At 72.7% G+C, this 57,671-nt stretch carries 46 protein-coding genes and 2 pseudogenes (2 of these 48 running past the window's edge); 34 read left to right on the plus strand and 14 right to left on the minus strand.

Annotated features, from left to right (window positions below):
* Positions 1-428 carry the 5' portion of an SGNH/GDSL hydrolase family protein gene (locus ACWCPF_RS07220; RefSeq protein ID WP_451043967.1) on the minus strand. It extends 253 nt beyond the left edge of the window, so 428 of the gene's 681 nt are visible here — the first part of the coding sequence; the start codon lies at positions 426-428; its stop codon lies beyond the left edge, outside the window.
* 98 nt (positions 429-526) lie between these two features.
* Here ACWCPF_RS07220 and ACWCPF_RS07225 point away from each other — a divergent pair, with 98 nt between their 5' ends.
* The 3 genes from ACWCPF_RS07225 to ACWCPF_RS07235 all read left to right on the plus strand — a co-directional run bounded on the left by ACWCPF_RS07225 (position 527) and on the right by ACWCPF_RS07235 (position 3,230).
* Positions 527-1,516 carry a WD40 repeat domain-containing protein gene (locus ACWCPF_RS07225; protein ID WP_451043968.1) on the plus strand — a complete coding sequence of 330 codons (990 nt, stop codon included), beginning with the start codon at positions 527-529 and terminating at the stop codon, positions 1,514-1,516.
* Positions 1,517-1,855: 339 nt separating this feature from the next.
* On the plus strand, positions 1,856-2,389 hold the full coding sequence (locus ACWCPF_RS07230) for a hypothetical protein (protein WP_451043969.1): 534 nt from the start codon (positions 1,856-1,858) through the stop codon (positions 2,387-2,389).
* A 109-nt stretch (positions 2,390-2,498) separates the two neighbouring features.
* Positions 2,499-3,230, plus strand: coding sequence for a DUF7873 family protein (locus ACWCPF_RS07235; protein ID WP_451043970.1), 732 nt, complete (start codon positions 2,499-2,501; stop codon positions 3,228-3,230).
* 490 nt (positions 3,231-3,720) lie between these two features.
* Here the strand turns inward: ACWCPF_RS07235 and serC are convergent, their stop codons facing one another.
* Positions 3,721-4,839 (minus strand): phosphoserine transaminase, encoded by a 1,119-nt coding sequence (serC, locus tag ACWCPF_RS07240; RefSeq protein WP_451043971.1) that lies wholly within the window; start codon positions 4,837-4,839, stop codon positions 3,721-3,723.
* Between the two features lie 81 nt (positions 4,840-4,920).
* On the opposite strand from serC, the gene ACWCPF_RS07245 reads away from it, so the two are divergent.
* The 12 genes from ACWCPF_RS07245 to ACWCPF_RS07300 all read left to right on the plus strand — a co-directional run bounded on the left by ACWCPF_RS07245 (position 4,921) and on the right by ACWCPF_RS07300 (position 21,323).
* Positions 4,921-7,863, plus strand: a complete 2,943-nt coding sequence (locus ACWCPF_RS07245) for an FAD-linked oxidase C-terminal domain-containing protein (RefSeq protein WP_451043972.1) — start codon at positions 4,921-4,923, stop codon at positions 7,861-7,863.
* A gap of 295 nt (positions 7,864-8,158) precedes the next feature.
* The gene (locus ACWCPF_RS07250; RefSeq protein ID WP_451043973.1) at positions 8,159-9,307 is read left to right on the plus strand and encodes a lipid II:glycine glycyltransferase FemX; all 1,149 of its coding nucleotides are present in this window, start codon (positions 8,159-8,161) and stop codon (positions 9,305-9,307) included.
* 155 nt (positions 9,308-9,462) lie between these two features.
* Positions 9,463-10,461 (plus strand): EamA family transporter, encoded by a 999-nt coding sequence (locus ACWCPF_RS07255; RefSeq protein WP_451043974.1) that lies wholly within the window; start codon positions 9,463-9,465, stop codon positions 10,459-10,461.
* A 126-nt stretch (positions 10,462-10,587) separates the two neighbouring features.
* Complete coding sequence (locus tag ACWCPF_RS07260; protein WP_451043975.1) at positions 10,588-11,382, plus strand: TIGR03084 family metal-binding protein; 795 nt, start codon at positions 10,588-10,590, stop codon at positions 11,380-11,382.
* On the plus strand, positions 11,379-13,109 hold the full coding sequence (locus ACWCPF_RS07265) for an acyclic terpene utilization AtuA family protein (protein ID WP_451043976.1): 1,731 nt from the start codon (positions 11,379-11,381) through the stop codon (positions 13,107-13,109). Before ACWCPF_RS07260 ends, ACWCPF_RS07265 begins: the two co-directional genes overlap by 4 nt.
* The gene (locus tag ACWCPF_RS07270) at positions 13,064-14,704 is read left to right on the plus strand and encodes an acyl-CoA carboxylase subunit beta (RefSeq protein ID WP_451043977.1); all 1,641 of its coding nucleotides are present in this window, start codon (positions 13,064-13,066) and stop codon (positions 14,702-14,704) included. The genes ACWCPF_RS07265 and ACWCPF_RS07270 overlap by 46 nt, the downstream gene beginning before the upstream one ends.
* A gap of 5 nt (positions 14,705-14,709) precedes the next feature.
* Positions 14,710-16,566 (plus strand): ATP-binding protein, encoded by a 1,857-nt coding sequence (locus ACWCPF_RS07275; protein ID WP_451043978.1) that lies wholly within the window; start codon positions 14,710-14,712, stop codon positions 16,564-16,566.
* Between the two features lie 55 nt (positions 16,567-16,621).
* Positions 16,622-17,752, plus strand: a complete 1,131-nt coding sequence (locus tag ACWCPF_RS07280; RefSeq protein ID WP_451043979.1) for an acyl-CoA dehydrogenase family protein — start codon at positions 16,622-16,624, stop codon at positions 17,750-17,752.
* Positions 17,753-17,769: 17 nt separating this feature from the next.
* Entirely contained in the window at positions 17,770-19,338 is a 1,569-nt protein-coding gene (locus ACWCPF_RS07285; RefSeq protein ID WP_451043980.1) for a 4-coumarate--CoA ligase family protein, read from the plus strand.
* A complete protein-coding gene (locus tag ACWCPF_RS07290; RefSeq protein WP_451043981.1) occupies positions 19,335-20,132 on the plus strand; it encodes an enoyl-CoA hydratase family protein in 798 nt (265 codons plus the stop codon). The genes ACWCPF_RS07285 and ACWCPF_RS07290 overlap by 4 nt, the downstream gene beginning before the upstream one ends.
* A complete protein-coding gene (locus ACWCPF_RS07295) occupies positions 20,120-20,740 on the plus strand; it encodes a TetR/AcrR family transcriptional regulator (RefSeq protein WP_451043982.1) in 621 nt (206 codons plus the stop codon). Before ACWCPF_RS07290 ends, ACWCPF_RS07295 begins: the two co-directional genes overlap by 13 nt.
* A gap of 34 nt (positions 20,741-20,774) precedes the next feature.
* A complete protein-coding gene (locus tag ACWCPF_RS07300) occupies positions 20,775-21,323 on the plus strand; it encodes a hypothetical protein (RefSeq protein WP_451043983.1) in 549 nt (182 codons plus the stop codon).
* 34 nt (positions 21,324-21,357) lie between these two features.
* Here the strand turns inward: ACWCPF_RS07300 and pdxH are convergent, their stop codons facing one another.
* A complete protein-coding gene (gene pdxH, locus ACWCPF_RS07305) occupies positions 21,358-22,038 on the minus strand; it encodes a pyridoxamine 5'-phosphate oxidase (protein ID WP_451043984.1) in 681 nt (226 codons plus the stop codon).
* 244 nt (positions 22,039-22,282) lie between these two features.
* Between pdxH and ACWCPF_RS07310 the strand changes: the two genes are divergently transcribed.
* Positions 22,283-23,383, plus strand: coding sequence for a citrate synthase 2 (locus ACWCPF_RS07310; protein WP_451043985.1), 1,101 nt, complete (start codon positions 22,283-22,285; stop codon positions 23,381-23,383).
* Positions 23,384-23,432: 49 nt separating this feature from the next.
* Here ACWCPF_RS07310 and ACWCPF_RS07315 read toward each other — a convergent pair whose 3' ends face one another.
* Entirely contained in the window at positions 23,433-24,482 is a 1,050-nt protein-coding gene (locus ACWCPF_RS07315; protein WP_451043986.1) for an isopenicillin N synthase family dioxygenase, read from the minus strand.
* 654 nt (positions 24,483-25,136) lie between these two features.
* On the opposite strand from ACWCPF_RS07315, the gene ACWCPF_RS07320 reads away from it, so the two are divergent.
* A complete protein-coding gene (locus tag ACWCPF_RS07320; protein ID WP_451043987.1) occupies positions 25,137-26,588 on the plus strand; it encodes a PAS domain-containing protein in 1,452 nt (483 codons plus the stop codon).
* Positions 26,589-26,655: 67 nt separating this feature from the next.
* Here ACWCPF_RS07320 and ACWCPF_RS07325 read toward each other — a convergent pair whose 3' ends face one another.
* Complete coding sequence (locus ACWCPF_RS07325; RefSeq protein WP_451043988.1) at positions 26,656-27,411, minus strand: SIS domain-containing protein; 756 nt, start codon at positions 27,409-27,411, stop codon at positions 26,656-26,658.
* A 290-nt stretch (positions 27,412-27,701) separates the two neighbouring features.
* On the opposite strand from ACWCPF_RS07325, the gene ACWCPF_RS07330 reads away from it, so the two are divergent.
* Together ACWCPF_RS07330 and ACWCPF_RS07335 are read left to right on the plus strand one after the other, a co-directional pair.
* Positions 27,702-28,394 (plus strand): metal-dependent transcriptional regulator, encoded by a 693-nt coding sequence (locus tag ACWCPF_RS07330; protein ID WP_020130217.1) that lies wholly within the window; start codon positions 27,702-27,704, stop codon positions 28,392-28,394.
* A gap of 467 nt (positions 28,395-28,861) precedes the next feature.
* Positions 28,862-29,815, plus strand: a complete 954-nt coding sequence (locus tag ACWCPF_RS07335) for an alpha/beta fold hydrolase (protein WP_451043989.1) — start codon at positions 28,862-28,864, stop codon at positions 29,813-29,815.
* A gap of 9 nt (positions 29,816-29,824) precedes the next feature.
* On the opposite strand, the gene ACWCPF_RS07340 is transcribed toward ACWCPF_RS07335, so the two are convergent.
* The 3 genes from ACWCPF_RS07340 to ACWCPF_RS07350 all read right to left on the minus strand — a co-directional run bounded on the left by ACWCPF_RS07340 (position 29,825) and on the right by ACWCPF_RS07350 (position 33,012).
* Positions 29,825-31,474: a transporter gene (locus ACWCPF_RS07340; protein WP_451043990.1), complete on the minus strand. Its 1,650-nt coding sequence runs from the start codon at positions 31,472-31,474 to the stop codon at positions 29,825-29,827.
* On the minus strand, positions 31,471-32,241 hold the full coding sequence (locus ACWCPF_RS07345) for an ABC transporter ATP-binding protein (protein ID WP_451043991.1): 771 nt from the start codon (positions 32,239-32,241) through the stop codon (positions 31,471-31,473). The genes ACWCPF_RS07340 and ACWCPF_RS07345 overlap by 4 nt, the downstream gene beginning before the upstream one ends.
* A gap of 108 nt (positions 32,242-32,349) precedes the next feature.
* A complete protein-coding gene (locus tag ACWCPF_RS07350; RefSeq protein ID WP_451043992.1) occupies positions 32,350-33,012 on the minus strand; it encodes a bifunctional DNA primase/polymerase in 663 nt (220 codons plus the stop codon).
* A 346-nt stretch (positions 33,013-33,358) separates the two neighbouring features.
* On the opposite strand from ACWCPF_RS07350, the gene ACWCPF_RS07355 reads away from it, so the two are divergent.
* Together ACWCPF_RS07355 and ACWCPF_RS07360 are read left to right on the plus strand one after the other, a co-directional pair.
* A complete protein-coding gene (locus ACWCPF_RS07355; protein ID WP_451043993.1) occupies positions 33,359-34,744 on the plus strand; it encodes a transcriptional regulator in 1,386 nt (461 codons plus the stop codon).
* 185 nt (positions 34,745-34,929) lie between these two features.
* Complete coding sequence (locus ACWCPF_RS07360; protein ID WP_451043994.1) at positions 34,930-36,828, plus strand: hypothetical protein; 1,899 nt, start codon at positions 34,930-34,932, stop codon at positions 36,826-36,828.
* Positions 36,829-36,865: 37 nt separating this feature from the next.
* Here ACWCPF_RS07360 and ACWCPF_RS07365 read toward each other — a convergent pair whose 3' ends face one another.
* Entirely contained in the window at positions 36,866-38,221 is a 1,356-nt protein-coding gene (locus tag ACWCPF_RS07365; RefSeq protein WP_451043995.1) for an ABC transporter substrate-binding protein, read from the minus strand.
* A 118-nt stretch (positions 38,222-38,339) separates the two neighbouring features.
* On the opposite strand from ACWCPF_RS07365, the gene ACWCPF_RS07370 reads away from it, so the two are divergent.
* Together ACWCPF_RS07370 and purU are read left to right on the plus strand one after the other, a co-directional pair.
* Positions 38,340-38,840, plus strand: coding sequence for an SCO4402 family protein (locus ACWCPF_RS07370; RefSeq protein WP_451043996.1), 501 nt, complete (start codon positions 38,340-38,342; stop codon positions 38,838-38,840).
* Between the two features lie 81 nt (positions 38,841-38,921).
* Positions 38,922-39,806, plus strand: coding sequence for a formyltetrahydrofolate deformylase (gene purU, locus ACWCPF_RS07375; protein WP_451043997.1), 885 nt, complete (start codon positions 38,922-38,924; stop codon positions 39,804-39,806).
* A 177-nt stretch (positions 39,807-39,983) separates the two neighbouring features.
* Here purU and ACWCPF_RS07380 read toward each other — a convergent pair.
* A pseudogene (locus tag ACWCPF_RS07380) lies at positions 39,984-41,355 on the minus strand (maleylpyruvate isomerase N-terminal domain-containing protein).
* Positions 41,337-41,927, minus strand: coding sequence for a sigma-70 family RNA polymerase sigma factor (locus tag ACWCPF_RS07385; RefSeq protein WP_451043998.1), 591 nt, complete (start codon positions 41,925-41,927; stop codon positions 41,337-41,339). The pseudogene ACWCPF_RS07380 and the gene ACWCPF_RS07385 overlap by 19 nt, the downstream one beginning before the upstream one ends.
* A gap of 339 nt (positions 41,928-42,266) precedes the next feature.
* On the opposite strand from ACWCPF_RS07385, the gene ACWCPF_RS07390 reads away from it, so the two are divergent.
* On the plus strand, positions 42,267-42,647 hold the full coding sequence (locus ACWCPF_RS07390) for an STAS domain-containing protein (RefSeq protein ID WP_451043999.1): 381 nt from the start codon (positions 42,267-42,269) through the stop codon (positions 42,645-42,647).
* Between the two features lie 222 nt (positions 42,648-42,869).
* On the plus strand, positions 42,870-43,382 hold the full coding sequence (locus ACWCPF_RS07395) for an EF-hand domain-containing protein (protein WP_451044000.1): 513 nt from the start codon (positions 42,870-42,872) through the stop codon (positions 43,380-43,382).
* Between the two features lie 16 nt (positions 43,383-43,398).
* On the opposite strand, the gene ACWCPF_RS07400 is transcribed toward ACWCPF_RS07395, so the two are convergent.
* Positions 43,399-44,907: a class I adenylate-forming enzyme family protein gene (locus ACWCPF_RS07400; protein WP_451044001.1), complete on the minus strand. Its 1,509-nt coding sequence runs from the start codon at positions 44,905-44,907 to the stop codon at positions 43,399-43,401.
* Between the two features lie 170 nt (positions 44,908-45,077).
* Between ACWCPF_RS07400 and ACWCPF_RS07405 the strand changes: the two genes are divergently transcribed.
* The 4 genes from ACWCPF_RS07405 to ACWCPF_RS07420 all read left to right on the plus strand — a co-directional run bounded on the left by ACWCPF_RS07405 (position 45,078) and on the right by ACWCPF_RS07420 (position 49,395).
* Positions 45,078-46,274, plus strand: a complete 1,197-nt coding sequence (locus ACWCPF_RS07405) for an amidohydrolase family protein (protein ID WP_451044002.1) — start codon at positions 45,078-45,080, stop codon at positions 46,272-46,274.
* An 8-nt stretch (positions 46,275-46,282) separates the two neighbouring features.
* A complete protein-coding gene (locus ACWCPF_RS07410) occupies positions 46,283-47,416 on the plus strand; it encodes an acyl-CoA dehydrogenase family protein (protein ID WP_451044003.1) in 1,134 nt (377 codons plus the stop codon).
* A gap of 10 nt (positions 47,417-47,426) precedes the next feature.
* Positions 47,427-48,320 (plus strand): acyl-CoA dehydrogenase family protein, encoded by an 894-nt coding sequence (locus tag ACWCPF_RS07415; RefSeq protein WP_451044004.1) that lies wholly within the window; start codon positions 47,427-47,429, stop codon positions 48,318-48,320.
* A gap of 562 nt (positions 48,321-48,882) precedes the next feature.
* Positions 48,883-49,395, plus strand: coding sequence for an ATP-binding protein (locus ACWCPF_RS07420; RefSeq protein ID WP_451044228.1), 513 nt, complete (start codon positions 48,883-48,885; stop codon positions 49,393-49,395).
* Between the two features lie 533 nt (positions 49,396-49,928).
* Here the strand turns inward: ACWCPF_RS07420 and ACWCPF_RS07425 are convergent.
* Positions 49,929-50,855 (minus strand): cyclase family protein, encoded by a 927-nt coding sequence (locus ACWCPF_RS07425; protein WP_451044005.1) that lies wholly within the window; start codon positions 50,853-50,855, stop codon positions 49,929-49,931.
* Positions 50,856-50,941: 86 nt separating this feature from the next.
* On the opposite strand from ACWCPF_RS07425, the gene ACWCPF_RS07430 reads away from it, so the two are divergent.
* The 4 genes and pseudogenes from ACWCPF_RS07430 to ACWCPF_RS07445 all read left to right on the plus strand — a co-directional run.
* Positions 50,942-51,859 carry an SDR family NAD(P)-dependent oxidoreductase gene (locus ACWCPF_RS07430; protein ID WP_451044006.1) on the plus strand — a complete coding sequence of 306 codons (918 nt, stop codon included), beginning with the start codon at positions 50,942-50,944 and terminating at the stop codon, positions 51,857-51,859.
* 102 nt (positions 51,860-51,961) lie between these two features.
* A complete protein-coding gene (locus ACWCPF_RS07435) occupies positions 51,962-53,113 on the plus strand; it encodes an acyl-CoA dehydrogenase family protein (RefSeq protein WP_451044007.1) in 1,152 nt (383 codons plus the stop codon).
* A complete protein-coding gene (locus tag ACWCPF_RS07440; RefSeq protein WP_451044008.1) occupies positions 53,113-54,162 on the plus strand; it encodes a Zn-dependent alcohol dehydrogenase in 1,050 nt (349 codons plus the stop codon). Before ACWCPF_RS07435 ends, ACWCPF_RS07440 begins: the two co-directional genes overlap by 1 nt.
* A 114-nt stretch (positions 54,163-54,276) precedes the next feature.
* A pseudogene (locus ACWCPF_RS07445) lies at positions 54,277-55,533 on the plus strand (MFS transporter); the annotation flags it as partial.
* On the opposite strand, the gene ACWCPF_RS07450 reads toward ACWCPF_RS07445, so the two are convergent.
* Positions 55,459-56,661: a GlxA family transcriptional regulator gene (locus ACWCPF_RS07450; protein ID WP_451044009.1), complete on the minus strand. Its 1,203-nt coding sequence runs from the start codon at positions 56,659-56,661 to the stop codon at positions 55,459-55,461. The pseudogene ACWCPF_RS07445 and the gene ACWCPF_RS07450 sit on opposite strands and share 75 nt — an antisense overlap.
* A 71-nt stretch (positions 56,662-56,732) precedes the next feature.
* Between ACWCPF_RS07450 and ACWCPF_RS07455 the strand changes: the two genes are divergently transcribed.
* Positions 56,733-57,671, plus strand: the 5' portion of a protein-coding gene (locus tag ACWCPF_RS07455) for an MFS transporter (RefSeq protein ID WP_451044010.1). 378 nt of this gene lie beyond the right edge of the window; only the first 939 of its 1,317 coding nucleotides appear in the window; the start codon lies at positions 56,733-56,735; its stop codon lies beyond the right edge, outside the window.

Raw genomic sequence — 57,671 nt, forward strand, 5'->3', positions numbered from 1 at the left:
CGGACGTTCGGGATCACCGGCAGCGCGACGATGCCCACCCGGGGGTTGGCCGCCCGCGCCTCGGCGACGAACGTCCGCACGTTGGCGGCGGTCTGCCCCGCGTTTGTGTAGAAGCCCAGGTCGATGAGGCCGAGGGCGACCAGCAGCACATCGGCTTGGTGCGCGCGGACCGCGCCGCCGATCAGCGGGGCCATGTGCAGCCAGCCCTCGCCCCAGCCGGCCAGATGGGCGCGGGGGAAGTCCGGATCGGCGTACTCGTAGGAGGTGGGCGCGTCCGTCGCCTTGTCGTACAGCGTCTCGCGCGGGCCGACGACGGCGAACGGGCCGCCGTACGTCGACCGCAGGTGCTGCCAGATCCGATAACGCCATGTGTGTTCGCCGGCGCTTCCGATCGTCTGGGAGTCGCCGACGGGCATGAACCTGAGCATCCGCTCATCATCGGGGATCAGTGGGAGGCAGGGGACGGGCGGGGGTGTGAGACGGGCCACGCGCCGTGAAACCCCGGCCGGGATGGCAGGCTTGGGGGATGCGTCGCTTGTTTGCGTTCCTTGCCGCGGTCCTGCTCACCGGGGTGCTCGCCGCGCCCGCTGCCGCCGCCGACGGCGACGAGGGGTTCACCGTCACCGACCCCCGGATCACCGAGTCCAGCGGACTGGCGGCGTCCCGTCAGCACCCGGGCGTCTACTGGACGCACAACGACCAGGACACCTGCGCCTGCCTCTACGCCGTGGACAGCGGCACCGGCAAGACGGTCGCCACGGTCACCCTGACCGGCGTGGGCACCCCGCGTGACATCGAGGCCATCGCCATGGGCCCCGACAACCAGCTCTGGGTCGGCGACATCGGCGACAACGACGGCGTGACCTGGCCCTACGTCTGGATCTATCAGCTCCCCGAGCCCAAGGAGCTCAAGGACCAGAGCATCCGGGCCAAGCAGTACGTCGTGAAGTACTCGGACGGCTCCCGCGACGCCGAGTCCCTGATCGTCCATCCCAAGACCGGCCGCGTGTACATCATCGACAAGCACGAGGACGGGGGGCATCTGTACGAGAGTCCCGCGAAGCTCTCCACGTCCGGCGCGAACGTCTTCAAGCCCATCGTCCCCGTCGAGCTGTGGGCCACCGACGCCGCTTTCTCCCCGGACGGCTCCCAACTCGCCGTCCGCGGCTACCTCGGCGGCATCCACTACGACTGGAACGGCGGGAAGATCGAGCGCAAGGGGCGGCTCGACGTGCCTCTGCAACGGCAGGGGGAGTCCGTCAGCTACTCCGTCGACGGCACCAAGCTGATGTACGGCACCGAGGGCACCGCGAGTGAGGTGGTGGCGGAGGACGCGCCCGAGGGGGCCGCGACCTCCGCCTCCAAGTCCCCTGCGGGCGGCGGTGGTTCGAGCGCGTCGGGGGCCGGCGACGGCGACGGCGGCTCCTCGGCCTCCGGCAGCGTCAAGTTCGGCGCGCTGGCCGTCGCCGTGCTCTGCGCGGCCTTCCTCCTCCGCCGGCTGCGTCGCCGCGAGTAGGCGCCGCCGGTCGCGCTGCGGGGGTGTGGTGCGGGGGTGTGGTGCGGCGTGGCCGGTGGGGTGGGGCGTGGCCGGTGGGGTGCGCTCGCGGGCGTCGCGCTGCTGCCTTGCCGCGTCTCGCCGCCGTCCCACATCCGGCGGCCGGTGCGGAGGTTCCGGCGGCTCGGACGGTGCGGGGCGCGCGGCCGGTTCTGTGGTGAGGCGGGTGGCCCGCGCGTGGTCACCCGTCCGGCGTATCCGGCGCGACAGCGGGCCGGTCGTCCGCGCACGCTGAAGTGTCTCGCGGGACGGGGGCGGAGTCTCGACACGCGGTCCCGCCCTCATCTGATCGGAGACCCCATGCGCGGTCATGCCATACGCGCCGCAAGAAGGCTCACCCTGTTCGTCGCCGCCCTGGGACTGACCGTCCCGGCGGTGCTGGCCACCGCCCAGCCGGCCCAGGCCGTGACCGTGCGCGTGCGCACCGCCACGCTGCCGCTCAGCGGTACCCTCTCCGGCCCCTCGGAGCAGATCGCCGTCACCGGCAGCATCACCGTCACCGTCCTCACCAGGACGAACACCGGTGGCGGCGGCACGGCGCAGATCATCAGCCGGCTGGGCGGCACCAGCGGCGTCGGCGCCACGACCGGCGCGCGGTACCTGTTCGTCGGCGCCGACAGCGACACGGTCTCGTTCCCGCCGGGCCCGGTCACGCCGCTGACCGTCTTCCCGACGTTCCTCCGGATCAACCCGTACGTGCCGCCCAACCCCATCGTGCCGCCGAACCCGATCGCACCCGTACGGGTCGACGTGACCGTCACGGGCACCGGCGTCATCAACACCATCGCCGCCGAACTGGACGAACCCGAAGAAGGCCCCGACGCCCGCACCTGACGGGCACCCGGTCCTTCCACAGCGGCGGCACCCTTCTCCGGGCGCCGCCGCCGAGTCCGCTCCCGTAAATCGAATGCGTGTCGGTGTCGCGCCTTGGTAGCTTCCTCGCGTGCCGAAGCTCAATCAGATCATCGCCGTGGAAAAAGGCGTCAAGTCGAAGTCCCTGCAGGAACTCACGCAGGCCCATCACGATGTGCAGAAGCCCGCGTTGCTGGCGGGAATCTCCCGCACCTACCAGGCGAAGGACGAAGAGGGCGAGCAGTTGCCGCCGGAGTCCACGCGGGTCCAGGTCAAGGCGGAGGACGTGCTGCGTTCCGCCGCCGCGACGCTCACCCGGCTGTTCGACGTGACGGCGGCGAAGGACTGGGCGAACCGTACGGCGGTCGCCGACGTCGTCGTCGACGGCGCCGTGCTGCTGTCCGCCGTCCCGGTGCCGTATCTCCTGTTCCTGGAGAAGCAGCTCACGGATCTGAACACCTTCGTGCGCAAGCTGCCGGTGCTGGACGCCTCCGAGTCGTGGACGTTCGACCCGTCGACGGACGGGTGGAAGACGGAGGCGGTGCGGACCATCCGCACGAAGAAGGTCCCGCGCAACCATGTGAAGGCCGAGGCCACGGAGAAGCACCCGGCCCAGGTCGAGGTGTACTACGAGGACGTGCCCGTGGGCTACTGGACCACGGTCAAGTTCTCCGGCGCGCTGCCGGCCCGCAGGGTCAACGAGCTGATCGACCGGGTCGAGAAGCTGCAGCAGGCCGTGAAGTACGCCCGCGAGGAGGCCAACGGCATCGAGGTCACCGAACAGAGGGTGGGTGACGCGGTTTTCGGCTACCTGTTCCGGTAGCCCCCTGATCGCCCCTCGTGCGAGCGAGGGGTGCGCGAAGAGCGCAAGCTGAAACTGATGTTGAAGCTGAACCAGGGGTGACAGTTGGGGGTTCGAATCCCTCCCCCGGCACACTGGCCGGGGTGGCCCAAATGGCAGAGGCGGCCCCATGAATCTCAGATTCTCGCTCCAGTCTCAGTATTCGCCACCGAACGCCGGATCGACCGAGCGCGGACGATCGTCGACGAATAGGGGTTCAAGTCCCCTCTGTGCCTCTCCTTCTCTCCACCTCTTCATTTCCTTCCGTGGCACGGTAGTTCAAAGGCAGAACGCGTCGACCTCAGAATGATCCGCGACTCTTAAACGCCGCCGGTGTGCGCAAATGGGTGGCACAACAGGCCTCGGGAGCCGGATACCGCTCCCGGGGCCGTCCCCGTTGGGACGACGACGAGGGCGCCCGCCGCGTTGTCGCGTCGGGCGCCCTCGTCGTCGAACGGGGTACGGGAACCGGTTACAGCTTTTCGATCACGTAGTCGATGCAGTTCGTGAGCGCCTCGACGTCCGCCGGGTCGATCGCCGGGAACATCGCCACGCGCAGCTGGTTGCGGCCGAGCTTGCGGTAGGGCTCGGTGTCGACGATGCCGTTGGCGCGCAGCACCTTGGCGATCGCGGCGGCGTCGATCTCGTCCGCGAAGTCGATCGTGCCGATGACCTGCGAGCGCTTGGCCGGGTCCGTGACGAACGGGTTCGCGTGCTTGGACTCCTCGGCCCAGGTGTACAGGCGCGTCGAGGAGTCCTTCGTGCGGGCCGACGACCACGCCAGGCCGCCCTGGCCGTTGATCCACTCCAGCTGCTCGTTGAGGAGGAACAGGGTGCTCAGGGCCGGGGTGTTGTACGTCTGGTTCTTGCGGGAGTTGTCGATCGCCGTGGGGAGGCTGAAGAACTCCGGGATGTGGCGGCCGCTCGCGTGGACGCGTTCCGCGCGCTCGATCGCCGCCGGGGAGAACACGCCGATCCACAGGCCGCCGTCGGAGGCGAAGGACTTCTGCGGGGCGAAGTAGTAGACGTCCGTCTCGGCGATGTCGACCGGGAGGCCGCCCGCGCCGGAGGTGGCGTCCACCAGAACCAGCGCACCGGCGTCCGCGCCCGCGACCCGCTTCAGCGGGGCGGCGACACCGGTCGAGGTCTCGTTGTGGGTGAACGCGTAGACGTCGACGCCCGCCTCGGCCGTCGCCTCGGGGTGCGTGCCCGGGTCGGAGGAGACGACGGTCGGCTCGGCCAGCCAGGGGGCGAGCTTCGCGGCCTTCGCGAACTTCGAGCTGAACTCACCGAACGTGAGGTGCTGCGACTTGTTCTCGATCAGGCCGTGCGTCGCGACGTCCCAGAAGGCCGTCGACCCGCCGTTGCCGAGGATGACCTCGTAGCCCTCGGGGAGGGAGAACAGCTCGGAGATGCCCTCGCGCACCTTGCCGACCAGGTTCTTGACCGGGGCCTGGCGGTGGGAGGTGCCGAGGAGGGACGTACCGGTGGCGGCCAGGGCGTCCAGCGCCTCCACCCGCACCTTGGAGGGGCCCGCGCCGAAACGACCGTCGGCGGGCTTGATGTCAGCAGGAATCTGGATCTCAGCCACGAGGGGAGGGTATCCGGTGGAGGAAACCTGACCGCAACATCGTCCGTCGGGTGAGACGAGGTATTTGGTTTGCTGGGACGTATGACGCAAGGCGGAAGTTCTGACGGTCTCGACGGTCTTGACGACCTTGAACGTGCGCTGCGGCCGGTCGTCCGCGGGGACGTGGAGTTCGGCGTCACGGCCCGCGCGCTCGTGACCATGGACGCCTCCAACTACCGACGCGTCCCCCTGGGCGTCGTCGCCCCGCGGGACGCCGACGACGTCGCGGCCGTGCTGGAGGTGTGCCGGACGCACCGGGTGCCGGTCGTCGCGCGCGGCGGGGGGACCTCGATCGCGGGGCAGGCGACCGGGACGGGGGTCGTGCTGGACTTCACCCGGTACCTGAACCGGGTGGTCTCCCTCGATCCCGAGGCGCGGACCGCCGTCGTGCAGCCGGGGCTCGTGCTCGACCGGCTCCAGGAGGCCGCCGCCCCGCACGGGCTGCGCTTCGGCCCGGACCCGTCCACGCACAGCCGGTGCACGCTCGGCGGGATGATCGGCAACAATTCGTGCGGCTCCCACTCGGTGGCCTGGGGGACGACGGCGGACAGCGTGCGCGAGCTGGACGTCGTCACCGCGCGCGGGCGGCGGCTGCGGCTGGGGCAGGGCTGGGCGGGCGCCCCCTACGGGCTGCGGGAGCTCGTGGACGGGGAGCTGGCCCGGCTCCGGACCGGCTTCCCCGACCTGCCCCGACGCATCTCCGGGTACGCCCTCGACGCGCTGCTGCCGGAGCACGGCGCCGACGTCGCCCGCTCCTTCTGCGGCAGCGAAGGCACCCTGGGAGTGGTGACGGAGGCCGTCGTCGGGCTCGTCGAGGCTCCACGCGCGCGTGCGCTCGCCGTCCTCGGCTACGCCGACGAGGGCGCCGCCGCCGAGGCCGCGGCCGGGCTGCTGCCGTACCGGCCGCTGACGGTGGAGGGCATGGCGGCCGACCTGGTCCCGGCCCGGGACCGGGCGGGGCTGCCGCGGGGCGGGGCCTGGCTGTTCGTCGAGACGGGCGGTGAGTCCGCGGGCGAGGCACACGCGCGTGCGGAGACGATCGTCCGCGCGGCGGATGTGCTGGACGCGCGGATCGTGCGCGACCCCGCCGGGCAGCGGGCGCTGTGGCGGATCCGGGAGGACGCCAGCGGCACGGCGACCCGGATGCCGGACGGCTCGGAGGCCTGGCCCGGCTGGGAGGACTGCGCGGTGCCGCCCGCCCGGCTCGGCGCCTATCTGCGCGACTTCCGCGGGCTGCTCACGGAACACGGCCTACGGGGCACCCCCTACGGGCACTTCGGGGACGGCTGCATCCATGTGCGCATCGACTTCGATCTGCTGACGGCCACCGGAGTCGCCCGCTTCCGGCGGTTCTCCGAGGAACTGGCCGACCTGGTGGCGGCCCACGGCGGCTCGCTCTCCGGCGAGCACGGCGACGGCCAGGCCCGCGCGGAACTGCTCCCCAGGATGTACGGGCCGGAGATGGTCGCCCTGTTCGAGCGGGCGAAGCGCGTCTGGGACCCGGACGACCTGCTCAACCCGGGGATGCTGGTGCGCCCCGCGCCGCTCGACGGCAACCTCCGCTTCGCCGTCCTCCCGCGCGAGCCGGTCGACGTGGCCTTCGGGTACCCGTCCGACGGCGGCGACTTCTCGGCGGCCGTGCGCCGGTGCGTGGGCGTCGCCAAGTGCCGGACGACGACGCCTGCGGCCGGGTCGGGGTCGGGGTCGGGGGTGATGTGTCCGTCGTTCCGTGCCACCGGGCGGGAGGAGCACTCCACGCGCGGGCGTGCCCGTCTGCTGCACGAGATGCTGGCCGGTGAGCTGGTCACCGACGGCTGGCGCTCCACGGAGGTCCGGGACGCGCTCGACCTGTGCCTGTCCTGCAAGGGCTGCCGCTCCGACTGCCCGGTCGAGGTCGACATGGCCACCTACAAGGCGGAGTTTCTGCACCACCACTACGAAGGGCGTCGGCGCCCGGCCGCGCACTACAGCATGGGCCGGCTGCCGGTCTGGCTGCGATGGGCGAGCCGGGTGCGGGCGGCCCCGCTGCTCAACGCGCTCGCCTCCGTCGGCCCGCTCGCGGGCGCCGCCAGGCGGCTGGGCGGGATCGCTCCGGAGCGGGCCATCCCGCGGCTGGCGACGGAGACGTTCAGCGCGTGGTGGCGGCGGCGAAAGCCCACGCGGGACCGGGGCGAGCTGGTCGTCCTGTGGCCCGACACCTTCACCGACCACCTCTCGCCGTCCGTGGGCCGGGCCGCCGTCCGCGTCCTGGAGGCGGCGGGGCTGCGGGTGGCGCTGCCGCCGACCCTGCGGATGCGGGGACGGCCGGTCGGCGACGGCCGGTCGAGGGGCCTGGGCGCGGCGGCCGCGCTGCTGACCGCCCGCCGGGGCCGGGTCTGCTGCGGGCTGACCTACGTCTCCACCGGCCAGCTCGACCACGCGCGCGTGGTGCTGCGCCGCACGCTCGACCTGATGGAACCGGTGCTGGAGAGCGGCGCACCGGTCGTCGTCCTGGAGCCGAGCTGCGCGGCCGCGCTGCGCACCGACCTGCCCGAGCTGCTGCACGACGACCCGCGCGCGGCCCGTCTCGCCGCCCGCGTCCTCACCTTCGCGGAGGCCCTGGAGCGGCACGCCCCGGGCTGGACCCCGCCCCGGCTGGACCGTCCGGCGGTCGGTCAGACCCACTGCCATCAGCATGCGGTGCTGGGCGACGCGGCCGAGCGGCGGCTCCGCGAGGCCGCGGGGCTCACCGGGGCGCTGAGCGGGGGGTGCTGCGGCCTCGCCGGCAACTTCGGTTTCGAGAAGGGCCACTTCGAGGTGTCCACGGCGTGCGCGGAGGAGCAGCTGCTGCCGGCCGTGCGGGATGCCCCGGAGGGCGCGGTGGTCCTCGCGGACGGCTTCTCCTGCCGGACCCAGCTGGAGCAACTCGCGGGCGTCCGGAGCAGGCACCTCGCGGAGGCACTGGCGGAGGGGCTGGAGGCGCAGGGGCTGGAGGCGGAGGGCTGACGGGCGGGGCCCCTGGCGGGAGGGCGGGAGCGCGGGAGGGCGTGACGGGCGGCAGGGCGTTCGGCGGCAGGCGCGACGGGTGGGGCGGTGTGATGGGCGGCTGGTGTGACTGGCGCGGCGGCGCAGCGGGCGTGACCGGCGGGGCGGTGTAACCGGCGGGGCGGGTGGCTGGCGTCGGCCATCTGCACGCGTGTGTGGCCGACACGGTGGCGGTCGGCGTGCTCGGTCCCAGGGATGACCGGGGCCGACTCCTAGGCTGGCTCGTCTGCACAACCGTGCGAAGGAGCCCCCGCGGATGAGCCGTACGAGCCGTACCAGCCTGCGTGTCCAGTCCATCAGCCGCGCCGAGCACCTGGCGTTCGTCGCGGCCCGTCCCTCCGCCAGCCATATGCAGCTCCCGTCGTGGGGGGACGTCAAGCCGGACTGGCGGGCGGAGAGCCTGGGATGGATCGACGAGGCGGGGGAGCTCGTGGGGGTCGGGCTGGCGCTGCTGCGACCGCTGCCCAGACTGAAGCTGAAGAAGTACCTGGCCTATCTCCCCGAGGGGCCGGTCATCGACTGGTACGCGCCCGACCTGGTCGAGCGCTGGCTGGATCCGCTGCTCGCGCACCTGCGGGCGCTGGGCGCGTTCTCGGTGAAGCTGGGCCCGCCCGTCGCCGTACGGCGCTGGAGCGCCGACGCCGTCAAGGCGGCCATCGCCGACCCCGCCGCCCACCGGCTGCGGGACGCGGAGCCGAGCTCGTACGATCCGCGCGCCTTCGAGGTCGTCGACCGGCTGCGCCGCTCCGGCTGGCAGCAGACCGAGTCGGAGGGGGAGGAGGGGTTCGCCGCCGGCCAGCCGCGCCACGTCTTCCAGATCCCGTTCGCCGGACGGTCCCTGGAGGAGGTGCACGGCGGTCTCAACCAGCAGTGGCGGCGCAACATCAAGAAGGCGGAGAACGCTGGCGTCAAGGTCGTCCGCGGCGGCTACGAGGACCTGCCGGCGTTCTACGGCCTCTACACCGAGACCGCCGAGCGCGACCGCTTCATCCCGCGCCCGCTGCCCTACTTCCAGCGCATGTGGAACGCGCTGAACGCCGAACACCCCGACCGTATGCGGCTCTACCTCGCCCACCACGACGGCGAGGTCCTCGCCGCCGCCACCATGCTGACCGTCGGCGAGCACGTCTGGTACTCCTACGGCGCGTCCACCGCCCGCAAGCGCGAGGTCCAGCCCAACAACGCCATGCAGTGGCGCATGATGGCCGACGCCCATGAACTAGGCGCGGCCGTCTACGACCTGCGGGGGATCACGGACACCCTGGAGGAGTCCAACCATCTGCTCGGCCTGCTGCGCTTCAAGGTCGGCACGGGCGGACAGGCCGTGGAGTACGTGGGCGAGTGGGACTTCCCGCTCAACCGGGTGCTGCAGAAGGCGCTGGACCTGTACATGGCGCGCCGCTAGCGGGCATCTGCCAGCGGGCATCGCGCCGATAGCAGGCATCTCACAGCCCGAGACAGCGGCAAAATCGGTTCACACACCTGACGGAGTCCATTAGCCTGGACTCGACAGTGCATCGTGATGAACGAACCGAACCGCGCCGAGCACCTGGACCGCCCGTGACACCCCCCGACGCAGCAGCCGCGACCGCCACCGCCCCAGGCGCCGCCACCGGCGCCTCCCCGCAGCTCTCGGCGGCTCCGGGCCGGCTCGGCTCCCTCGGCTCCCTCGGTCCGGTCGGCCTGGTGCTGGCCGGCGGGATCTCGGTGCAGTTCGGCGGCGCGCTGGCGGTGACGCTGATGCCGAGGGCGGGCGCGCTCGGCGTGGTGGCGCTGCGGCTGCTGGTGGCGGCGGTGGTGCTGCTCGTCGTCTGCCGGCCGCGGCTGCGCGGACACTCGCGCGCGGACTGGGGGACGGTCGTCGTCTTCGGCGTCACGATGGCCGCGATGAACGGCCTGTTCTACCAGGCCGTGGACCGCATCCCGCTGGGCCCGGCGGTGACGCTGGAGGTGCTGGGCCCGCTGGCGCTCTCGGTCTTCGCCTCGCGCCGCGCGCTGAACCTGGTCTGGGCGGGCCTGGCCCTCGCGGGCGTCTTCCTGCTCAGCGCCGGAGCGGGCGGCGACGGGCACGGGGGTGACGGAGGCTTCGGCGCGCTCGATCCGGTCGGCGTGGCGTTCGCGCTGGGGGCGGGCGCCATGTGGGCCGCGTACATCGTCTTCAGCGCCCGCACCGGCCGCCGGTTCCCGCAGGCGGACGGCCTGGCCCTGGCGATGACGGTGGGCGCGCTGCTGTTCCTCCCGCTGGGCCTCGCGGAGTCGGGCGCGAAGCTGGTCGACCCGGTGACGCTGGGCCTGGGCGCGGCGGTCGCCGTCCTCTCCTCGGTCCTGCCGTACACGCTCGAACTGCTCGCGCTGCGCAGCCTGCCCGCCTCCACCTTCGCGATCCTGATGAGCCTGGAACCCGCCGTCGCCGCGACCGCGGGCTTCCTCATCCTCGACCAGGCCCTGACCACCACCCAGGCGGCGGCGATCGCCCTGGTCGTCGCGGCGAGCATGGGCGCGGTGCGGACGCAGGTGGGGCGGGGGAAGCGCGCGAGGACGGCCGTTCCGGAAGCCTGAGCCTTACGGCGGCGAGGGCCTTGATCCTCATGGGGACGAGCGGCTTGTTCTCGTGGGGATGAGCGGCTTGGCCGAATTAATGCAAGCATGCTTGATTGTTTCTGGGGTCGGTGCCAAGCTCGCCCCATGGCCGACCCCACCCCCGTGCTCGATGATCTCCGCGCCGAAGGCGACGAACTGGACCGGCTCGTCGCCGAGTTGGAGCCGGAGCAGTGGGCGCTGCCGACCCCGGCCGCCGGCTGGACCGTCGCCCACCAGATCGCGCATCTCACCTGGACCGACCACTCCTCCCTGCTGGCCGTGACCGACCAGGCCGCCTTCGCCCGTGAGGTCGAGAAGGCGCTGGCCGAGCCCGGCGACTTCGTGGACAACGGGGCCGAGCAGGGCGTCGCGAAGCCGCCCGTGCGGCTGCTGGGCGCCTGGCGGGCGGAGCGCGAGGCCCTGCAGAACGCCCTGCGGGCGGCCCCCGAGGGAGCGCGTTTCCCCTGGTACGGCCCGCCCATGTCGGCCGCTTCGATGGCCACCGCCCGGCTGATGGAGACCTGGGCCCACGGCCTGGACGTCGCCGACGCGCTGGGCGTCGTGCCCGCGCCCACCGACCGGCTGCGGCACATCGTCCGGCTCGGCGTCCGCACCCGCGACTACGCCCTCGGCCTGCACGGACAGCCCGTGCCGTTCGAGGAGTTCCGGGTCGAGCTGACGGGCCCCGCCGGCGAGTCGTGGGTGTACGGGCCCGAGGACGCCGACGACCGCGTCACCGGCCCCGCCCTCGACTTCTGCCTCCTGGTCACCCGGCGCGCAAACCGCGCCGACCTCGCCCTGCGCGCCGAGGGCCCCGACGCCGACCGCTGGCTGGACGTCGCCCAGGCCTTCGCGGGCCCGCCCGGCACCGGCCGCCCGCCGAAGGGAACCGCCCGGTGACCGCCCCGGCCACTTCTCGTGCGGCGACGGCGACGGTCCTGCGCATCGGCAACGCCTCCGGCTTCTACGGCGACCGCTTCGACGCGGTCCGCGAGATGCTCACGGGCGGCGAACTCGACGTCCTCACCGGCGACTACCTCGCCGAACTGACCATGCTGATCCTGGGCCGGGACCGGCTCAAGGACCCGTCCGCCGGCTACGCCCGCACCTTCCTGCGGCAGCTGGAGGAGTCCCTCGGCCTCGCCCACGACCGCCGCGTGCGGATCGTCACCAACGCGGGCGGCCTCAATCCGGCCGGACTCGCCTACGCCGTACGGCAGTTGGCGGACCGGCTCGGCATCCCCGCACGCGTCGCGCACGTCGAGGGCGACGACGTCGGCCCTGCCCACCCCGGCAGCCTCACCGCCCACGCCTACCTCGGCGGCTTCGGCATCGCCGCCTGTCTGCGGGCGGGCGCGGACATCGTCGTCACGGGACGCGTCACCGACGCGGCGCTGGTCATGGGGCCGGCCGCCGCCCACTTCGGCTGGCGGCCGGGCGACCACGACCGGCTCGCGGGGGCCGTCGTCGCCGGGCACGTCCTGGAATGCGGGACGCAGGCCACCGGCGGCAACTACGCCTTCTTCGCCGAAGACCGGCCGGGGGGCCGTGACCTGCGGCGACCCGGCTTCCCCCTCGCCGAGATCCACGCGGACGGCAGCAGCGTCATCACCAAGCACCCCGGCACCGGCGGCTTCGTCGACGTCGGCACGGTGACCGCGCAGCTCCTCTACGAGACGGCCGGCGCCCGGTACGCGGGCCCCGACGTCACCGCCCGTCTGGACACCGTACGACTCACCCAGGACGGCCCCGACCGGGTGCGGATCGACGGCGTGCGCGGCGAGGCCCCGCCCCCGACCCTCAAAGTCGGCCGCACCCGCCTCGGCGGCTTCCGCAACGAGGTCGTCTTCGTGCTCACCGGACTCGACATCGAGGCCAAGGCGGCCCTCGTGCGCGAGCAGCTGGCGGACGCGTTCGCCAAGTCCCGTCCGCAGGAGGTGCGGTGGGAGCTGGTCCGTACGGATCGTCCCGACGCCGACACCGAGGAGACGGCGAGCGCACTGCTCCGCCTCGTCGTACGGGACCCGGAACAGGCCGTCGTGGGGCGGGCGTTGAGCGGCGCCGCCGTGGAGCTGGCGCTGGGGAGCTACCCCGGGTTCCATGTGCTCGCGCCGCCCGGGAAGGGCTCCCCCTACGGGGTGTTCGAGGCCGCGTACCTCCCCCAGGACGACGTCGAGCACGTCGCCGTCCACGACGACGGGCGCCGCGAGCCCGTCCCCGCGCCCCCGGCCGCCGACACCCTCGTACTGGAGGCGGTGGCGGAATCGGAGCTGCCGGATCCGCTGCCGGCGGGGCCCGTGCGGCGCGCGCCCCTCGGGCTCGTCGCCGGGGCCCGCAGCGGCGACAAGGGCGGGAACGCCAACGTCGGGGTGTGGGCCCGCACGGACGAGGCCTGGCGCTGGCTCGCGCACGAGCTGACGGCCGACAGGTTCCAGCAGCTCATCCCCGAGAGCCAGGGGCTGACCGTCACCCGCCACGCCCTCCCGAATCTGCGCGCCCTCAACTTCGTCGTCGAGGGCGTCCTCGGCGCCGGCGTCGCCGCCCAGCACCGCTTCGACCCGCAGGCCAAGGCGCTCGGCGAATGGCTGCGCTCCCGCTGCCTGGACATCCCGGAGGCCCTCCTGTGACGGTCATCACGTCCACCCTGGACACCCACGGCCCCGACCATCGCGCGCATCGCGAGGCCATGCTCGCCAAGCTCGACGATCTGGCCGCCGAGCACGCGAAGGCGCTGGCGGGGGGCGGCGAGAAGTACGTCGCCCGGCACCGCGCGCGTGGCAAGCTCCTCGCCCGTGAGCGCATCGAGCTGCTCCTCGACCCCGACACGCCGTTCCTGGAGCTGTCGCCGCTGGCGGCCTGGGGCAGCGAGTACACGGTGGGCGCGTCGCTCGTCACCGGCATCGGGGTCGTCGAGGGCGTCGAGTGCCTGATCACCGCCAACGATCCGACCGTGCGCGGCGGCGCCAGCAACCCCTGGTCGCTGAAGAAGGCGCTGCGCGCGAACGACATCGCCCTCGCCAACCGGCTGCCCCTGATCAGCCTGGTGGAGTCGGGCGGCGCGGACCTGCCGTCCCAGAAGGAGATCTTCATCCCGGGCGGCGCGGTCTTCCGCGACCTGACCCGGCTCTCCGCCGCCGGCATCCCGACCGTCGCCGTCGTCTTCGGCAACTCCACCGCCGGCGGTGCGTACATCCCCGGCATGTCCGACCACGTGATCATGGTCAAGGAACGGGCGAAGGTGTTCCTCGGCGGGCCGCCGCTGGTCAAGATGGCCACCGGCGAGGAGAGCGACGACGAGTCGCTGGGCGGCGCGGAGATGCACGCGCGCGTGTCGGGCCTCGCCGACTACTTCGCCGTCGACGAGCGGGACGCGCTGCGGCAGGCCCGGCGGGTGGTGGCCCGCCTCAACCACCGCAAGGCGCACCGGGATCCGGGCCCGGTCGTAGCTCCCAAGTATGACGAGGAAGAGCTTCTGGGGATCGTCCCCGGGGATCTGCGCACGCCCTTCGACCCGCGCGAGGTCATCGCCCGGATCGTCGACGCCTCCGACTTCGACGAGTTCAAGCCGCTGTACGGCAGCAGCCTGGTGACCGGCTGGGCGGCGCTGCACGGCTATCCGGTGGGCATCCTGGCGAACGCCCAGGGCGTCCTGTTCTCCGCGGAGTCCCAGAAGGCCGCACAGTTCATCCAGCTCGCCAACCAGCGCGACATCCCGCTGCTGTTCCTGCACAACACCACCGGCTACATGGTCGGCCGCGAGTACGAGCAGGGCGGCATCATCAAGCACGGCGCGATGATGATCAACGCGGTCTCCAATTCGACGGTCCCGCATCTGTCCGTGCTCATGGGCGCGTCGTACGGCGCCGGCCACTACGGCATGTGCGGCCGCGCCTACGACCCCCGCTTCCTCTTCGCCTGGCCGAGCGCCAAGTCGGCCGTCATGGGCCCGCAGCAGCTCGCCGGCGTCCTGTCGATCGTCGCCCGCCAGTCGGCGGCGGCGAAGGGCCGGCCCTACGACGAGGACGGCGACGCCGCCCTGCGCGCCATGGTGGAGCAGCAGATCGAGTCGGAGTCGCTGCCGATGTTCCTGTCGGGACGCCTCTACGACGACGGCGTCATCGACCCGCGCGACACCCGCACGGTCCTGGGACTGTGCCTGTCAGCCATCCACACGGCGCCGTACGAAGGTGCGCGCGGCGGCTTCGGCGTCTTCCGGATGTGAGGCTCATGATTACTTCGGTTCTGGTGGCGAATCGCGGCGAGATCGCCTGCCGCATCTTCCGCACCTGCGGCGCGTCGGGAATCCGGACGGTCGCCGTGCACTCGGACGCGGACGACAACGCGCTCCACGCGCGCGTGGCCGACCTGGCGGTACGACTCCCGGGGGCGGCCCCCGCCGACACCTACCTGCGCGGCGACCTGATCGTGAAGGCGGCCGTCGCGGCGGGCGCGGACGCCGTGCACCCCGGCTACGGCTTCCTCTCCGAGAACGCCGAGTTCGCGCGCGCCGTCCTGGACGCGGGACTGGTCTGGATCGGCCCGCCGCCGGCGGCGATCGAGGCGATGGCGTCCAAGACGCGCGCGAAGGAGCTGATGGGCCTCGCACCCCTGGCCCCGGACGCGGTGACGCGGGCCGACCTGCCGGTCCTGGTGAAGGCGGCGGCGGGCGGCGGCGGACGCGGCATGCGCGTCGTACGCCGGCTGGAGGACCTGGCCGCCGCCCTGGAGGCCGCCCGCGCGGAGGCGGCGAGCGCCTTCGGCGACGGCGAGGTGTTCGTCGAGCCCTACATCGAGGACGGCCGCCATGTCGAGGTCCAGATCCTCGCCGACACCCACGGCACGGTGTGGGCGCTGGGCACCCGCGACTGCTCGCTGCAGCGCCGCCACCAGAAGGTGATCGAGGAGGCCCCGGCGCCCGGTCTGCCGCCGGAGCTGGACGCCGAGCTGCGCACGCTGGCCGTACGCGCCGCCCGCGCGGTGGACTACGTCGGGGCGGGCACGGTCGAGTTCCTGGTCGCCGACGGCCGGGCGCACTTCCTGGAGATGAACACCCGGCTCCAGGTCGAACACCCCGTCACGGAGACGGTCTTCGGCCTGGATCTGGTGGCCGAGCAGCTCCGCGTCGCGGAGGGCGGGGCGCTCGGCGCCGAACCCCCACGCGCGCGTGGGCACGCCGTCGAGGCCCGCCTCTACGCGGAGGACCCGGCGAAGGACTGGACCCCGCAGACCGGCGTCCTGCACCGGCTGGCCGTCCCGACGAGCGTCCGCCTGGACACGGGCTTCGAGGACGGCGACCCGATCGGCGTCCACTACGACCCCATGCTCGCCAAGGTCGTCGCGCACGCCCCCACGCGCGCGGAGGCGATCCGCACCCTCGCGGGCGCGCTGGAACAGGCGACGATCCACGGCCCGACCACCAACCGGGACCTTCTCGTCCGCTCCCTGCGCCACGAGGAGTTCACCTCGGCCCGTATGGACACGGGCTTCTACGACCGCCACCTGCCCGAGCTGACCGCCCCGGCCGCCGATCCGCTCGTCCCCCTGGCCGCGGCCCTCGCGGACGCAGCACGCACCGGCTCACGCTGGGGCGGCTGGCGCAACCTGCCCTCCCAGCCGCAGACGAGGCGGTACGCGAGGGGCGGCGAGGAGATCGAGGTCGGGTACGCGTACGGACGGACCGGCCCGACCGCCGAGGGCGTCCGGGTCGTGCACGCCGACCCGGCCCTGGTCGTTCTGGAGATCGACGGGGTACGCCGTCGTTTCGAGGTGGCCCGCTACGGCGACCAGGTCCACGTCAACGGGGAGACCCTGACGGCCCTTCCGCGCTTCCCGGCTCCGCAGACCCAGCATGCCGCCGGCTCGCTCCTGGCCCCGATGCCGGGAACGGTCGTCAAGCTGGCGCCGACTCTCATCACCGGATCGAGTGTCGAAGCGGGAGAACCGCTGGTGTGGCTCGAAGCGATGAAGATGCAACACGTCATCTCCGCCCCGGCGACGGGGACGGTGACGGCGCTGCCGGTGACAGAGGGGCAGCAAGTGGAGATGGGCGAGGTCTTGGCGGTCGTGGAGGCCGACCGGCCTTAGGGGCGCGAGGAACTGCGCGACCGGCCACAACGAACCCGCAGCCAAAGGAGCCACCGTGACGACCCTGATCGAATCCGACGAGCACAAGGCACTGCGCGCAGCGGTGGCCGCCTTCGCCAAGGCCCACACCGACACCGGTGACCTCTGGCAGGCCGCGGCCAAACTCGGCTACATCGGCGTCAACCTCCCGGAGGCCTACGGCGGAGGCGGCGGCGGCATCACCGAACTCTGCCTCGTCCTCGAAGAGCTCGGCGCCGCGGGCAACCCCCTCCTGATGATGATCGTCTCCCCGGCGATCTGCGGCACCGTGATCGCCCGCTTCGGCACGGAGGCCCAGAAGCAGGAGTGGCTGCCCGCGCTCGCGGACGGCAGCCGCCTCATGGCGTTCGGCATCACAGAGCCCGACGCCGGCTCCAACAGCCACCGCCTCACCACCACCGCCCGCCGCGACAGCGCCACCGGCGACTGGCTGCTGACCGGCCGCAAGGTCTTCGTCTCCGGCGTGGACATCGCGGACGCGACCCTCGTCGTCGGCCGCACGGAAGACGCCCGCACGGGCCGCCTCAAGCCCAGCCTCTTCATCGTCCCGCGTGATGCGCCCGGCTTCACCCGCCGCCGGATCGACATGGAACTGGACTGCGAGGAGAAGCAGTTCGAGCTGGTCCTGGACGACGTACGGCTCCCGCCGGAGGCGCTCGTCGGGGACGAGGACGCGGGTCTGCTCCAGCTGTTCGCCGGCCTCAACCCCGAGCGGATCATGACGGCCGCGTTCGCGATCGGCATGGGCCGCCACGCGCTGTCCCGCGCGGTCGAGTACGCCCGCGAGCGCACCGTCTGGAAGACCCCGATCGGCGCCCACCAGGCCGTCGCGCACCCCCTCGCACAGGCGCACATCGAGCTCGAACTGGCCCGCCTGATGATGCAGAAGGCGGCCCACCTGTACGACGCGGGGGACGACACGGGCGCGGGCGAGGCCGCCAACATGGCGAAGTACGCGGCGGGGGAGGCCTGTGTGAAGGCCGTCGACCAGGCGGTGCAGACCCTCGGCGGCAACGGCCTCACCACCGAGTTCGGGATCGCCAGGCTGATCACGGCGTCGCGCGTGGCTCGTATCGCCCCGGTGAGCCGGGAGATGATTCTGAACTACGTCTCCCACCAGACCCTGGGCCTGCCCAAGTCGTACTGACCCGCCTTGGAGGAACGATGTTCCGCAGCGAGTACGCAGACGTCCCGCCAGTCGAACTCCCCATCCACGAGGCCGTGCTGGGCCGCGCCGCGGAGTTCGGCGAGCTGCCCGCGCTCATCGACGGCACGGACGGCGCCACGCTCACCTACGACCAGGTGGACCGGTTCCACCGGAGCGTCGCCGCCGCGCTCGCCGAGGCCGGGGTCCGCAAGGGCGACGTCCTGGCCCTGCACAGCCCCAACACCGTGGCGTTCCCGATCGCGTTCTACGCGGCCACGCGCGCGGGGGCCACCGTCACCACCGTGCATCCGCAGGCCACGCCGGAGGAGTTCGCCAAGCAGCTGGAGGACTCGGCCGCGCGCTGGATCGTCACCGTGTCCCCGCTGCTCCAGACGGCCCGGCGGGCCGCCGAACTCGCGGGCGGCGTCGAGGAGATCTTCGTCTGCGACAGCGCGGCCGGGCACCGCTCGCTGATCGACATGCTCGCCTCGACGGCTCCCGAGCCCCGGGTGGACATCGACCCGGTGACCGATGTGGCCGCCCTGCCGTACTCCTCCGGCACGACCGGCGTGCCCAAGGGCGTGATGCTCACCCACCGGCAGATCGCCACCAACCTCGACCAGCTCCGGTCGGTGATGCGGGCGGGCCCCGGCGACCGCATCCTCGCCGTGCTGCCCTTCTTTCACATCTACGGCCTGACGGCGCTGATGAACGCGCCGCTGCGGCAGGGCGCCACGGTCGTCGTGCTGCCCCGCTTCGACCTGGAGACGTTCCTCGCGGCCATCCAGAACCACCGCATCACCGGCCTGTACGTGGCCCCGCCGATCGTCCTCGCCCTCGCCAAGCACCCGGCGGTCGCCCTCTACGACCTGTCGTCCCTCCAGTACGTCATCAGCGCGGCCGCGCCGCTGGACGCCGACCTCGCCGCGGCCTGCGCGAAGCGGCTGAAGCTGCCGCCCGTCGGCCAGGCCTACGGCATGACGGAACTGTCCCCGGGCACGCACGTCGTCCCGCTCGACGCCATGCGCGAGGCCCCCGCCGGCACCGTCGGCAAGCTCATCGCCGGCACCGAGATGCGGATCGTGTCCCTCGACGACCCCGACCAGGACCTGGAGGTCGGCGAGGCCGGCGAGATCCTCATCCGGGGCCCGCAGATCATGAAGGGCTATCTGCGGCGTCCCGACGCCACCGCCGACATGATCGACGGCGCCGGCTGGCTGCACACCGGTGACGTCGGGCGGGTCGACGAGGGCGGCTGGCTGTTCGTCGTGGACCGCGTCAAGGAACTGATCAAGTACAAGGGCTTCCAGGTGGCCCCGGCCGAACTGGAAGCGCTGCTGCTCACCCACCCCGGGATAGCGGACGCGGCCGTCATCGGCGTCTACAACGACGACGGCAACGAAGTCCCGCACGCGTACGTGGTGCGTCAGCCCGCCGCCCCGCATCTCTCCGAAGGAGAGATCGCGATGTACGTCGCCGAACGCGTCGCGCCCTACAAGCGCGTCCGCGAGGTCACCTTCATCGACGCCGTACCACGCGCGGCCAGCGGGAAGATCCTGCGCCGCAACTTGAGGGAGCGCACATGACACCCACCACGCCCACGACACCCACCACGCCCACGACGCCCACCACGCCCACGACGCCGCCGACCGTGATCGGGCGGGCCCGGGAACGCGGGGTCGAGACGCTCAGCCTCGACTCGCCCGACACCCGCAACGCGCTGTCGGCGGCCCTCGTCTGCGCCCTGGCCGACGCCCTCGCCGAGTGCGGCGCGGATCCCGAGGTCCGGGCCGTCGTCCTCACCCACACCGGCACCACCTTCTGCGCGGGCGCCGACCTGCGCGACCCTCCCGACCCGGAGGCGTTCGTCGGCCTGCTGCGGCAGATCGTGGAGCTGCCCAAGCCGGTCGTCGCCCGGGTCGCCGGACATGTCCGGGCCGGCGGCCTGGGCCTGCTGGCCGCCTGCGACATCGCCGCCGCCTCGACGGCGTCCACGTTCGCGTTCACCGAGGTTCGCATCGGGGTCGCGCCGGCGGTGATCTCCCTGCCGCTGCTGCCGCGCGCCGACCCCCGCGCCCTCTCCCGGTACTACCTCACCGGCGAGCGCTTCGACGCCCCCGAAGCCGCCCGCACCGGGCTGCTCACCGCGGCGGGGGACGACGTCGACGCCGTCCTCGAACCCGTCCTCGACGGTCTGCGCAGCTCCGCGCCCCAGGGGCTGGCCGAGACGAAACGGCTGCTCACGGCTAGGGTGCTGGAGACCTTCGACCGGGACGCGGCCGACCTCAGCGCGCTCTCGGCCCGGCTGTTCGCCTCCCCGCAGGCCCGCGAGGGGATGACGGCCTTCCTCGAACGACGGGATCCCGCATGGGTGCTGTGAGCGCAGTCGACCGCGACCGCGCCCCCAAGCAGGACCGCAGCCGGGCGACCCGGCAGCGGCTCCTGGCGGCCGCCGTGGCCTGTCTCGCCGAACACGGCTGGGCGGGCTCCACGGTCTCCGTAGTCGCCGAACGCGCGGGCGTCTCCCGCGGCGCCGCCCAGCACCACTTCCCCACCCGCGAGGACCTGTTCACCGCGGCCGTCGAGTACGTCGCCGAGGAACGCTCGACAGCCCTGCGCGCCCTGTTCCCGCAGGGCGCCACGGGCGACCGGCGCGCGGTGGTCACCGCCCTCGTCGACCTCTACACCGGCCCGCTGTTCCGCGCCGCCCTCCACCTCTGGGTCGCCGCCTCCAACGAGGAGCAACTGCGCCCGCGCGTGACGGAGCTGGAGGCCCGCGTCGGCCGCGAGACCCACCGGATAGCCGTCGAACTCCTCGACGCCGACGAGTCCGTGCCCGGCGTCCGCGAAACGGTCCAGGGCCTGCTGGACATGGCCCGCGGCCTGGGCCTCGCCAACCTCCTCACCGACGACGGCGGGCGGCGGGACCGGGTCGTGGCCCAGTGGGCGGTGCTGCTGGAGGACCAGCTCGGCGAACAGCCGGGCTGAGGGCGTTGTCAGTGCCGGGACCTACGGTTGCGGCATGGGAGACACATTCCAGACGATCGTCGACCGCGACGCGACGGCGCAGGAAGCGCCGCAGCTCGCGCGGCCCGTGGTCGACTGGCTGGTCGCCGAGGGCATCGTCCTCGCCGAGGCGGAACCCGGCTGGGCGCTGGGCGATCATCCCGCCCATCCGCCCGGCCCCCAGTGGCACAAGGCGGTGGCGGACGCCCGCTGGGGCGCGCCGGACGGCGTCGCCGTGCACACCGAGCGGCACATCTTCCACAGCGACTTCACCGACCGGGCAGGGGCGGCGACCTGCCCGCGCTGCGGGACGGCCGCGGACGACCTGGCGCTCTTCTCCCTCGCGATCGACCGGTGGCACAAAACCGGCGAGGCCGACGTCGACTGCCCCGCCTGCGCCGAGACCGTCCCGCTGCCCGCCTGGAACTGGGTCGACGACCACCTGGCCTTCGTCCACCTCGGCTTCGCGTTCTGGAACTGGCCCTGGCTCAGCGAGGAGTTCCGCGCCCGGCTGGCGGGGTTCCTGCCGGGCCACCGCACGGCGTTCCTCCCCGGCAAGATCTGAACCGCGCCCAGCCGCGCCCGGCCGCCCGGGCCGCTCACGGACCGAGCCGCTCCACCCGCCAGCTTCCGTCCGCCTCGGCCGTGTAGCGCAGCCGGTCGTGCAGCCGGTTCAGGCGGCCCTGCCAGAACTCCACCGACTGCGGGGCCACCCGGAAACCGCCCCAGTGCGGCGGCACCGGCACCTGCTCGCCCTCCGGGTAGCGGGCCGCCAGCTCGGCGTAGGAGGCGTCGAGGTCGGCGCGGGTGGCGATCACCGAGGACTGGGCGCTGGCCCACGCGCCGAGCTGCGAGCCGTGCGGCCGGGTCCGGAAGTACGCGGCGGTCTCGTCGCGTCCGGTGCGCCGGGCCACGCCCCGCACGATGACCTGCCGGGCCATCGGATGCCACGGGAAGAGCAGCGAGACGTACGGGTTCACGGCGAGGTCGCGGGCCTTGCCGGAGTCGTAGTTGGTGTAGAAGACGAACCCCTGCTCGTCGAAGTGCTTCAGCAGCACCGTGCGGGAGCTGGGCCGGCCCTCGGCGTCCGCGGTGGAGACGACCATGGCGTTCGGCTCGAAGAGATGGGCCTCGACGGCCGCGTCCTTGAACCAGCGGGCGAACTGCTCCACGGGCGTCGCGGCGAGCTCGGCCTCGGTGAGACCCTCGGCCCGGTACTGCTTGCGCATGGCGGCCGGGTCGGGGACGGGGCCGGGGGAGACGGCGTCTGCGTCGGTCACGCAGTCATCTTGCCGTATGGCCCGCCGACGCAGATCACCCCACGAAAGGTGGCACTGAGTGCCGCGACCACTCCCCAAAGGTGGCACTCGGAGATATGGTGCAGATGCCATCCCGGTGCGTCCCGGCTGGGTGACCGTCGGCCGCACGGGGCATCACTGGGATGAGCGCCCAGGACCGCGAGCCTTCCCTCAGGCCGTGGAACCGCCGGTGTCATCCGTCGCACACCTCACGAGGAGCCGCCTGATGTCCGACTTCGTACCCGGACTCGAAGGAGTCGTCGCGTTCGAGACGGAGATCGCCGAACCCGACAAGGAAGGCGGCGCCCTGCGGTACCGGGGCGTCGACATCGAGGACCTGGTCGGCCACGTCTCCTTCGGCAACGTCTGGGGGCTGCTCGTCGACGGCGCCTTCAACCCCGGCCTGCCGCCCGCCGAGCCGTTCCCGATCCCCGTCCACTCCGGCGACATCCGCGTCGACGTGCAGTCCGCGCTCGCCATGCTCGCCCCCGTCTGGGGCCTCAAGCCCCTGCTCGACATCGATGCCGAGCAGGCCCGCGAGGACCTCGCCCGCGCCGCCGTCATGGCCCTCTCCTACGTCGCCCAGTCCGCGCGCGGCCAGGGCACGCCGATGGTCCCGCAGCGGGAGATCGACAAGGCCAGGTCCGTCGTCGAACGGTTCATGATCCGCTGGCGCGGCGAGCCCGACCCCAAGCACGTGGCCGCCGTCGACGCCTACTGGACGAGCGCGGCCGAACACGGCATGAACGCGTCCACCTTCACCGCCCGCGTCATCGCCTCCACCGGCGCCGACGTCGCCGCCGCCCTCTCCGGCGCCGTGGGAGCCATGTCCGGCCCGCTGCACGGCGGCGCGCCCTCCCGCGTCCTCGGCATGATCGAGGAGATCGAACGGACCGGGGACGCGGACGCCTACGTCAGGCAGGCCCTCGACAAGGGCGAGCGCCTCATGGGCTTCGGCCACCGCGTCTACCGCGCCGAGGACCCACGCGCGCGCGTGCTGCGCCGGACGGCCCGCGAACTGGGCGCCCCGCGCTTCGAGGTGGCCGAGGCCCTGGAGAAGGCGGCCCTCGCCGAACTCCACGCCCGCCGCCCGGACCGGGTGCTGGCGACGAACGTCGAGTTCTGGGCGGCCATCGTCCTGGACTTCGCCGAGGTCCCGGCGCACATGTTCACCTCGATGTTCTCCTGCGCCCGCACGGCGGGCTGGTCGGCGCACATCCTGGAGCAGAAGCGCACCGGCCGCCTGGTCCGCCCCTCCGCCCGCTACATCGGCCCGGGCACCCGCGACCCGCGCGAGATCGAGGGCTACGCGGACATCAGGGACTGAGCGCGGGCGTGCCCGCCCCGGAATCAGGACGGCGTCACGCGCGGCGGTGTCACGCGGGGCTGAGCAACTCCGCGTGATGCCGCTCCGCCACCAGCGGATGGGCGCGCAGCTTGCCCTTCAGCTCGTTGAAGCCGTACTCGGCGAAGAGGGGATTGGCCGGGTCGTCGGTCACGCCGGGGGCGGCGGAGGCGTGCGGGAAGGGCAGCGGCTCGACCCGGGCGTCCAGCCGGGGGTTGTAGAAGAACGGCACGGAGAACCGCTCCACGGCGCTCGGCGGCGACACGACCCGGTGGTTGGTGGCGACGAGATACCCGTCGGTCGCCACCTCCAGCAGCTCGCCCAGGTTGACCACGAAGGCCCCGTCCAGCGGCGGAACGTCATGGAACAGGCCGTCGGCGCGCTGCACCTGCAGTCCGCCGACCCGGTCCTGGAGCAGCAGCGTGAGGAACCCGTAGTCCTTGTGCGCCCCCACCCCCTGACCGGCCCCGTCGCCCGCGCTGCCCGGGTAGCGCACGAGCTTCAGATGCGGATGCGCGCGCTCGCCGAAGACCGCGTCGTAGAAGTCGACCGGCGCCCCGATCGCGGTGAGCAGCTCGTGCAGCAGCCGCTCCGCGACGGCGCTCAGCCGCTCGATCCACGCGAGCGTGGCGCTGCGCAGCTCGGGAAGCCCGGCGGGCCACTGGTTGGGCCCCTCCAGCCACCAGTACGCGGGCTCGCCCGGCCCCGGTATCCGTGCGGGCCGCTCCGCCCCGATGTCCAGCTGGTCCCGCCAGTCCTGCCGGCCGCCGGTCCGCTCGTCGCCGGTCCGCGTGTACCCGCGGAAGTGCGGCGAGTGCACGTTGTCGATCGCGAGCCGCTCGGCCTCCGGCAGCGCGAAGAAGGCCCGCATGGCGGCCAGCAGCGCGGCGGTCTCCCGCTCGCCGACACCGTGCCCGACCAGCTGGAAGAACCCGACGTCGTGTGCGGCGCTGTGCAACTGCGCGTGCAGCAGCGCCCGCGCCTGGGGTCCGCGGTCGGCGGCGGAGAGATCGATGATCGGCAGTTGCTGGTACGACGGGTCCGTCGACAGGCTCGCCGACCGGTTCGTCACGTTCGTCATGGTGTGTCCGCAGGGTGTACGGGGCCCGGCCGTCGCTGTGGGTGGGACGGCGCACGGGTGCCAAGTGGGCAGAGAAGGAGAAGACCGCAGGCGGTGGTGACCGCGAAGGGGGGCTGGACGGGGCTCAGACAGAGCTGGAGCGTCGACAGCCCATGCTCGTGACGCGGACGTAGTCCACGTGGCGGCGTCGAACGAGCGAAAGCATGGACCCAGCGTACTGCGTGCGAAAAGCAGGCGACCCGCGAGTCTGGTCCTCCCTGAGGAGGAGGCCGGCCGGACGTACCGGCGACTCGCGGGTCGGGTGACTGCGTTGGTTTGGCCGGCTGCGTGCGTCTCGCACACGCTGGTCCGGCACCGCACTAGATGGGGTGACGGGCCACTAGCCCGCAGCCACCTCTTCCGTCCGGTGTGAATCCATCTGCCGAACCACCTCCTCTCCGAAGTGCTAGCCACACTAAGAAGTGCTCGCCGTCGGCTCAAGTGTTTTTCTGAGAACTTGACGGAGGCGGCGGAATGGGCGGACCTGCGGCTCCTGCCCCGCTGTGACCAGCGCGGTGGTGCAACGATTCCTCTGCAATCTTGCGGGAACCATATGTGGGCTGCGTCACGTTCGAGTTGAATGAGGGCAAGTGAGCGAACCTGCAGGGGGTTCAGGTGAGTGCTTCCCGGCGTAGTGGGACCACCGACGAGCTGGGGCCGGACGAGCCCGAGCAGCCCGACCGGTCCGGTGAGGACGGCCCAAGGACCGTCGGCGGCCCGGTCGGCCCCGACGGCGCCGACCTGCTCGCCGCGCTGCTCGACGGCATGGACGCGGCCCTGTGCGCCTTCGACGGCGACGGAGTCGTCACCCACTGGAACCGCGAGGCCGAACGCATCCTCGGCTGGAGCGCCGCCGAAGCCGTCGGCCGGCACGGCTTCGCCGGGTGGGCGGTGCGCGAGGCCGACGCCGAGGACATCGAGGGGCGGCTGATGGCCGCCATGCACGCGCAGAGCCGCCAGGTGCACGAGTTCGCGCTGGTGACGAAGGACGGCGGCCGGGTCCTCGTGCGCACCCAGTCCGCCGCCGTGCGCGGTCCGGACGGCAAGCCCGCCGGGCTGTACTGCGCCTTCAGCGAGGTGCACGCCCAGATCGACCTGGAACGCTCCATCGCGCTCAGCGAGGCCCTCTTCGACGACGCCTCCTGGGGTGTCGTGCTGGTCGACGCCGACCTGCGCCCCGCCGTCGTCAACGCGCACGCCGCCCGCGCGCTCGGCACCGGCCGCACGGCCGTCCTGGGCCGTCCGCTGGGCGAACTGCTCACCCGGGGCGCCGAGGAGCTGGAGAACGCGCTGACGCACGTCCTGGCCGAGGGCGCCCCGCCCGCCCCCGCCGAGCTGTGGGTCGGGGTGCGCACCCCGGAGGGCGAGAAGCGGCGCTGCTGGCGCAGCGGCTTCCTGCGGCTCGCCTCGCCGCTCGCCGAGGAGCCGGTGCCGCTCGGCGTCGGCTGGCTCTTCCAGGACGTCACCGAGGCCAAGCAGGGCGAGCAGGAGGCCTCGCTGCTGCGCTTCCGCGCCAACCAGCTGCACCGGGCCGCCCGCGCGGCCGCCGAGTGCGAGGATCCCGCCGAGGCGGCCACCGTCCACCTCGACTTCGCGCTCGCCGGGTTCGCCGACCACGCCCTGGTCGACCGCGTGATGGGCCGTGCGGCGGCCGACGCGGAGGCGGCCGGGCCGCTGCGGCTGATGCGGGTCGCGGCGACCCCGTCGGGCGGGCCGGGCCCCAGCACGCTCACCGGACACGCGGGGCTGCCCGTCCGCTACGGCGAGACCCACCCGGCGCTGCAGTGCGTGGCGCGCAACGGCTCCGTGCGGGCCGGCGTGGGCTCCGTGGCGGCCGACGAGGCGCGGGAGTGGGCCCGGGCGCGCCAGTGGCCCGACGACACGGTGCACGCCCTGTGCGCGGTGCTGCGCAGCCGCGGCCGCACCCTGGGCGTGGTGACGTTCCTGCGCGGCGGCGGCCGTACGTCCTTCGAGCGCTCCGACGCCTCCTACGCGGAGGACGTCGCCGTCCGGATAGCGACCGCCCTGGACCTCGCGGACCTGACCGAGGCGACCGCCGAGGACTGAGGCCCGACACACGCGCGTGGCGCGTTTCGGCGCGCCGGCCTCAGTGGAGGCCCCAGCGGCGCCGGCCTCAGTGGCGGTAGAAGATCCGGTCCCCGTACTCGTCCATGATCCGTCCGTTCCAGTCGTGGCCGCCGTCCACGTTGCCGGAGCGCAGCAGCGGGGGCTCGATGTCGCGCTCGGCGAGGACGCCGGCCGCGGTGGCCATGACAGCCTGGAGCAGGGCCGAGGTGACGACGGTGGAGGCGGGGGCGAACGGCGCGGGGATGGTGTCCAGGGTCAGCTCGGCGTCGCCGACCGCGATCTTCGAGTCCAGGACGACATCGCAGTGGTCCTTCAGGAACGTCCCCGAGGCATGCCGGGACGTCGTCTCCGAGGCGTAGGCCACCGACGTCACGCCGATGACCTTCACGCCCAGGGCGCGGGCGTTCATGGCCATCTCCACGGGCAGGGCGTTGCGGCCGGACAGCGAGATGACCACGAGGGCGTCGCCCGCGCGCAGGGGCGAGGTGTCCAGGACGGCGCTCGCGAGGCCGTCGACGCGCTCCAGGGCCGAGCCGAGGGTCGCGGGCCGGACGTCGACGCCGACGACGCCCGGCACCGCGAGCAGGTTCATCAGGGCGAGGCCGCCCGCGCGGTAGACGACGTCCTGGGCGGCGAGCGAGGAGTGGCCGGCGCCGAAGGCGAAGAGACGGCCGCCCGCCGCCACGGTGTCGGCGAGGAGCGTGCCGGCGGCGTCGACGGCCTCGGCCTCCTCGTCGCGGGCCCGCTGCAGCAGGGCGATCGCGGCGTCGAAGAACTGGGCGGCGAGCTTGCGGTCGCTCATCCGAGGGGCCCCTTTGCCGTAGCCGGTGTCCGTGTCGCGGATCACCGTGCGGTCTGGACCAGTGCGCTGTCAATACGCCCGGTGACACCAGTGAGACCGGTGCCGGTGGGGGCGCGGAGGCGTCCTGGGGGCCCGTTCCGCGGGCGCGCCCCCCGATCGACCCCGGATGTGACCGCCTCGTTTCGACGGCACGGCACGCTTGTCAGTGGTATCCGGCAGAATTGAGTCCAGGGCCAGCGCACGCGCCGGAGAGCGGTCCAGCCTTCGGCAGAGCTAATCGAGGGGCACGAATGTCCGGACTGATCGACACCACGGAGATGTATCTCCGCACCATCCTCGAGCTGGAGGAGGAAGGTGTGGTGCCCATGCGGGCCCGGATCGCCGAACGCCTCGACCAGAGCGGGCCGACGGTCAGCCAGACGGTGGCGCGCATGGAGCGCGACGGCCTGGTCTCGGTGGCCAGCGACCGCCACCTGGAGCTCACCGACGAGGGCCGCCGGCTCGCCACGCGCGTGATGCGCAAGCACCGCCTCGCCGAGTGTCTCCTGGTCGACGTGATCGGCCTGGAGTGGGAGCAGGTGCACGCGGAGGCCTGTCGCTGGGAGCACGTGATGAGCGAGGCCGTCGAGCGCCGCGTGCTGGAGCTGCTGCGGCACCCGACCGAGTCGCCGTACGGCAACCCGATCCCGGGCCTGGAGGAGCTGGGCGAGAAGGACGGCGCCGACCCGTTCCTGGACGAGGGGATGGTCTCGTTGGCCGACCTCGACCCGGGGCTGGAGGGCAAGACGGTCGTCGTCCGCCGCATCGGCGAGCCGATCCAGACGGACGCGCAGCTGATGTACACGCTGCGCCGCGCGGGCGTGCAGCCCGGTTCGGTGGTGAGCGTGACGGAGTCGGCGGGCGGTGTGCTCGTCGGCAGCGGCGGCGAGGCCGCCGAGCTGGAGTCGGACGTCGCGTCGCACGTGTTCGTCGCGAAGCGCTGAGCATTCTCTGAGCATTGTTCAACTCCCGGGGCGCGCGGGGCAGTTGTGGCGTCCTGCCGATGTCGTCGAATCGGAGGTTCCCTGTGTCGAATCGCAGCGCTCCGCCGCTTCCCGTGCCAGGCTGTCGCGTGAGGCATATGACCTGAGGGGGCGGGACGATGTGCCGCAGAGCAGTGGAAGGCCCCGGTGCCGTACGGCACCGGGGCCTGTCCTCCCCTGTTGTGACCTGGAGCCCCGAGCTCTCAAGGTCACTTCCCTCGGACCGGTTTCCCCGAGCGGTCCGCCCCCCGCTGAAGGTCTCCCCTCGGCGGCGCCGATCATTCCTTGAGCGAGGTCACTCGAACGAGGGGTGTTGTGCGCGGAGAGTGCATTTCTCGAAAGGGCATTCGATAGCCTGCGGGTGATCGAAGGCGGTACGAAGGCATCGGCAGCGCAGCGGTACGACGGCTAGGGGGGTGCCAGGACCTATGGCGCGACGCATCGACGTGACCGGGGCGGGCGGCGTACGCCTGGCGGCCTGGGAGTTCGGCGACCCGCCCAAGGGCGATCCGGCGAAGGCCGTGACGGAACCCGTGATTCCGGCACAGCAGCCAGGGGAGAAGGGACTGCCGTCGGCCGACGGCAGCGAGGGAGGCAGGCCCAGCGTCCTCTTACTGCACGGCTTGATGGGCCGGGCCTCGCACTGGGCGTCCACCGCCCGCTGGCTCTCCGAGCGACATCGCGCGGTCGCCCTCGACCAGCGCGGCCACGGCCAGAGCGAGAAGCCGCCGCAGGCGGCCTTCACCCGCGAGGCCTACGTCGAGGACGCGGAAGCGGCCCTGGAGCAGCTCGGCCTCGCCCCGGTCGTCCTCATCGGCCACGCCATGGGAGCGCTCACCGCCTGGCAGCTCGCCGCCCGGCGTCCCGACCTGGTGCGCGGCCTGGTCGTCTGCGACATGCGGGCCTCCGCGCTCGGCGCGGCCTCGCAGCGTGAGTGGGGCGACTGGTTCAAGTCCTGGCCCGCCCCGTTCGCCACCCTCGCCGAGGTCCGCAAGTGGTTCGGCGAGGACGACCCCTGGGTGGAGCGCCCGAACCCCTCCCGAGGCGAGTTCTACGCCGAGGTGATGCAGGAGTCGCCGGACGGCTGGCGTCCGGTCTTCGAGCCCGACCAGATGCTCAAGTCCCGCGAGACCTGGGTCTACGACGCGCACTGGGAGGAGCTCACCCAGGTCCAGTGCCCCGCCCTGGTCGTCCGCGGCCTGGACGGGGAGCTCGGTCGTGCCGAGGCGCAGGAAATGGTCCGCGTCCTGCCGCGCGGCGAGTACGCCGAGGTCGCCGACGCCGGCCACCTCGTCCACTACGACCAGCCGGAGGGCTGGCGCACGGCGATCGAACCCTTCCTGGAAGCCGTCCTCACCCCCGGAATCCCCGGAACCCCGTAAGGGGCGCCGTCAGCCCTTGCTCACCGCCGCCAGGATCTCCGGCAGCCGCGTCGCCGTTCGCGGAGCGGCCAGCCGGAGCCCCAGCAGCGTGATCGCCGCCCCGTACACCGCGCCCCCCGGCAGCAGCAGCCAGGTCCACGCCTCGCCGCCCGAGCTGACGTTCAGCCAGATCGTCACCGCGATGACGGGGGCGCACAGCAGGGCCGCCGCGACCATCCCGCCGAAGACCGCGATCCAGGCGAGACCGGCCTGGCCGGGGGCCGCGCTCTTGTAGCCCTCCTGCGGGATCGAGTACGGGAAGCAGGCCGACGTCCAGGCGCCCGTCGCCAGCATCGCGCCGAGCAGCGCGAAGGACAGCCCCAGCGCCTCGGGCAGCTTCGCCCAGTCGCCGAGCAGCGCCGTCGTCAGTCCGGTCACCAGCGTCGCGTACGGCAGGGTGATCAGCAGCAGGGCCAGCGCCCGCGCCCGCAACTCGTCGTAGGCGTCCCGCGTCGACGACACCGTCATCGCGACCATCCAGAACGCGGACGTGTCCTGCCCGAACTGGTTGTACATCTGAATGCCGATCATTCCGGCGGCGAAGCAGGCGAAGTAGATCGAGCCGACGCCCTGCACCGCGTTGAAGACGGGCACGATCAGCCCGATGGCCAGCGAGGTCACCCAGGCCGCCTTCGTCTTCGGATCGCGCCAGACATAACGCAGGCTGCGTTCCATCACGGTGCCGGTGCGCCCGCCCGGCAGCAGCCGCGTCAGGCCCGCCGAGCGCCGCCGGTCCCGCGCGGCCGGCTCGGCGGCCTGGAGCGTGGAGCCGTCCGGCGAGGTCATCAACCGGGTCATCGTCCGCGCCCACACCCCCACCACCAGCACCAACGCCACCGTGCTGACGGCGAGTTGGGCGACGGCGACCCCGTACGCCCCCTCGCTCACCGAGTCCACCGCGCCCACCGCCGACGCGGGCGGCACCCAGCGCAGCACGCCCGCGGGCGGATCGAGCTCGCCCAGCCCGGCCGTCCCGAGCCGCTGCGCCCCGAAGTTGACGACCTGCGCCCCGACCGCGATGACCAGCCCGCTCAGCACCGCCAGATCGCGTCCCTTGCGGCTGGACAGCAGCCGGACGTTGGCGGCGGCCACGGCCCGCGCGAACGCCACGCACATCAGCAGCCCTAGGGCGACGGCGAGCACCCCCACCGCCCAGGCGGCCGCCCCGTGCGCCACGGAGATCACCGACCCCACCAGCATCAGCAGCGTGAACAGCGGCCCGATGCCCACCAGCGAGGCCGCCAGCAGCGCCCGCACCAGCGGCTCGGGCCGCAGCGGCAGCATCACCAGCCGGGTCGGGTCGAGGGTCTCGTCGCCGCTGGGGAAGAACAGCGGCATCACCGCCCACCCCAGCGCCAGCACCGCCACCAGGAGCACCACGACCGACACCGCGTGGTCGTTCCCCCGCAACGCGATCAGCCCGAGCAGCTGCAGCGCGGCGAACAGCAGCGTGACGACGGCGGAGGCGACATACGCGGCGCGCCGGCCCGCGGACTGCCGCAGTCCGTTGCGCAGCAGCGACAGCTTCAGCCGGACGACGGTGGCGACGAGGCCGGGTGCAGGGGCCACGGCGCCCGCCGGTGAGGCCACGGGACCCGGCGGGGAGGTCGGCGCGCTCACCGGCTCGCTCCGCCGCCCAGCCAGTCGAGGCGGGAGCCGGTGTCCCGGTCCTGCGCCCCGACGAGTTCGAGAAACGCCTGCTGCAACGAGGGAGCCGACCCCCGCACCTCCGCGAGCGTCCCGTGCGCCCGGATCCGCCCCGCCGCCATCACCGCCACCCAGTCGCACAGCGACTCGACGAGCTCCATCACATGGGAGGAGAAGACGACCGTCGCCCCGGACGCCGTGTACCGCTCCAGCACGCCCCGGATGATCTGCGCGGAGACGGGGTCGACGCCCTCGAACGGCTCGTCGAGGAAGAGGACTTCGGGATTGTGCAGCAGCGCGGTCGCGAGCCCGATCTTCTTGCGCATGCCGGTCGAGTAGTCGACGACGAGCTTGTGCTGCGCGCCGGCCAGGTCGAGGACGTCGAGCAACTGGGTGGCCCGCTTGTCGACCTCGGGGCCGGGCAGCCCCCGCAACCGCCCGCTGTAGCCGAGCAGTTCACGCCCCGAGAGCCGTTCGAACAGCCGCAGGCCCTCCGGCAGCACCCCGATCCGGGCCTTCACGGCCACCGGATCGGCCCACACGTCATGCCCCACGACCTCGACGGTCCCCTGATCGGGCCGCAGCAACCCGGTCACCATGGAGAGCGTCGTGGTCTTCCCGGCCCCGTTCGGCCCGACCAGCCCGATGAACTTCCCCGCGGGCAGATCGAGATCGATCCCGGCAACGGCGACTTGCTGCCCGAACCGCTTCCAGAGCCCACGCACGCGTACGGACGTCATGCACGAACCCTACGGCGGAGCAGCGCCCTGAAGGGGCGCGAGACTGTGCCCCATATGCGGCTCCGCCGCGTGTGCGCGACCAGCCACACACGACCCGCAGTCGCGAAACTACCGATCCCGCCCACACGCATAGGCGAGCGGCGAGATCAACTCCTCCGCGTCCGGCAGCCACCGATTCGCCGCGGTAGGCCGGCAGGCCCACTGCACGGCCCCCCGGGACCCGAACCGCGTAGGCGGCGCAGCCACATACGCGCCCTCGCCGAGCGTCACCAGATCCAGCGCCCCCAGCGACCAGCCCAGCTTGCGCACCAGGTCCGGAACCTTGGCCGACGCCCCCGGCAGCACGAAGAACTGCATCCGGCGGTCCGGCGTCAACGTGACCGGACCGAGCGTCAGTTCCATCCGCTCCATCCGCGCCAGCGCGAGGAACCCGGCCGTCTCCGGCACGGAGATCGCGTCGAACGTACGCCCGGTCGGCAGCAGGATCGAGGCGGTCGGCTGTTTCTGCCACATCCGGCGCGCGACGGTTGCGCTGCCGGTGGCCTGCGTCGCCCAGTCGGGGCGTGCAGGGTGCGCGCCCGGCGCGGTGCACGCGGTGTCGTCACAGGAGCAGCGCTGCACTCCATTGACGGCGTCCAGCCAGGTGCCGGGGAAGACGTCCCAATGACGTTCCTCGGCGTAACGAACAGCGGTCTCGAGCAGCGATTCCCCGCGCTGCTTCGGGATTTGAGTGGCGTCGGCGCCCGCGATGGTCTCTTCCACGATGAACACAACTCTAGCCGTCACCAGGGGTTACGCCCGCCACTTTGCGCGGGGGAGGAGCATCGATTCCGCGTCCGGGGCGCATGGGTGCACGTGCGGGGGCGCGCGGGAGGAACGGGCGCGGGAGCGGGTAACCAGGTAGGGGGGGGCGGCTTCCGCCGGTAACCCGGCAATTCTCCGTATTGCTCGGGAATCACATCAATCGCAGTAATGACCGGCAATGGGCAGCAATCATCAGTAATCCTCTCATGCCTCGCATTTTCGGTATGTCCGTGGGGCATTGATCTTCTCGGCCGGAACTTTTCGGTGGAAGACACGGTGGAAGACACGTCAACTCGGTGTGGGGGTAGTGACCATGGCCGCAAGGCCGCTAGTCGCGCGGCAGCCGAACGAACGGCTGCAGGCGCTCATCCAGGAGGCGGGGTGCTCGAACGCCGGGCTCGCCCGCCGGGTCAACATGTGCGGGGCCGAGCACGGCCTCGACCTGCGCTACGACAAGACGTCCGTGGCGCGTTGGCTCCGCGGACAACAGCCGCGCGGGCGCGCTCCGGCGATCATCGCGGAGGCCCTGGGCCGCAAGCTCGGCCGTACGGTCACGATCGACGAGATCGGCATGGCCAACGGCAAGAACCTCGCCTCGGGCGTGGGTCTCCAGTTCTCGCCGACGGTGCTGGGGGCCATCGAGCAGGTCTGCGAGCTGTGGCGCAGCGACGTGGGCCGACGGGACTTCCTCTCGGGTTCGTCCGTGGCCGCCTCGGCGCTGGTCGAACCGAGCCGCGACTGGCTGATCTCCTCCCCGGACGCGCAGGTGGCGCGCTCGGCGGGACCCCGGGTCGGGCTGTCCGACGTCGCGGCCGTCAACGCGATGACACAGGCGCTGGTGGACCTGGACCACCAGTACGGCAGCGGGCATGTGCGGCCGGTCGTCGTGCACTACCTCAACAGCGTCGTGTCGGGTCTGCTGGCCGGCTCCTACCGGGAGGCGGTGGGCCGTGAACTCTTCGCCTCCGTCGCCCGGTTGACGGAACTCGCCGGCTACATGGCCGTCGACACCGGCCAACCGGGCCTGGCCCAGCGCTACTACATCCAGGCACTGCGGCTCGCCCAGGCGGCCGGTGACCGCGGGTACGGCGGCTACGTCCTCGCGGCCTCCATGAGCCATCTCGCCGCGCAGCTCGGAAACCCGCGCGAGATCGCCCAGTTGGCGCGGGCGGCGCAGGAGGGAGCGCGGGGGCGGGTGACCCCGCGCGCGGAGGCGATGTTCCTCGCGGCGGAGGCCCGGGGGCACGCGCTGATGGGCGACGCGCGCGGGGCGCAGGCGGCGTCCGGCCGCGCGGTGTCGGCGCTGGAGGCGGCCGATCCGTCCTCCGGGGACGATCCCGCGTGGATCGCGCACTTCGACGAGGCCTATCTCGCCGACGAGTTGGCGCACTGCCACCGCGACCTGGGCCAGGCGGAGGCGGCGGCGCGCTGTGCCGAGCAGTCCCTCGCCGGGCACCCGGAGAGCCGTGCGCGCCGACGGGCGATCGGGTACGTCCTGCTGGCCACCGCGCAGGTGCAGCAGCGCGAGATCGAGCAGGCCTGCAGCACCGGTCTGCGGGCCGTCGAGCTCCTGGAGACGCTCCGCTCCAACCGGGGGGCCGAGTATCTCGAGGATCTGCAACAGCGGCTGGAACCGTTCCGGGACGAGTCGGTGGTACGGGAGTTCGGGGCGCGGCTGGAGTTGCAGACCGCGGCGTGAGGGACGGGGCGCCGCTGCGGCGGATACAGCGCGCGGCGCTCCGGATCTGTTACCCATCTCACTGCCGGACCGGGACAGGCCCTGGCCGGGAGGCAGATCACGTCCTGAGCTGCGTGGCACGGGGTTCCGGGGACCCGGTAGCGTGAACCGACGATTCCGAAGGTCCCCCATTCGTAGGAGTCCCGGTGACGCAGAGTGGACAGGGCGAGGAGCCCTCGGCGCAGCCCGCGCGCGAAGGCATCGTGCTGCCCTCCGACGGTGGGGAGCCCCTGCTGCCGGGACACTATTCCGGCCAGTACGGCGCTCAGCAGCCCAGCCGGCCGGAGTACGGGCAGCAGCCGGAACCGGAGCAGCCGGAGTACGAGCAGTCGGCGTACGGGCAGCGGCAGCCGTACGGGCAGCAGCCGGAACCGGAGCAGCCGGAGTACGAGCAGTCGGCGTACGGGCAGCGGCAGCCGTACGGGCAGCAGGACTACGGGCAACCGGAGTACAGACAGTCGGACTACGGGCAGCAGGACTACGGGCAGCAGGCCCCGGCCGCGGGACAGACCTGGGGACAGCCCTGGGGTCCCGACCAGCAGGCCCCCGCCCCGCAGCAGTCGGCCCAGGGCTGGCCGCTCCCCGCGGACCAGCCGGACCCGGCACACCAGGCCCAGCCGCAGCCTCAGCCCCCGCAGCAGGTTCAGCCGCAGTGGAACGGCGGCGCCCAGGTCGGTGCCGGGCCGCTGCCGCCGGAGGGCGCACCCGCCCCGGCGCATCCGACGTACGGCCAGGGCACGCCGGGCGTCCCCCTGCCGCCGGTCGACGAGGGCGCGACGCAGTACATACCGCCGGTCCCGGCGGCCCCGGCCTTTCCGGTCGACGAGGGCGCGACGCAGTACATACCGCCGGTCCCGGCAGCCCCGGCGGCCCCGGCCTCCCCGATCGACGAGGGCGCCACGCAGTACCTGCCGCCCGTGCCCGCCGCTGGGTCCTACGACGAGGGTGCGACGCAGTTCCTCCCGCCGGTCGCGCCGGGCGCTCTGCCGCCCGAGGCCCCGGCCGAGTCCACCCACTTCCTGGGCCGCACCCCGCAGCCCGCCCCCGGCCCGATGCCCGCCCCCGGCGCGCAGCCGGTGGCCGCGCAGCCGGTTGCCGCACACCCCGACTCCGAGGCCACGCAGTACATCCCGCCCGTCCCCGCGCAGGACGGCGGGGACCGGCAGCCGCCCGCCGGGTTCGAGAACCTCTTCCGCAGCGGGCCGGGCAGCGAGAGCCCCGCCGGGTCCACCCAGCAGCTCCCGCGCTTCTCCGAGCCCGCCGGTGGGCCGGGCTACGGCGGCGGCCCCGCCGCGCGCCCCCAGCAGTCCGCCTACAGCCCGTCCTATGCCCCGCCCGGCGGTCCCGCGGCGGGCGGGCGGCGCGGGATGCGCGACGACGACGGCGGCGACCGGGGCGACCGAGGGGGCCGTACCGGCTCACGGGTGCCGTTGTTCGCGGCGATCGGCGTGGCCCTCGCGGTCGTCGGCGTCGGCGCGGGCGCGATGCTCGCGGGCGGGGGCGGCGATCAGGGCGAGGACGACAACAAGACCGTCGCCGCGTCGGCGCCCGCGACGGAGGGGTCGGCGTCGCCGTCCGCCGGGGCGGCCGAGCAGCAGGCCGTCGCACTGGACAAGCTGCTCGCCGACAGCGGCGACAGCCGGGCCAGTGTGATCAGCGCGGTGGCCGATGTGAAGGCGTGCGGCAATCTCGCCCAGGCCGCCACGGACCTGCGGGACGCGGCGAAGCAGCGCACCGACCTGGTCACCAGCCTGGCCGCGCTGAAGGTCGACGAGCTCCCGGACCACGCGGCGCTGACCACCGCGCTCACCAAGGCGTGGCAGGCGTCGGCGTCCGCGGACAACCACTACGCGGCCTGGGCCGACCAGGTCGCCGCGACCAAGAAGAAGAGCTGCAAGAAGGGCACGGCCCGCGCGACTGCCGAGACGCAGGCAGGCAACCGGGACAGCGGCACCGCGAGCACCCAGAAGTCCCAGGCCGCGAAGTTGTGGAACGCGATCGCGAAGACCTACGGCCTGACCCAGCGCCAGCCCGTGCAGCTGTGACCGGCTGCGGTCGGCCGCGGTCGACCGCAGCGGACCGTCAGTCGAGGTCCGCCTTCTCCATGGTCTGCGTCATGTCGGCGAAGCCCTTCTTGGCGGGTGCGAGCACGCCCTTGCGCACGGTCTGGAGCGTGACGTCGGCGTTGACCAGGCGCGGGAAGCCGATGGAGGCGAGGCGGTCGGTGAACTGCCAGCGCAGCGTCGGGGTGAGCCCGCCCGTGGTGACCTTCAGGCCGTGGTCCAGGGTGCCCCGCACGCTGGCGGTGGTCACCTCGTCGCCCTCCAGCGACTCCACGGCCTGCCGGAACACGGTGTAGGCGATCCAGGTGGTCTGCACACCGGTGTCGGAGGGGTCGATCCGGGTGTCCGAGAACGCCTTCTCGCTGATCACCTTCTTCATCGGCGCCCAGGCCGCGTCGCTGGTCACCGGGTACCAGCCGGTGACGTACGCCCCCTCGAACGGTCCGGAGGTGGCGCCGGAGGCGTTGATCACCGTCTGGTCGACGCTGCCGAGGACGGTGGCGGTGCGCACGCCGGGGTAGTCCTCGCGGGTGCGGCGGAAGGAGTCCATGAAGGTGCTGGTGCGGTCGCCGAGGGCGGTCACCACGCACCCTTTCTTGCCGTCCGCTTCAGTATTGGAGCCCTCGCCCTTCGACCCGCCGCCGGTCGCCGACTGCAGCGCGGACTTGGCCTGTGCCGAGTACTCGGTCGCGTCCTCAGGGGCCAGTAAATCCTTGGACTTCGCGTGTCCGCCCGCGGTGAGGCCGGCGTCGAGCATCGGGGGCAGCGCGTCGCCCGCGATCGTGTCGGGGCGGACGAGGGAGACCGCGCCGCAGGTCGCGGCCAGCTCCTTGCCGAGGCCGGCCAGGAGCGAGGGCTGGCCGCCGTTGACCGGGTAGGACAGCGGGCTGGTGAACTCGTCGTTCGTGACGCCGTAGCCGCCTATGTAGGGGATGCCGGCGCCTTCCAGGTACGGGAAGAACGCGTCGGAGTGCTGGCTGTAGGAGCCGATGACGGCGACCGCGCCCTCCTTGACGGCCCGCCGGGCGCACTTCGCCGTCGACACGGTGTCGTTACGGGCATTGCAGGTCAGGACCTTGAGCTTGCGGCCGCCCAGGCCGCCCTCGGCGTTGATCCAGCGGGCGTAGGCGAGGGCGAAGGCGGGCATGCCGGGCTTGTTGGTCGCGGACGTGCCCTCGGGCGCCCAGGTCATCACGACGATCGGGTCGTCCCCGGAATCCCCCGTGGTACCGGGGACGACACCGCATCCGACGGCGAGCGACGCGCAGGCCGCCAGCGCACCCGCCGCGAGGGCGGTCGCTCTGCCGGACCTGGTGAAGCGGAAGGACCTGGGGAGGAAGGTGCTTCGCGGGGCGGTGCGTCGCTTGCCGGTCATGTTCACGCACGATTCCGTCACATCGCTAACCTGGGAGTGACCCTCGGTCAATGAGGGGTGACGTGCAGGTGAATTGCAGGGGCCCGTGAGGCTCCCGGGACGGGTAAACGTACGATCGATGACCGTGCAAGGTTCGGAGAACTCTTCCCGTCGCGGCCGTCGCTCCTCCACCATGGGCGGCATGCCACTCAACGACATGCCATGGTGGCGCTGGCGCAGCAATGTGCGCTCCGCGCTGCACATGCTCTCCGACCCGGTGTTCCAGCAGAACGTCTGGCTGGCCGGCGGCGAGGGGTACGGGGACGTCACCGACGCCGTGTACCGCCTCGTCGAGGACACCTGGCTCGACAACTGGTCCGCCGAGAAGTACGTGGGCACGATCTTCCGCGACTCGCAGGAGGCGGCCCTCGTCGACACCGCCGTGCTCCGCGTCCTGCGGATCATGCACCAGGTCGGGCCGGACGCCCCGGTCTCCGCGTACGTCGACCACGAGGCGTGGCCGGAGGCGGTGCGGGCGGCGCGGGACGCGCATGTGCGCATGGCGGCCAGCGACGGCGACGACCCCGACGCCCCGCCCCGGACCCTCGAAGTGCTGCGCATCATGACGCGGACGGCGTAGGCGCGGACGTCGCAGGCGCGGCGGGTTCCGGCCTGCGGGACGGTTGTCCACGGTCGTGGACGGTATGCGACCCTGTCGGGCATGAACGCGCAGTCTGCCCGAGCCGCGGCGACCCCCGCCGACCAGTACGTCCTCACGCTCTCCTGCCCCGACAAGCAGGGCATCGTGCACGCCGTGTCGAGCTATCTCTTCATGACCGGCTGCAACATCGAGGACAGTCAGCAGTTCGGCGACCACGACACGGGCCTGTTCTTCCTGCGCGTCCACTTCTCGGCGGAGCCGCCGGTGACCGTGGAGAAGCTGCGGGCGAGCTTCGCCGCGATCGGCGACTCCTTCCACATGGACTGGCAGCTCAACCGGGCCGACGAGAAGATGCGCATCGTCCTCATGGTCAGCAAGTTCGGGCACTGCCTGAACGACCTGCTGTTCCGCGCCAGCATCGGCGCGCTGCCGGTGGAGATCGCGGCCGTGGTGTCCAATCACACCGACTTCGCCGAGCTCGTGGGTTCGTACCACGTTCCCTTCCACCACATCCCGGTGACGAAGGAGACCAAGGCGCAGGCGGAGGCGCAGCTGCTCGAACTGGTCCGGGAACTGGACGTCGAGCTGGTCGTGCTGGCCCGCTATATGCAGGTGCTCTCCGACGACCTGTGCAAGCAGCTCAGCGGGCGGATCATCAACATCCACCACTCCTTCCTGCCGAGTTTCAAGGGCGCGAAGCCGTACCACCAGGCGCACGAGCGGGGCGTGAAGCTGATCGGGGCCACGGCGCACTATGTGACCGCGGATCTCGACGAGGGGCCGATCATCGAGCAGGAGGTCGAGCGCGTGGGGCACGGGGTCACGCCGGATCAGCTGGTCGCCGTCGGGCGGGACGTCGAGTGCCAGGCGCTGGCGCGGGCCGTGAAGTGGCATGCGGAGCGGCGGATTCTGCTCAACGGGCGCCGGACGGTCGTATTCCCCTAGGCACAGGGCGGCCAGGGGTTCAGTTCCCCGCGCCCCTGAAGGCACGTTCACCGCAGGCATCCAAGGGGCGCGGGGAACTGCGCGACCAGCCACCGACCACCTGTGGCCGCCGACGAATCCGCAACCGGCCGCTGCATCCGGCTCCACGCCGCCGCTGCATCCGGCTCCACGCCGCCCCTACATGCGGCTCAACGCCGCCGCTGCGAACAGGACGTCCCTGATCGCCTCGCGGTCGCCGTCCTGGCCCGCCGCCGCTTCCGCGGGGGCCACATGCCCGGCGGCCAGGCGGCAGAACTCCACGTCGTCCAGGGCGACGTGGGCCACCTCGTGGGCGGCGGAGCCCACCGCGCCCGGTGAGTCCAGGGGGATCAGCCACTGGCCGCCGCCCGAGCCCTCGATCTCCAGCCGCAGGCTGCGGCCGGGGCGGCCGGCGGTCACCAGATGGCGGGTGTGCGAGCGCGAGGCGAGGCCCGCGCGGCGGCGGGCGGCGAGCGTCTCCGGCAGCATCCGCGCGGCCAGGTCGATCATGTCGTGGAGGTGGCGCGGGGCGGGCGGCGCGTAGGGGTAGTCGACCGCTTCCGCGATGTCCTCGGCGTGCACCCAGCACTCGAAGGCCCGGTCCAGCATCGCGTCCCGCAGGGGCAGCTCGAAGCCGCCGTACGACACCGGCAGGCGGCCGGGGCCTCCGCCGGTGAAGGACACCGTGCGCACCAGGGCGTGGGTCTGTTCCCGCCAGGGGCCGCGCACGGAACGGGTGGGCGGGTAGTGCGAGCCCGCCCAGAACGCCTCCGTGCGGCGGGAGGGCGTGGCCGTCGGGGCGGCCGGTGCATCCGGTTCGTCGGGTTCCTTCGGCCGGTCCGGGGCGCCGCCGGTGGCGAGCGGGTCGTCCAGGCCCAGGGCCACGGCGACCAGGCCGTCCACCGCGAGGAGGTGGGCGATGACGCCGGCGACGGTGGTGCGGCGGCTCGTCGGCTCCTCGCCGCGGAACCAGCGCAGCCGCACGGGCGCGTGCCACTCGGCGTCCCCGAAGTCCTGGAGCAGCGCGTCCAGCCGCGCCCGTCTCGGCGTCGTAGGACGCCGCCCAGGCGGGCACCGGGATGCGGGGCGGACGGCGGTTCAGACAGCCGTCGAGGACGCGGGTGCGCAGGCCGGGGTCGAGGTCGAGGCTCTCCGGGCGCTGGAGGAGGCCGACGGCTTCGCGCAGGCGTCGTGCCTCGTCCGCGCAGGCTCCGCAGTCGCCGAGGTGCTCCTCGACGGCCGCCGTCTCCTGAGCGGAGCAGGCCGCCAGCGCCCAGGCGCCCAGCAGGGACTTCAGCACCGGGTGTTCGAGCCTGAGCGGCTCCGGGCCGGTCGGCTCGGCGGGCGCGGGCGCGGGCGCGCGCGTGGGCGTCGGTGCAGGGCTCGGCGCGGGCAGTGGTGCTCCGCCGTCCTCGACGGAGGCGCGCGGGACGGGGATCGACGGAGGGCCCTGTGGGCCGTGGGCCTCGTCCTCCTCGCCGTCGTCGTGCGGATCGAACCCGTCCGTGCCGCTCACGCCGCACCTCCGTATCCGGGCGGCGCCCCCGGTGACGCGGCGTCGTGCGCCGTGGAGAGGAGTTGCAGGCCGAGGCGGAGCCGACGGCGGGCCTCGTCCTCGGTGACGCCGAGGTCGACCGCGGTCTGGCGGTAGTCGCGGCGCTGGAAGTAGGCCAGCTCCAGGGCGGCCCGCAGCGGGGCGGGCATGGCCTGGACGATGTAGTCGGCGCGGGCGGCGACCGACGCGTGCCGCACGCGCAGCTCCAGTTCCTCGGTCGCCTCGGCGGAGCCGTGGCCGGCCTCGGCCAGGGCGGCGGTCTCGGTGGCGCGCAGCCGCTGCACGGCGAGGCGGTGGGTCAGCGCGGCGACCCAGGTGCGCAGCGGGCCCTGCTTCGGGTCGTAGGACTCGGGGTGCTCCCAGACGTGGGCGAAGACCTCGCGGGTGATGCCGTCGGCCGCTCGTTCGTCTCCGAGCACGCGGTGGGCGAGACCGTGCACAAGCGAAGCGAACCGGTCGTAGAGCTCGCCGAGGGCGGCCGCCTCACCGCGCGCGAGTCGCTGCTGCATCTTGCGGTCCCAGCGGGGCGGTGCGTCCCTCTTCGCCATGCGGCCCCCTCACCCGTGCCCGTGCGTCGGGCCGTGCCCGTGTCCAGCGTGCGTCCACCGTCACCTCGAATGTAGTCGGCACGTCCGACAACGCACGCCCCTTTGTTTCAATGAGCGCCCCTTGTCAGCGAGAGGGTGATATGGGGCGCGTCTACCCGACTGACAAGGATCGAACCGGACTGGAACTGACTGAATCAAGCCTCTTTCCCTCTCATTCTCTAGGGATCTGTTTTCCCGTCGGTGTTTCGGGGCACGGCCGCTGGGCAGCCGCGCTGCAAGGAAGCGAAGGGACAGCTTCCGTTTTCGGCGGGCTGCGGCGCGCTACAGCGAGCGAAAGGCGTGGTGGTGGCCTTCAAAGTGACCGGCGGCGAGCAGGGCGGATGGGCCGTGCTCCATGTGTCGGGCGAGCTGGACCTGGTGACGTCGCCGGCGCTGCGTCAGCGGGTGCACGACGAGGTGGCCGAGGGCCGCCACGACCTCGTCCTGGACCTCTCCGAGGTGTACTTCTGCGACTCCAGCGGCGTCGGCGTCCTGATCGCCGCCCGCCGTCTGATCCGCTCCTGCCGGGGGCGGCTGCGGCTGATCCTTCCCGCGCGGGGCGCGGCCGAGGACTCCCACGTCAACCGGGTCCTGGGCGCGCTGGGCGTGCGCCGGCTCTTCGACGTCTACGGCGACCTCGCGGCCGCGGTGGACGACGGGACGGAACCGCTCTCGGCGTAGTCGGCGCGGTCGCCGCGCGCGAGCGGCGCGGTCCCCGTCCACCAGGGTCCACCAGGGCCCACCAGGGCGGTCTCCGCTCCGGCGACCGTGCCACACCCTTGTCCTGAAATTCCCCCGGTCTTGGCACAGGCGTCGCTTTCCCGCTGCCCCGACGTCTGTGACGTCGTACGCTCCCTGCCGGAAGCATCCCCGCACGAGCGACGTCAGGTGGTCCGAGAAGACATGGTCAGCAGTGAGTACGAACGCAGGATCGCCGCGCGGTTCGCCACCTTCGACCAGGACGGCAACGGCTACATCGACCGCGAGGACTTCGGCGCCGCGGCCAAGGCGGTGCTCGCCGAGTTCGGCGCCACGGCCCGCTCCGACAAGGGGCAGGCCCTCTACGCGGGCGCCGAGGCGTTCTGGCAGGGCATGGCCGGCATCGCCGACCGGGACGGCGACCAGCGCATCACCCGGGAGGAGTTCGTGAACGGCGCGGTCAAGCGCCTGAGGGACAACCCGGACCGGTTCGCCGAGATCGCCCGCCCCTTCCTGCATGCGGCCCTGGACATCGCCGACGCCGACGGCGACGGGCGGGCCACGGTCGAGGACACCGTACGGGTGCTCAGGGCGCTCGGCGCGCCGGAGGAGGTCGCCCAGGGGGCCGCCGCCGTCCTGGACGCCGACGCGGACGGCAGGGTCGGCGAGGCGGAGATCGTCCCCGCCTTCGCCCGCTACTTCACGGTCGCCGAGTAGTGACTCCCTGCGTCGTTCACTGAGCGAAGCGCTCGCGCAGCTTGTACTTCAACACCTTCCGCAGCGTCTCGTTGCGCGGCAGGGCCTCCACCACCTCCAGCCGCTCCGGCAGCTTGTGGACCGACAGCCCGCCCGCGCGCAGATACGACGTGAGCGCCGCCAGGGTCAACGGCTCCCCGGCCCCCGGCGCCCGCTCCACCACCGCGCACACCAACTCGCCGCGCTCCGCGTCCGGCAGGCCGATCACCGCGACGTCCCCGACGGCCGGGTGAGCGGCCAGCAGGTCCTCGATCTCCTTGGCGGAGACGTTCTCCCCCTTGCGGATGATGACGTCCTTCAGCCGACCGGTGAGCACCAGATGCCCGCTGCCCGTCACGTGCCCCAGGTCGCCGGTGCGCAGGAACCCGTCCGCGTCGAAGGCCTCGGCGCTCTGGCCGGGATCCAGATAGCCCCGGCACACGGCCTCCCCGCGCAGCCGCACCTCGCCGTCCACCACGCGGATCTCCATGCCCTCCGGCGGCCGCCCCTCCGTCGTCGCGAGGTTCTCCGCGGTGTCGTCCGGCGCGCCCATGGTGATCATCGGTACCTCGGTCATCCCGTAGCCGTGCGTCAGCTGCACCCCCATCTCGCGCACGACCGCGTGGTACACCTCGGGCGGCTTGGGCGCTCCGCCGCCCGCGAGCAGCCGTAGCGTGGGGATCACGCGCGTGTGCGGCTGTTTGCGCTGCTCGGCGAGGAACATCGAGTAGAAGGCCGTCGAGCCGCCCGCCACCGTCACCCCGTGCCGCCGGTACCCCTCCAGCGCGTCCGGCAGCGCGAAGTGCTCGAACATCACCGCCGGGAAGCCGTACAGCAGCAGCATGACGGTGTAGTCGGGGCCGGCGATGTGGGCGTACGGGAACGCCATCGAGCCGACGTCGTCCGCCGTGAGGCGCAGCGCATGGGCGAGGCAGGAGCCGCCGGCGATCAGCGAGCGGTCGGTGTGCAGCACGCCCTTGGGGTCGGAGGTGGTGCCGGAGGTCCAGTAGATCCAGCGCACCGACGTGCCGTCGGCGGGCGGGGCGGGGAGCACGGCGGGATCGCCCTCGGGCAGGTCGTCGTAGGCCTCGAAGACGCCCTTCGCGCCGAGCCGCCGGGCCATCTCGGTGTGGTCGAAGCCCCGCCAGACACCCGGCACGGCGAAGAACTCCGCCTTGGACTCGCGCAGCGCGAAGCCGACCTCGCGGTCGCGGTAGAAGGGGATGACGGGCGACTGCACGGCCCCGAGCCGGGCCAGTGCGAAGGACAGGACGGCGGTCTCCAGGCGGGTCGGCAGCTGCCAGGCGACGACCGTGCCGGGGCGCACGCCCATGCCGTACAGCCCGGCCGCGACCCGCTCGGCACGCGCGCGCAGCTCGCCGAAGGTCAGCGCGCGCTCCTCCTGGAGGAGGACCCGGCGGTCGGGGGTGAGGTCGGCGCGGCGGGCGAGCAGGTCCCAGAGCGTGCGGGACGTGCTCAGCTCATGGGCGGTGGCGGTGTCGTTCACGGTCGGCCCCCTGCCGTAGCTGACGGACAGTCAGATTTTGGGCAGAGCGTAAGCCCGGTCGCCTTGTCGGTCCAGGGGTCGCGGACTAGCCTGCTGGGCAGAGTGAATCTGACGGTCCATCAGATAGCCGCCATCGGACAACTGGCGTTCCGCCAGGCGGAGGGAAAGCCATGAGCACCGAACTGCCGCGCATCGTCAGCGTCGACGACCACGTGATCGAACCCGCGCACCTCTTCGCGACCTGGCTGCCGCGCAAATACCGCGACCGCGGGCCGCAGCCCCTCACCGCCGGGATCGGCGAGCTCGCCTACGTCGCCGGGAAGTACCAGATCACGATGGACCCGGACGGCCAGCCCACCGACTGGTGGATCTACGAGGACCTGAAGTTCCCGTACAAGCGCAACATCGCCGCCGTCGGCTTCGACCGCGACGAGATGACGCTGGAGGGCATCACCCGCGAGGAGATGCGGCGCGGCTGCTGGGACCCCAAGGCCCGGCTGGCCGACATGGACCTCAACCACGTCGAGGCCTCGCTCTGCTTCCCCTCCTTCCCCCGCTTCTGCGGGCAGACCTTCGCCGAGGCGCACGACAAGGAGGTCGCGCTGGCCTGCGTGCGCGCCTACAACGACTGGATGGTCGAGGAGTGGTGCGGGGGCAGCGGCGGCCGGCTGATCCCGCTGTGCCTGATCCCCCTGTGGGACATCGACCTGGCGGTCGCGGAGATCCGGCGCAACGCGGAGCGCGGGGTGCGCGCGGTGACCTTCTCCGAGATCCCCAGCCACCTCGGGCTGCCGTCGATCCACTCGGGCTACTGGGACCCGTTCTTCGCCGTGTGCGAGGAGACGGGCACGGTCGTCAACATGCACATCGGCTCGTCGTCGCAGATGCCGGCCGCTTCGCCCGACGCGCCCCCGGCCGTCCAGGCGTCGCTTTCGTTCAACAATGCGATGGCCTCGATGATGGACTACCTGTTCAGCGGCGTCCTGGTGCGCTTCCCGCGCCTCAAACTCGCCTACTCCGAAGGCCAGATGGGCTGGATCCCGTACGCCCTGGAGCGCGCCGACGACGTCTGGGAGGAGCACCGCGCGTGGGGCGGCGTCCGGGATCTCATCCCCGAGCCGCCGTCGACGTACTACTACCGGCAGATGTTCTGCTGCTTCTTCCGCGACAAGCACGGGGTCGCGTCCCTGGACGTGGTCGGGCGCGACAACGCCACCTTCGAGACGGACTACCCGCACGTCGACTCGACCTTCCCGCACACCAAGGAGGTCGCCCTCGACCATGTGAAGGGCCTCGACGACGAGACGGTCTACAAGCTGATGCGGGGCAACGCGATCCGCATGCTGGACCTGGACCTCGACAAGTAGGCCCGCCCATGGACCTCACGTACACCCCCGAGGAAGAGGAGTTCCGGGCCCGGCTGCGGGAGTGGCTCGGCAAGGCGCTGCCGAGCCTGCCGCCCAAGCCGTCCCCGGACGACTGGCCGGCCCGCAGGGCGTACGACCTCGGCTGGCAGCGCATGCTCTACGACGCCGGCTACGCCGACGTCCACTGGGACGCCTCCCCGACCGTCCGGCTGATCTTCCTGGAGGAGACGGAGAAGGCGGGCGCGCCCTATGTGGGCGCGGGCTTCGTCGGACTGCTGCACGCGGGGCCGACGATCGCCGCCGAGGGCACGGCCGAACAGCGGGCCCGCTGGCTGCCGCCCGTCCTGCGCGGCGAGGAGGTCTGGTGCCAGGGCTTCAGCGAGCCCGACGCCGGGTCCGACCTCGCGGCGCTGCGCACGCGCGCGTGGCGCGACGGCGACCACTACGTGGTGAGCGGCTCCAAGATCTGGACCTCGCACGCGGAAGTCGCCGACTGGTGCGAACTGTTGGTCCGCACGGACCCGGCCGCCCCCAAGCACAAGGGCATCACCTGGCTCGCCCTGCCCATGGACGCCCCCGGCGTCACCGTCCGCCCGCTGCGCACGCTCGCCGGGTCCGCCGAGTTCGCCGAGGTGTTCCTGGACGAGGTGCGGGTGCCGGTCGCGAACCGGGTGGGGGACGAGAACGACGGCTGGCGGGTGACGATGGTGACGCTGTCCTTCGAACGCGGCACCGCCTTCGTGGGCGAGGTCGTCGCCTGTCGGCGCGTGCTGGGCGAACTCGCCCACGAGGCACGGAGGAACGGCCGCTGGGACGAACCGGCCCTACGGCGGCGGCTGGGCCTGCTCAACGCCGAGTTCCGGGCGCTCTGGCGGCTCACCCAGTGGAACGTGAGCGAGGCCGAGGCCACCGGGGGCCTGCCGGGCGTCGGGGGCTCGGTCTTCAAGCTGCGGTATTCACAGGCGCGCCAGGAGCTGTACGAGGCCGCTGCCGACGTCCTGGGCGACGAGGCGCTCGACCTCGACCGCCCCTGGGCCCTGGACCGGCTCTCCTCGCTGTCGTACACCATCGCCGCCGGCACCTCGCAGATCCAGCGCAACATCGTGGCCGAGCGGATCCTGGGCCTGCCGAAGGGAAGGTGAACGGTCCGACATGCGCTTTCAGCTGACGGACGATCAACGCGCACTGCGCGACGGGGTGCGCGCACTGCTGGCGCGCCGCTTCGACCGGGAGGCGCTGCGGGCCGCCGTGGACCGGCCGGGAACCCTGGACCGCGCGCTGTGGCGGGGGCTGGGGGCGGCCGGCTTCTTCGCCCTGCGGCTGCCCGAGGCGGACGGCGGGGTCGGACTGGGGCTGCCCGAGGCGGTGTTGGCGTTCGAGGAGGCGGGCCGCGCCCTGCTGCCCGGACCGCTGCTGGCCACCCACCTCGCGGCGGGCCGCGTGCCCGGCGCGGCCGACGGCGAGACGGTCGTCGCGGCCGTCCACGGCGGCGGGACGGTGGAGTGGCTGGCGGCGGCCGACGTCGTGCGCGGGGACGCCGAGGGGGCCGTGCCGCTGAGCTCGGTGGACCCGCTCACCCCGCTGCACCGGGTGCCGGGCGCGGCGAACGGTGCAGCGGCCGTGGACCCCGTCGCCGTCCTGCTCACCGCGGCCGAGCAGTTGGGGACGGCCACACGCGCGTGCGAGCTGGCCGTGCAACACGCCCGGGCGCGTGAGCAGTTCGGGCAGCCGATCGGGGCCTTCCAGGCGGTCAAGCATCTGTGCGCGGAGCTGCTGGTGCGGGTCGAACTGGCCCGCGCGGCGGTCTACGCGGCCGCCGTCACGGCCGACCCCGTCGACATCGCGGCCGCCCGGCTCCTCGCCGACGAGGCCGCCGTACGCGGCGCGCGGGACTGCCTCCAGGTGCACGGCGGCATGGGGTTCACCTGGGAGGCGGACGTCCATCTCCTGCTGAAACGTGCCTGGGTGCGCACCCGGCGTACGGGATCGGCTACGGAGAGTGAGGAGCTGTTGGCGGGCGATCTGCTGTCCGGGGCGGGTCGATAGCGGCCGTCGGCGGCGTCTGCCTGCAGTGACGGGCGGGGGTCGCGGGCCGACGGCCGTATGGATGTCGCGGATTGTGGCATACCGGAATCACGGAGCGTCGATATCGGGTTGTGTCCGATGCGTGACCCGTCACGGCCCGGAGTCGACGGGTCGCTCCGGTACCTTCTGTGAGATGCGAGTGGTTCCGAGCATGAGCCATGCCGGCGGTGCCCCTGGGGCGGTGCCGGATCCGGCGGTGCGCGCCGCCGCTCGCAGGTCGGACGAGCCTTCGACCCCCGCCTGTTCGACTCCCCGGGGCGGGCGTCGCACAGTATGCCGCACGGGTAATCCTTCGCGCTGGAATATGCCCGAAGCGCTTGTTGGGGTGACTGTCCGTCAATCAAGCTGTCTCGTAAGGGATTCACGTTCCGTCACCCTGCCTCTGGCCGTTGTTCTGGCCATGCAGAAAATGGCTACGATCGTGGCCCCCGTCGTCATGGTGCACACGCGGCTCGCGTGGCTCGCGTGGCGTACGGCCATGTGTCCGCCGGTTCGGATGGTGTGAGCGGTGCAGGTGCTTCAAGTGCAGCTGGAGATCCGGCCCGACCCCGCTGAGGTGGGGCGCGCCCGGAGGTGGGCCCGTTCGCGCCTGGCCGGGTCCGGGATAGGGGACGAGGAGCCGCTCGCCGAGACGTTGATCCTGCTCGTCTCCGAACTGGTCACCAACGCCGTGGTGCACACCGGCTGTCCGGCCGTGCTGCGGCTCTCCCTGCCGGGCGGCTCGGCCGGGCCGGGCGCGACGGCCGAGCCGTCCGTCGTCCGCCTGGAGGTGGCCGACACCAGCGACCGGGCCCCCGTGCCCCGGTGCGCCGGCGACGAGGCGACGGGCGGCCGCGGTCTGGCCCTCGTCGACGGCCTCGCGGACCGCTGGGGCTGGAGCGTCGAGGGCGCGGGCAAGCGGATCTGGTGCGAACTGGACCGCTGTGCGCGGCCGGGCGAGGTCGAGGCGGATCGCGGGGGCGCGGCCGAGTGCGCGGCGGTGCGACAGGAGGCCGTCGAGCCGGCTTACGGCGGGCTCGCGTACGAGGTCGTCTGACGGCTCGACAGACTGCCGGGCCGACGAGCCGACGGGCCGACGAGTTGCCTGTCTGCCCTGTCTGCCCTGTCTGCCCTGCCTGGCTGGTGCCGGGCTGGCGCGCTGCTGGGGTGACGCGCTGACGGGCCTGCGGGTGCGTGGGTCGACCGGTTGACGGCGCACGGGTGCCGAATGCCTTGCAGGGTGCGGGGCACGGGCGCAGAAAGCGCTGTCGCGTTCGGCCGGGCGGGGGGCGGTGCGCCTGGCTGTGCTTCCGTGCGCGCCCATTGCGAATAGGGCATAAGTGAAAAATCCCCGTTCTGGTGTTGACGCCACGTGTCCGTTTGATCACGCTTGTGGTCAGCGATTCGCCGTGAGGGGACGGCGAGGGCTTCGGTGACGGAAGCCCTTGTCGAGTGTGGGTCGTGATTCGGCGTCGGTTCCCTCAGGGCCGAGGGGAGACGGGGCACGTACGCCGGAGCCGGATGGCGGTGCGCGGTGCCGTGCTCGGGGCGGGCAGCCGCGCGCCGCCAGCCGAGGTGGGTCGTCGGTGTTCAGAGAACGGCCACGGGGGCCACCGGAGTTCCCGTACCGCCGACGAACGGCTCGGGCATCGCCGACAGCCAGAATGTATGGCGGCCTGCTTGTCCACAGGCTGTGGACAACTCTTCGAGATTCCAGTTCTGGCCCTGCAGCATCCCCATCTCCACGAGATCGAGGGCGTGCACGGGCAGCCACAGGTCGTCGATCTCGGGCGGGAAGATCTCGAACGTGAGGGTGTCGTTGGCGACCGCCGCCACATCGCGCGCGTGGAACCACTCCGGTGTGCGGACCGACAGCCCGGGCGACGGATAGCCGTACGCGTGTTTGTCGCCGGACAGATAGACCTGCACCTGCCCGGTCCGCACGAGCACGATGTCGCCCGCACGCACGCGTGTGCCGGCCAGTTCCTCGGCCGCCTCCAGATCCTCCGGTGTGACGGCGTGTCCGCCCGCCAGCCGATCGACGCCACGCGCGCGTGCCACGTCCAGGAGCACCCCGCGCGAGACGATGTGCCGCGCCTTGTCGATGCCGCTGAACTCGGCCCCGCCGTGCGCGGTGATGCTGGCGGCCGGGCGGCCGTTGTAGAGCTTCCCCGAGTGCGAGACGTGGGTCAGCGCGTCCCAGTGGGTGCCCGCCTGCAGCCCCATGGTCACGGCGTCGTCGCTGCACGCCACCGTCCCCGGGCCGAAGATCTCCTGGTTGATCTGCACCATGGCGTGCAGCGGGTTGACGCGTCCCGGGATCATCCCGGTCTGCACGCCGTCCTCCCTGAGGGGGAGCGCGAGCGGGACGCGGCGGCCGGTGCGGATCTCGGCCGCCGCCGCGCGGACGACGTCGTCGGTGATGAGGTTGAGCGTGCCGATCTCGTCGTCGGCTCCCCAGCGCCCCCAGTTGTTGACGCGCTTGGCGATGTCGTGGAACTCGGCCGGCAGTGACATCCGGTGCCTCCCCGGGGCTTGTCCTGGCCCAGCTGACGGGACATAAAATCTAACGGTCCGTCAGAAACTGTGGGAAGGGGCCGGGCGTGGGGAACTTCTTGGCAGGCAGGGTCGTCGCGGTGACGGGCGCCGGACGCGGGATCGGCCGGGCGGTCGCGCTGGCGGCGGCGGCCGAGGGCGCGCGGGTCGTCGTCAACGACTACGGGGTGGGCGTGGACGGGGCCGAGCCCACGAGCGAGATCGCCGAGACCGTCGTCAAGGAGATCGAGGCGGCGGGCGGCGAGGCCGTCGCCGTCGCCGACGACATCTCCACGATGGCGGGCGGCCAGCGGGTCGTCGACGTGGCGCTGGCCTCGTACGGACGGCTCGACGGGGTCGTCTGCGTGGCCGGGATTCTGCGCGAGCGGATGCTGTTCAACATGTCCGAGCAGGAGTGGGACCCGGTCGTCGCCACCCATCTGAAGGGGACGTTCACCGTGTTCCGGGCCGCCGCCGCGGTGATGCGCAAGCAGCGGGCGGGCACGCTGATCGGTTTCACCAGCGGCAACCATCAGGGGTCCGTCTCCCAGGCCAACTACAGCGCGGCGAAGGGCGGGATCATCTCGCTCGTGCGGAGCGCGGCGCTCGGCCTGCACAAGTACGGGGTCACCGCCAACGCGGTCGCGCCGGTCGCGCGTACGCGGATGTCCGCGGGCGTGCCGATGGAACTGGCGGAGATCGGCGAGCCGGAGGACGTGGCCGCGTTCGTCGTCTATCTGCTGTCGGAGCAGGCGCGGGAGGCGGGCGTCACCGGGCAGGTGTACACGGTCGCCGGGCCGAAGATCGCGGTGTGGGCGCAGCCGAGGGAACTCCGGTCGGTTTATGCGGAGGGAGGGTCCTGGACGCCTGAGCGGATCGCGGAGGTGTTGCCGGGGGCGGTGGGGGTGGATCCGATGCCGATGCTTGCGCGGTTGTCGGAGATGGCGCGAGCGGCGCGGGACGGGGCTCGACCGAACGCCCAGTAGCTCGGGGGTGCGCCTTTCTCGGCGGCTGCGGGCTCGTTGTGGCTTGTCGCGCAGTTCCTCGCGCCCCTAGGGGGTGCGGGCAGCCTGACTCTGGAGGTGAACGTGGAGTTCGGATTCACTCCCGTCGATGAGGAGTTTCGCCTGGAGGCGCGGGACTGGCTGGTTGGGCAAGGGGGGTTTCCGGCCGATCGGCGGGACTGGGAGCGGAGGCTGGGGGCGGCCGGGTGGATCGGGATCGGGTGGGGGGAAGGCGGGTACGGGAATCGGACCGCCTCCCTCACTCAGCAGGTCGCCTGGGCCGAGGAGTACGCGAGGGCGGGGGCGCCGGCCCGGTCCGGGCACATCGGGGAGAACCTCCTCGCGCCCACGCTGCTCGCGCACGGCACGCAGGAGCAGAAGCAGCGGTTCCTGCCGCCCGTCGCCGCCGGTGCGGAGCTCTGGTGCCAGGGGTACAGCGAGCCCGGGGCCGGGTCCGATCTCGCCGGGGTGCGGACCGCGGCCGTGCGGGAGTCGCCGGGGGGTTATCGGATCACCGGGCAGAAGATCTGGACCTCGCTCGCCCATGAGGCCGACTGGTGCTTCGTGCTCGCCCGTACCGACCCGGAGTCGAGGCGGCATCGCGGCCTGAGTTTCCTCCTCGTCCCGATGGACCAGCCGGGGCGGATCGAGGTGCGGCCGATCCGGCAGCTGACCGGCACCAGCGAGTTCAACGAGGTCTTCTTCGACGGGGCGCACGCGCGCGTGGAGCATCTCGTCGGCGCGGAGGGCGACGGCTGGCGCGTCGCGATGAGCCTGCTCGGCTTCGAACGCGGGGTGTCGACCCTGGCCCAGCAGATCGGCTTCGCCGCGGAGTTGGGGCGGGTGGTGCGGACCGCGGTCGAGACGGGCGCGGCCGACGACCCCGTCGTACGCGAGCGGCTGGTGCGGCTGTGGGCCGAGTTGCGCACCATGCGGTGGAACGCGCTGCGGACGCTGGGCGGCTCGGGCGGGCCCGGTGCGCCCAGCGTGGCCAAGCTGCTGTGGGCGGGCTGGCACCAGCGGCTCGGGGAGGTGGCGATGCAGGTGCGGGGCGCGGCGGCGAGCGTCGGACCCGCCGACTGGTCGCCCGCCGCGCCGTACGAACTCGACGACGCACAGCACCTGTTCCTGTTCTCCCGGGCCGACACGATCTACGGCGGCTCGGACCAGATCCAGCGCACGATCATCGCCGAGCGGGTGCTCGGCCTGCCCAGAGACCGCAAGGAGGTCGTCTGATGCGAGGCGTGGTGTTCGACGGGAAACGGGCCGAGGTCGTGGACGACCTGGAGGTGCGCGACCCCGGGCCGGGCGAGGTGCTCGTCGCGATCACGGCGGCCGGGCTGTGCCACAGCGATCTGTCGGTGGTCGACGGGACGATCCCCTTCCCGGCGCCCGTCGTCCTCGGACACGAGGGCGCGGGCGTGGTGGCGCAGGTCGGGGCGGGCGTCACGCATGTCGTCCCCGGGGACCATGTCGCGCTGTCCACGCTCGCCAACTGCGGTACCTGCGCGGAGTGCGACCGCGGCCGGCCCACGATGTGCCGGCAGGCCATCGGGCGGCCGCGGAAGCCGTTCACGCGCGCGGGGAACGCGGTCCACCAGTTCGCGGCCAACTCCGCCTTCGCCGAGCGCACGGTGGTGAAGGCCGTGCAGGCGGTGCCGATCCCGAAGGACATCCCGCTGACGTCCGCCGCGCTGATCGGCTGCGGAGTGCTGACCGGCGTCGGGGCCGTGCTCAACCGCGCGCGCGTGGGGTACGGGGAGAGCGTCGTCGTCATCGGGACGGGCGGGATCGGGCTCAATGTGCTGCAGGGGGCGCGGATCGCGGGCGCGTCACGGATCGTGGCCGTCGACGCGAACCCGGCGAAGGAGGCGATGGCCCGGCAGTTCGGGGCGACCGAGTTCCTGCCGTCGGCGGACGGCGTGCGGGACGTGCTTCCGACGGGCGCGGACCATGTCTTCGAGTGCGTGGGGAAGGTCGAGCTGATCCGCACCGCGATCGATCTGCTGGACCGGCACGGACAGGCGGTGCTGCTGGGCGTCCCGCCCGCGACCGCCGAGGCGTCCTTCCGCGTCTCCTCCCTGTTCCTGGACAAGGCCATCCTGGGCTGCCGTTACGGCGCCTCCCGCCCCCAGCGGGACATCGCGCTGTACGCCGGGCTGTACCGCGAGGGCCGGCTGCTGCTCGACGAACTCGTCACCCAGGTCTATCCCGTCGAGGACTTCGAGAAGGCGACGGCGGACGCGGAGGCGGGGCGGGTGGCGCGGGGGGTGCTGACGTTCTGATGCGCTGATGTTCTGACGGTCCGGCGGTCCGGCGGTCCCGTGGGTCGGTGGGAGTTATCCACAGGGCGGGGAAAATCGGGGGGCGATGTCGGTGTCACCGCCTACGGTCGTGTCATGACCTACCGTGACGTCGCCACCAAACAGGTCCTGACCTGGACCTTGACCGCCGTCGGCGCCCGTATGCCGGTCGCCATGGCGCCGCTGGCCGTGGTGTTCCTGGTGCGCGAGCGCCCCGGCGGCTACTCGCTGGGCGCGATTCTCGCGGCGGTCTACGTCATCGGCGAGATCGTGGGTGCTCCGGTCCTCGGGCTGCGGCTGCGCCATGAGCGGGCCCGGCTGCACCTGGCCGTCGGGCTCGGGGTCGGAGCCGTCGGCTTCGCGGGTCTTGGGGGATTTCCGGGGGCGCATCCGGTGGTGCTCGCCGGGTTCGCGCTGGTGGCCGGCGCCGCCCCGGCCGCGTCCACCGGGGGACTGCGCACGCTGCTCACCACGCTGGTGCCGGAGCGGGCGGCCACGCAGGCGCTGTCGGTCGAGTCGATGCTGATGGCCGGCGTGTGGGCGGTCTCCCCGGCCGCGGTCGCGGGGCTGGCCCTGGGCGCCGCGCCGCGCGTCCCGTTGCTGCTGGCCGCCGCGTTGATGGCGTCGTCGCTCGTCGGGCTGTGCTTTCTGCCGGCCGCCTGGGGCGCGGGCGACACCGGCGGCGGTGGGGATGGCGGCGGTGGGGCGCGGATACGGATGCGGGTGCTGGTCGGGGCCTGGCCGGTGTACGTCACGGGCGCGGCCAGCCTGACGCTGATGGGGCTCGCCGAACTCGTCCTGCCGGCCCTGCTCGAACAGCGCGGCATCGGCGTCGGCTGGTCCGGCCCGCTGCTGACGGGGATGGCGGTGGGCGGCGGGCTCGGTGCGTTCGCCTACGGCCTGCGGGCCTGGCCGGGGCGGCTGCGCACCCGCAGCGCGGTGCTGATGGCCGGGCTGTCGGTCTGCGTGTCGATCGCCGCGCTGATACCGCACGCGGCGGTGATCGCGTCGGCGCTGGCCCTGGGCGGCGTCCTCCAGTCCGCCGCGATCCTCACCCGCAACCTGTCCCTGCGCGAGGTTCTCCCGCCGAGCGCCCTGGCCGCGGGTTACTCCGTCATGTACGCGGCGGCCGGGGCGGGTTACGCGGCGACGGGGTCGCTGGCCGGGGCCCTGCTCCGGGTGGTCGCGCCGTCCACGGCCGTCCTGGCGGGGGTGGGCCTGACCCTGGTGTTCGTCGGGGTCGGCTGGTGGGGAGAGACCCGGCACGCGTCCCGTGCCTCAGCGCAGGGCGCGAAGACCGCGGTGGCCACCGGTCCGACCGACTCCGCCGGGGTCGCCGATTCCGCCGGGGTCGCCGATTCCGCCGGGCTCGTCGACTCCGGCCGGGCCGATACCCGGCTCGCCGTCTCCCGCCGCACCGGCGACTCGCGTCCCGTCGGTTCCGCTACCGGCGAGGCCCGTCCCGCCGTTCCCGGTTCGCAGGGTCAGGGTCCGGAAGGTTCGGCGGTAGGCCGTCGGGGTGACTCCGAGGGCGGTCTGTAGGTGTTGCCGCATGGATTGGGCGGTGCCGAAGCCGGCGTCCCGGGCGATCTGGTCGACGGACAGGCCGCTGGACTCCAGCAGGTGCCGGGCCCGCTCGACGCGCTGCTGGGTGAGCCACTGGCCGGGGCTGATGCCGACCTCCTCGCGGAAGCGGCGGGTGAACGTCCGGACCGACATGGCCTCCTGCTCGGCCATGTCGCGCAGTTGGATCGCCTCGTGGAGGCGGCCCAGCGCCCACGCGCGGGCGGCCGTCGTGGTCGCCTGCTGCGGATCCGGCACCGGCCGCTCGATGTACTGCGCCTGGCCGCCGTCGCGGTGCGGCGGCACGACCGTGCGGCGGGCGACCTCGTTGGCGACGGCGGTGCCGTGGTCGCGGCGGACCATGTGCAGGCACAGGTCGATGCCGGCGGCGACGCCGGCCGAGGTGAGGACGTCGCCGTCGTCGATGAACAGGACCTCCTGGTCGACGTCGATCTGCGGGAACAGCCGCTGCAGCCGGTCCGCGTCGGCCCAGTGCGTGGTGGCCGGACGCCCGTCCAGGAAGCCGGCGGCGGCCAGGACGTACACGCCGGTGCAGATGGAGGCGAGGCGGGTGCCGGGCCGGACGTGGGCGAGGGCGGCGGCGAGATCCTCGGTCAGGACGCCCTCCTCGAAGACCGGCCCGAGCTCGTACGACGCCGGGACGATCACGGTGTCGGCGGTGGCCAGCGTCTCCGGGCCGTGCTCGACCATGATCGCGAAGTCGGCGTCCGTCTCGACGGGGCCCGGCGGCCGGACGGAGCAGGTGACGACCTCGTACAGGTGCCGTCCCGCGGCGTCCTTGGGGCGGCCGAAGATGCGGTGCGGGATGCCCAGTTCGAAGGGGAGCAGGCCGTCGAGGGCGAGGACGACGACCCGGTGCGGCGCCTGCGGAGGGGTTTCCGGACCGAGGAGGCTCATGGCCCGATCCTAGCGAATGCTGACCTTCGGGCCACTCGTGGTGAGGATACGGACACCGCACCCTTTATGTCGTGACCCAGACAACCGAGGCTCCCGCAGCCATAGAGGATCAGAAGCCCTCTGCCCGTCGTCCTCGTCTTCGCATCCACCGCGCCTGGTTCGTCGCCGCCGTCACCTTCGTCACGATCATCGGCGCGGCGGCCTTCCGCTCCGTCCCCGGCCTGCTCATCGACCCGCTGCATCAGGAGTTCGGCTGGTCGCGCGGCACGATCGGCGCGGCCGTCTCGATCAACCTCGCCCTCTACGGGCTCACCGCCCCGTTCGCGGCGGCGCTGATGGACCGCTTCGGCATCCGACGCGTCGTCGCGGTGGCCCTGATGGTGATCTCGGCCGGCTCGCTGCTGACCGTGTGGATGACGGCGGCCTGGCAACTGCTCCTGTACTGGGGCCTGCTGGTCGGCCTCGGCTCGGGCTCGATGGCGCTCGCCTTCGCCGCGACGGTCACCAACCGCTGGTTCACCGAGCGCCGGGGCCTGGTCAGCGGCATCCTCACCGCGGCCTCCGCCTCCGGCCAGCTGATCTTCCTGCCGCTGCTGTCCTGGATGGTCACCCGCCACGACTGGCGGCCGGCCGCGGTGACGGTGGCGCTGGCCGCCCTGGTCGTCGTCCCCTTCGTCTGGCTGCTGCTGCGCGACCACCCGGCGGACGTCGGCCAGAAGCCGTACGGGGCGACGGAGTTCGTGCCGAAGCCGGCGCCGGTGACGGGGGCCGCGCGCCGGACGGTCCGGGTCCTGCTGAAGGCCGTGCGGACCGGCCCCTTCTGGCTGCTGGCCGGAACCTTCGCGATCTGCGGCGCCTCGACGAACGGCCTGGTCCAGACCCACTTCGTGCCCGCGGCGCACGACCACGGCATGCCGGTCACCGCCGCGGCCTCGCTCCTCGCCGTCATCGGCGTCTTCGACATCGTCGGCACGATCGCCTCCGGCTGGTTCACGGACCGCTTCGACGCG

Source organism: Streptomyces sp. NPDC001858 (genome assembly GCF_053594615.1).

Bases quoted from the DNA above. Each gene is read 5' to 3' on its own strand.
- ACWCPF_RS07225 (WP_451043968.1), top strand. From the start codon at position 527: ATGCGTCGCTTGTTTGCGTTCCTTGCCGCGGTCCTGCTCACCGGGGTG.
- ACWCPF_RS07230 (WP_451043969.1), top strand. From the start codon at position 1,856: ATGCGCGGTCATGCCATACGCGCCGCAAGAAGGCTCACCCTGTTCGTC.
- ACWCPF_RS07245 (WP_451043972.1), top strand. From the start codon at position 4,921: ATGACGCAAGGCGGAAGTTCTGACGGTCTCGACGGTCTTGACGACCTT.
- ACWCPF_RS07250 (WP_451043973.1), top strand. From the start codon at position 8,159: ATGAGCCGTACGAGCCGTACCAGCCTGCGTGTCCAGTCCATCAGCCGC.
- ACWCPF_RS07260 (WP_451043975.1), top strand. From the start codon at position 10,588: ATGGCCGACCCCACCCCCGTGCTCGATGATCTCCGCGCCGAAGGCGAC.
- ACWCPF_RS07270 (WP_451043977.1), top strand. From the start codon at position 13,064: ATGGCTGCGCTCCCGCTGCCTGGACATCCCGGAGGCCCTCCTGTGACG.
- ACWCPF_RS07275 (WP_451043978.1), top strand. From the start codon at position 14,710: ATGATTACTTCGGTTCTGGTGGCGAATCGCGGCGAGATCGCCTGCCGC.
- ACWCPF_RS07285 (WP_451043980.1), top strand. From the start codon at position 17,770: ATGTTCCGCAGCGAGTACGCAGACGTCCCGCCAGTCGAACTCCCCATC.
- ACWCPF_RS07290 (WP_451043981.1), top strand. From the start codon at position 19,335: ATGACACCCACCACGCCCACGACACCCACCACGCCCACGACGCCCACC.
- ACWCPF_RS07295 (WP_451043982.1), top strand. From the start codon at position 20,120: ATGGGTGCTGTGAGCGCAGTCGACCGCGACCGCGCCCCCAAGCAGGAC.
- ACWCPF_RS07300 (WP_451043983.1), top strand. From the start codon at position 20,775: ATGGGAGACACATTCCAGACGATCGTCGACCGCGACGCGACGGCGCAG.
- ACWCPF_RS07310 (WP_451043985.1), top strand. From the start codon at position 22,283: ATGTCCGACTTCGTACCCGGACTCGAAGGAGTCGTCGCGTTCGAGACG.
- ACWCPF_RS07315 (WP_451043986.1), bottom strand. From the start codon at position 24,482: ATGACGAACGTGACGAACCGGTCGGCGAGCCTGTCGACGGACCCGTCG.
- ACWCPF_RS07325 (WP_451043988.1), bottom strand. From the start codon at position 27,411: ATGAGCGACCGCAAGCTCGCCGCCCAGTTCTTCGACGCCGCGATCGCC.
- ACWCPF_RS07330 (WP_020130217.1), top strand. From the start codon at position 27,702: ATGTCCGGACTGATCGACACCACGGAGATGTATCTCCGCACCATCCTC.
- ACWCPF_RS07335 (WP_451043989.1), top strand. From the start codon at position 28,862: ATGGCGCGACGCATCGACGTGACCGGGGCGGGCGGCGTACGCCTGGCG.
- ACWCPF_RS07345 (WP_451043991.1), bottom strand. From the start codon at position 32,241: ATGACGTCCGTACGCGTGCGTGGGCTCTGGAAGCGGTTCGGGCAGCAA.
- ACWCPF_RS07355 (WP_451043993.1), top strand. From the start codon at position 33,359: ATGGCCGCAAGGCCGCTAGTCGCGCGGCAGCCGAACGAACGGCTGCAG.
- ACWCPF_RS07365 (WP_451043995.1), bottom strand. From the start codon at position 38,221: ATGACCGGCAAGCGACGCACCGCCCCGCGAAGCACCTTCCTCCCCAGG.
- ACWCPF_RS07370 (WP_451043996.1), top strand. From the start codon at position 38,340: ATGACCGTGCAAGGTTCGGAGAACTCTTCCCGTCGCGGCCGTCGCTCC.
- purU (WP_451043997.1), top strand. From the start codon at position 38,922: ATGAACGCGCAGTCTGCCCGAGCCGCGGCGACCCCCGCCGACCAGTAC.
- ACWCPF_RS07385 (WP_451043998.1), bottom strand. From the start codon at position 41,927: ATGGCGAAGAGGGACGCACCGCCCCGCTGGGACCGCAAGATGCAGCAG.
- ACWCPF_RS07395 (WP_451044000.1), top strand. From the start codon at position 42,870: ATGGTCAGCAGTGAGTACGAACGCAGGATCGCCGCGCGGTTCGCCACC.
- ACWCPF_RS07405 (WP_451044002.1), top strand. From the start codon at position 45,078: ATGAGCACCGAACTGCCGCGCATCGTCAGCGTCGACGACCACGTGATC.
- ACWCPF_RS07410 (WP_451044003.1), top strand. From the start codon at position 46,283: ATGGACCTCACGTACACCCCCGAGGAAGAGGAGTTCCGGGCCCGGCTG.
- ACWCPF_RS07415 (WP_451044004.1), top strand. From the start codon at position 47,427: ATGCGCTTTCAGCTGACGGACGATCAACGCGCACTGCGCGACGGGGTG.
- ACWCPF_RS07425 (WP_451044005.1), bottom strand. From the start codon at position 50,855: ATGTCACTGCCGGCCGAGTTCCACGACATCGCCAAGCGCGTCAACAAC.
- ACWCPF_RS07440 (WP_451044008.1), top strand. From the start codon at position 53,113: ATGCGAGGCGTGGTGTTCGACGGGAAACGGGCCGAGGTCGTGGACGAC.
- ACWCPF_RS07450 (WP_451044009.1), bottom strand. From the start codon at position 56,661: ATGAGCCTCCTCGGTCCGGAAACCCCTCCGCAGGCGCCGCACCGGGTC.